This window comes from Sphingomonas flavida, from assembly GCF_036663655.1.
Taxonomy (GTDB): domain Bacteria; phylum Pseudomonadota; class Alphaproteobacteria; order Sphingomonadales; family Sphingomonadaceae; genus Sphingomonas.
Map to the genome: position 1 here is coordinate 1 of NZ_JAXOJH010000018.1, position 54,456 is coordinate 54,456.

At 65.4% G+C, this 54,456-nt stretch carries 41 protein-coding genes, 2 tRNA genes and 1 pseudogene; 16 read left to right on the forward strand and 28 right to left on the reverse strand.

Annotated elements, in window-relative coordinates; genetic code table 11:
• Positions 1 to 652 precede the first annotated feature (652 nt).
• The 5 genes from U1703_RS16055 to U1703_RS16075 form a co-directional block, all read right to left on the reverse strand.
• A tRNA-Pro gene (locus U1703_RS16055) sits at positions 653 to 729 on the reverse strand.
• A gap of 60 nt (positions 730 to 789) precedes the next feature.
• The gene (locus U1703_RS16060) at positions 790 to 1,281 is read right to left on the reverse strand and encodes a nucleoside deaminase (RefSeq protein WP_320453747.1); all 492 of its coding nucleotides are present in this window, start codon (positions 1,279 to 1,281) and stop codon (positions 790 to 792) included.
• A gap of 232 nt (positions 1,282 to 1,513) precedes the next feature.
• Positions 1,514 to 3,397 carry a glycoside hydrolase family 2 protein gene (locus tag U1703_RS16065; protein WP_332786497.1) on the reverse strand — a complete coding sequence of 628 codons (1,884 nt, stop codon included), beginning with the start codon at positions 3,395 to 3,397 and terminating at the stop codon, positions 1,514 to 1,516.
• A gap of 144 nt (positions 3,398 to 3,541) precedes the next feature.
• Positions 3,542 to 5,116: a glycoside hydrolase family 43 protein gene (locus U1703_RS16070; RefSeq protein ID WP_332786498.1), complete on the reverse strand. Its 1,575-nt coding sequence runs from the start codon at positions 5,114 to 5,116 to the stop codon at positions 3,542 to 3,544.
• Positions 5,113 to 6,381, reverse strand: coding sequence for an MFS transporter (locus U1703_RS16075; protein ID WP_332786499.1), 1,269 nt, complete (start codon positions 6,379 to 6,381; stop codon positions 5,113 to 5,115). Before U1703_RS16075 ends, U1703_RS16070 begins: the two co-directional genes overlap by 4 nt.
• Before the next feature lie 92 nt (positions 6,382 to 6,473).
• Here U1703_RS16075 and U1703_RS16080 point away from each other — a divergent pair, with 92 nt between their 5' ends.
• Positions 6,474 to 7,508: a LacI family DNA-binding transcriptional regulator gene (locus U1703_RS16080; RefSeq protein ID WP_332786500.1), complete on the forward strand. Its 1,035-nt coding sequence runs from the start codon at positions 6,474 to 6,476 to the stop codon at positions 7,506 to 7,508.
• A gap of 153 nt (positions 7,509 to 7,661) precedes the next feature.
• Here U1703_RS16080 and U1703_RS16085 read toward each other — a convergent pair whose 3' ends face one another.
• The 3 genes from U1703_RS16085 to U1703_RS16095 form a co-directional block, all read right to left on the reverse strand.
• Complete coding sequence (locus U1703_RS16085; protein WP_332786501.1) at positions 7,662 to 8,657, reverse strand: glycoside hydrolase family 43 protein; 996 nt, start codon at positions 8,655 to 8,657, stop codon at positions 7,662 to 7,664.
• Positions 8,658 to 8,668: 11 nt separating this feature from the next.
• Positions 8,669 to 11,665 (reverse strand): TonB-dependent receptor plug domain-containing protein, encoded by a 2,997-nt coding sequence (locus U1703_RS16090; RefSeq protein WP_332786502.1) that lies wholly within the window; start codon positions 11,663 to 11,665, stop codon positions 8,669 to 8,671.
• Positions 11,666 to 12,071: 406 nt separating this feature from the next.
• The gene (locus U1703_RS16095; RefSeq protein ID WP_320453753.1) at positions 12,072 to 12,539 is read right to left on the reverse strand and encodes a Fur family transcriptional regulator; all 468 of its coding nucleotides are present in this window, start codon (positions 12,537 to 12,539) and stop codon (positions 12,072 to 12,074) included.
• 99 nt (positions 12,540 to 12,638) lie between these two features.
• On the opposite strand from U1703_RS16095, the gene U1703_RS16100 reads away from it, so the two are divergent.
• The 6 genes from U1703_RS16100 to U1703_RS16125 all read left to right on the forward strand — a co-directional run bounded on the left by U1703_RS16100 (position 12,639) and on the right by U1703_RS16125 (position 17,379).
• Complete coding sequence (locus tag U1703_RS16100; RefSeq protein ID WP_443025827.1) at positions 12,639 to 13,694, forward strand: COX15/CtaA family protein; 1,056 nt, start codon at positions 12,639 to 12,641, stop codon at positions 13,692 to 13,694.
• A 122-nt stretch (positions 13,695 to 13,816) separates the two neighbouring features.
• Positions 13,817 to 14,296, forward strand: a complete 480-nt coding sequence (gene rplM / locus U1703_RS16105) for a 50S ribosomal protein L13 (protein WP_320453754.1) — start codon at positions 13,817 to 13,819, stop codon at positions 14,294 to 14,296.
• Positions 14,296 to 14,838 (forward strand): 30S ribosomal protein S9, encoded by a 543-nt coding sequence (gene rpsI / locus U1703_RS16110; RefSeq protein WP_320453755.1) that lies wholly within the window; start codon positions 14,296 to 14,298, stop codon positions 14,836 to 14,838. Before rplM ends, rpsI begins: the two co-directional genes overlap by 1 nt.
• 170 nt (positions 14,839 to 15,008) lie before the next feature.
• Positions 15,009 to 15,512 (forward strand): hypothetical protein, encoded by a 504-nt coding sequence (locus tag U1703_RS16115; protein WP_332786503.1) that lies wholly within the window; start codon positions 15,009 to 15,011, stop codon positions 15,510 to 15,512.
• A 60-nt stretch (positions 15,513 to 15,572) separates the two neighbouring features.
• Positions 15,573 to 16,463 (forward strand): DMT family transporter, encoded by an 891-nt coding sequence (locus U1703_RS16120; protein ID WP_332786504.1) that lies wholly within the window; start codon positions 15,573 to 15,575, stop codon positions 16,461 to 16,463.
• Between the two features lie 145 nt (positions 16,464 to 16,608).
• Complete coding sequence (locus U1703_RS16125) at positions 16,609 to 17,379, forward strand: hypothetical protein (protein ID WP_332786505.1); 771 nt, start codon at positions 16,609 to 16,611, stop codon at positions 17,377 to 17,379.
• On the opposite strand, the gene U1703_RS16130 is transcribed toward U1703_RS16125, so the two are convergent.
• The 8 genes from U1703_RS16130 to manD all read right to left on the reverse strand — a co-directional run bounded on the left by U1703_RS16130 (position 17,374) and on the right by manD (position 25,155).
• A complete protein-coding gene (locus U1703_RS16130) occupies positions 17,374 to 17,979 on the reverse strand; it encodes an ATP-binding cassette domain-containing protein (RefSeq protein ID WP_332786506.1) in 606 nt (201 codons plus the stop codon). The genes U1703_RS16125 and U1703_RS16130 overlap by 6 nt on opposite strands.
• Positions 17,969 to 18,658 (reverse strand): molybdate ABC transporter permease subunit, encoded by a 690-nt coding sequence (modB, locus tag U1703_RS16135; protein ID WP_332786529.1) that lies wholly within the window; start codon positions 18,656 to 18,658, stop codon positions 17,969 to 17,971. Before modB ends, U1703_RS16130 begins: the two co-directional genes overlap by 11 nt.
• Positions 18,659 to 18,665: 7 nt before the next feature.
• Positions 18,666 to 19,424, reverse strand: coding sequence for a molybdate ABC transporter substrate-binding protein (gene modA, locus U1703_RS16140; RefSeq protein WP_443025826.1), 759 nt, complete (start codon positions 19,422 to 19,424; stop codon positions 18,666 to 18,668).
• 206 nt (positions 19,425 to 19,630) lie between these two features.
• The gene (gene lepA / locus U1703_RS16145) at positions 19,631 to 21,442 is read right to left on the reverse strand and encodes a translation elongation factor 4 (protein WP_320453761.1); all 1,812 of its coding nucleotides are present in this window, start codon (positions 21,440 to 21,442) and stop codon (positions 19,631 to 19,633) included.
• A 39-nt stretch (positions 21,443 to 21,481) separates the two neighbouring features.
• Entirely contained in the window at positions 21,482 to 22,039 is a 558-nt protein-coding gene (locus U1703_RS16150) for an AAA family ATPase (protein ID WP_332786508.1), read from the reverse strand.
• Complete coding sequence (gene pnuC / locus U1703_RS16155) at positions 22,006 to 22,557, reverse strand: nicotinamide riboside transporter PnuC (protein WP_332786509.1); 552 nt, start codon at positions 22,555 to 22,557, stop codon at positions 22,006 to 22,008. The genes U1703_RS16150 and pnuC overlap by 34 nt, the downstream gene beginning before the upstream one ends.
• Before the next feature lie 32 nt (positions 22,558 to 22,589).
• A complete protein-coding gene (locus tag U1703_RS16160; protein WP_332786510.1) occupies positions 22,590 to 23,924 on the reverse strand; it encodes an MFS transporter in 1,335 nt (444 codons plus the stop codon).
• 19 nt (positions 23,925 to 23,943) lie between these two features.
• On the reverse strand, positions 23,944 to 25,155 hold the full coding sequence (manD, locus tag U1703_RS16165) for a D-mannonate dehydratase ManD (protein WP_332786511.1): 1,212 nt from the start codon (positions 25,153 to 25,155) through the stop codon (positions 23,944 to 23,946).
• A 200-nt stretch (positions 25,156 to 25,355) separates the two neighbouring features.
• Between manD and U1703_RS16170 the strand changes: the two genes are divergently transcribed.
• Together U1703_RS16170 and U1703_RS16175 are read left to right on the forward strand one after the other, a co-directional pair.
• Positions 25,356 to 27,449, forward strand: a complete 2,094-nt coding sequence (locus U1703_RS16170; RefSeq protein WP_332786512.1) for an alpha-glucuronidase family glycosyl hydrolase — start codon at positions 25,356 to 25,358, stop codon at positions 27,447 to 27,449.
• A 458-nt stretch (positions 27,450 to 27,907) separates the two neighbouring features.
• Positions 27,908 to 31,051, forward strand: coding sequence for a TonB-dependent receptor (locus U1703_RS16175; RefSeq protein WP_332786513.1), 3,144 nt, complete (start codon positions 27,908 to 27,910; stop codon positions 31,049 to 31,051).
• A gap of 58 nt (positions 31,052 to 31,109) precedes the next feature.
• Here the strand turns inward: U1703_RS16175 and U1703_RS16180 are convergent, their stop codons facing one another.
• From U1703_RS16180 to U1703_RS16205, 6 genes are all read right to left on the reverse strand, one after another.
• Positions 31,110 to 31,604, reverse strand: coding sequence for a DUF427 domain-containing protein (locus U1703_RS16180; RefSeq protein ID WP_332786514.1), 495 nt, complete (start codon positions 31,602 to 31,604; stop codon positions 31,110 to 31,112).
• Positions 31,601 to 32,818 carry an FAD-dependent monooxygenase gene (locus tag U1703_RS16185; protein WP_332786515.1) on the reverse strand — a complete coding sequence of 406 codons (1,218 nt, stop codon included), beginning with the start codon at positions 32,816 to 32,818 and terminating at the stop codon, positions 31,601 to 31,603. The genes U1703_RS16180 and U1703_RS16185 overlap by 4 nt, the downstream gene beginning before the upstream one ends.
• 172 nt (positions 32,819 to 32,990) lie before the next feature.
• A tRNA-Pro gene (locus U1703_RS16190) sits at positions 32,991 to 33,067 on the reverse strand.
• 114 nt (positions 33,068 to 33,181) lie between these two features.
• Entirely contained in the window at positions 33,182 to 34,003 is an 822-nt protein-coding gene (locus U1703_RS16195) for an ATP-binding protein (protein WP_332786516.1), read from the reverse strand.
• 49 nt (positions 34,004 to 34,052) lie between these two features.
• A complete protein-coding gene (locus U1703_RS16200; RefSeq protein WP_332786517.1) occupies positions 34,053 to 35,999 on the reverse strand; it encodes a tetratricopeptide repeat protein in 1,947 nt (648 codons plus the stop codon).
• A 65-nt stretch (positions 36,000 to 36,064) separates the two neighbouring features.
• Positions 36,065 to 37,453, reverse strand: a complete 1,389-nt coding sequence (locus tag U1703_RS16205; RefSeq protein ID WP_332786518.1) for a TIGR03013 family XrtA/PEP-CTERM system glycosyltransferase — start codon at positions 37,451 to 37,453, stop codon at positions 36,065 to 36,067.
• A gap of 167 nt (positions 37,454 to 37,620) precedes the next feature.
• On the opposite strand from U1703_RS16205, the gene U1703_RS16210 reads away from it, so the two are divergent.
• A complete protein-coding gene (locus U1703_RS16210) occupies positions 37,621 to 38,667 on the forward strand; it encodes a mannose-1-phosphate guanylyltransferase/mannose-6-phosphate isomerase (protein ID WP_332786519.1) in 1,047 nt (348 codons plus the stop codon).
• A 43-nt stretch (positions 38,668 to 38,710) separates the two neighbouring features.
• On the opposite strand, the gene U1703_RS16215 is transcribed toward U1703_RS16210, so the two are convergent.
• Both U1703_RS16215 and U1703_RS16220 read right to left on the reverse strand, forming a co-directional pair.
• Complete coding sequence (locus U1703_RS16215; protein WP_332786520.1) at positions 38,711 to 39,721, reverse strand: polysaccharide deacetylase family protein; 1,011 nt, start codon at positions 39,719 to 39,721, stop codon at positions 38,711 to 38,713.
• Between the two features lie 2 nt (positions 39,722 to 39,723).
• On the reverse strand, positions 39,724 to 41,583 hold the full coding sequence (locus U1703_RS16220) for a sensor histidine kinase (protein ID WP_332786521.1): 1,860 nt from the start codon (positions 41,581 to 41,583) through the stop codon (positions 39,724 to 39,726).
• A gap of 191 nt (positions 41,584 to 41,774) precedes the next feature.
• Here U1703_RS16220 and U1703_RS16225 point away from each other — a divergent pair, with 191 nt between their 5' ends.
• On the forward strand, positions 41,775 to 42,242 hold the full coding sequence (locus U1703_RS16225; protein ID WP_042487895.1) for an Lrp/AsnC family transcriptional regulator: 468 nt from the start codon (positions 41,775 to 41,777) through the stop codon (positions 42,240 to 42,242).
• A gap of 124 nt (positions 42,243 to 42,366) precedes the next feature.
• Here U1703_RS16225 and U1703_RS16230 read toward each other — a convergent pair whose 3' ends face one another.
• Positions 42,367 to 43,656, reverse strand: a complete 1,290-nt coding sequence (locus U1703_RS16230) for a hypothetical protein (RefSeq protein ID WP_332786522.1) — start codon at positions 43,654 to 43,656, stop codon at positions 42,367 to 42,369.
• A gap of 167 nt (positions 43,657 to 43,823) precedes the next feature.
• On the opposite strand from U1703_RS16230, the gene U1703_RS16235 reads away from it, so the two are divergent.
• Together U1703_RS16235 and U1703_RS16240 are read left to right on the forward strand one after the other, a co-directional pair.
• Positions 43,824 to 44,564: a YaaA family protein gene (locus U1703_RS16235; RefSeq protein WP_332786523.1), complete on the forward strand. Its 741-nt coding sequence runs from the start codon at positions 43,824 to 43,826 to the stop codon at positions 44,562 to 44,564.
• Positions 44,561 to 45,259, forward strand: coding sequence for an SDR family NAD(P)-dependent oxidoreductase (locus U1703_RS16240; RefSeq protein ID WP_332786524.1), 699 nt, complete (start codon positions 44,561 to 44,563; stop codon positions 45,257 to 45,259). The genes U1703_RS16235 and U1703_RS16240 overlap by 4 nt, the downstream gene beginning before the upstream one ends.
• Positions 45,260 to 45,739: 480 nt before the next feature.
• Here U1703_RS16240 and U1703_RS16245 read toward each other — a convergent pair whose 3' ends face one another.
• Complete coding sequence (locus tag U1703_RS16245) at positions 45,740 to 46,747, reverse strand: IS110 family RNA-guided transposase (RefSeq protein ID WP_332786525.1); 1,008 nt, start codon at positions 46,745 to 46,747, stop codon at positions 45,740 to 45,742.
• A gap of 88 nt (positions 46,748 to 46,835) precedes the next feature.
• Positions 46,836 to 47,325 (reverse strand): annotated as a pseudogene (locus U1703_RS16250) (IS5 family transposase); the annotation flags it as partial.
• A gap of 322 nt (positions 47,326 to 47,647) precedes the next feature.
• On the opposite strand from U1703_RS16250, the gene U1703_RS16255 reads away from it, so the two are divergent.
• The 3 genes from U1703_RS16255 (at position 47,648) to U1703_RS16265 (ending at position 54,082) form a co-directional block, all read left to right on the forward strand.
• Entirely contained in the window at positions 47,648 to 49,237 is a 1,590-nt protein-coding gene (locus U1703_RS16255; RefSeq protein ID WP_320453780.1) for a DUF5597 domain-containing protein, read from the forward strand.
• A gap of 154 nt (positions 49,238 to 49,391) precedes the next feature.
• On the forward strand, positions 49,392 to 51,098 hold the full coding sequence (locus tag U1703_RS16260) for a DUF885 family protein (protein ID WP_332786526.1): 1,707 nt from the start codon (positions 49,392 to 49,394) through the stop codon (positions 51,096 to 51,098).
• A 155-nt stretch (positions 51,099 to 51,253) separates the two neighbouring features.
• Positions 51,254 to 54,082: a TonB-dependent receptor plug domain-containing protein gene (locus U1703_RS16265; protein WP_332786527.1), complete on the forward strand. Its 2,829-nt coding sequence runs from the start codon at positions 51,254 to 51,256 to the stop codon at positions 54,080 to 54,082.
• Between the two features lie 268 nt (positions 54,083 to 54,350).
• On the opposite strand, the gene U1703_RS16270 is transcribed toward U1703_RS16265, so the two are convergent.
• Positions 54,351 to 54,456 (reverse strand): integrase core domain-containing protein (locus U1703_RS16270; RefSeq protein ID WP_332784933.1); only part of this gene is annotated, 106 nt, incomplete at its 5' end.

Consider the following 54,456-nt stretch of genomic DNA (forward strand, 5'->3'; position numbering starts at 1 on the left):
CCTCGGCAACCAGACCCCGATGGAGCGCGCTTTTTCATCAGGGCAGGCATGCCTGCCCTGATGAAAAAGAGAGCCGGTTTTCTCATAAAGACCGGACCTAAGATGGGGTGAGGCTCAAGGGCCGGAAAACTCTCACTCAAGATGGATGAAAAAACAGGGGGGACGTCAGTGCAGAATAAGGTAGCGTTACTGGCCAAGCATTTCTAGCCAATATGGATCGCTGGGCCCAGCTAACTGGAACACCCATTAACACGTGGCAAATTTGGCACCCCTTTGTACTAGTGCCAGGCATCGCCTAGCTACCGGAGGATACTCGCCAGTCAAAGTCGCCCGCGCGTTTTATACACGAGGCATCTTGTCATAGGGTTGCGTCAGACTGAATGCCTACGTTGAGCACGAAATTGGCGAACGCTTGACCATACCCGGATGCGCAATGGCGTTTGCATGAGCCAGGGCACCTCAATCGTGCTTCACCGCAAGCGGATGCCTATGCTAGCAGACGCCCGGTTGACCTACGGTTCAATAGACTGTTGGCGGAGCGATGCCGATTTTAGCGCATCAAATTTAGGCGGCTAGACTGCTACGTGAATGTGCTATGTAGAGCGTCGACTCGGTCCTCAAAAAACGGTGAAAAACTGCGGTTTTTTGGAAATGGTCGGGGAGACAGGATTCGAACCTGCGACATCCTGCTCCCAAAGCAGGCGCGCTACCAGACTGCGCCACTCCCCGACAGGCGGTTGCCCTTAGGGGAAGCAGGGATCGTGGTGCAAGCGCTAAATCCCGAATATGCTACAGGTTGGCTTGTTCTTCGCGCGGCAGCTTTGCGTCCGGAGGGTAGTAGAGGCTGGCGCATTCCTCGCGCAGGCAGCCGCCTTCGATGCTGATGTCGTCGCGATACGCGTCGGCGATGAAGGACAGGGTATCGATGTGACGCGCCTCGAAATACATCGCATGGACGTCCTCGCGCTCGGCCCCGTAGACCACGCGGCCGACCTTCGACCAGATCGCGGCCATCGTGCACATGCCGCAGGGTTGCAGCGTCGAATAAAGCGTGGCGTCGCGAAGTTCGAGTTCCCCCTCCCCTTCGCAGCCGCGCCGGATCGCCATCATTTCGGCATGAGCGGTCGCGTCGGGCAGTTCCTCGGTCTGGTTGCGCTCGGCGGCGATGACCCGACCATTACGGACGATCACCGAGCCGAGCGGCGAGGTCGAGGGATCGGATCCCTTCGACCGGGCGACCGCGATGGCCATGCGCATCCAATGTTCATCTTCCTGGGTCATGCCCAGTCAACGCCGTATCGACGACTTCGGGCCCAACATGTTGAGAAGGTGAGCGCTTTACATTCGGACAAGCCCCCGGCCGATCCCGTCGGCCTCCCGTTCCGGCACCAGGCGGCGCATGATCCTACGCCGATGGAACGGCATCTCTCGGCGCAGGACCCGCGTGCGGCGGCGAGCTATCCGGTCCTGTCCGACCGGTTCGACGCTCCCCGCGCACATCATGGACGTCCACCTAGCGCTGCGCCGCCCCCTTGCGGGCATAATAGTCGCTAAGCACCCCGAAGGCTTCCTTGCGCTGCCCCGTCTCGGAGATCAGGCCCTTGCGGTTCCATCCCTGCTGGAAGTCTGGGTTCTGGCGGCGCGGCGAGCGGAAGTCCTTCAATATCCAGGGCGACATGCCGCGCAAGGTTGGAACACCATCCGCCATACCCAGCGTCGCGCGGTAGTAATCGGCCTGATAATCCTCGGAGAATTTCTGCTTGTTGCCGGGATCGTGAAAGCCTGCCCGCGCATCGGCGCCGAATTCGGAAAAGATCAACGGCTTGTCGGCGGGCACCCGCCATTCGCTGCGCGCCAGATCGGCCAGCCGGTCCTGCGAGTACCAGCCATTATAGGTGTTGATCGCCATGACATCGAGCATGTCGGCCAGCGGGTCGGCCAGCGTCATGACGGGATGGTCGGCCCCCTCCGCCCGCTCGACCAGCAGGGCCGCGCTGACGAGCCGGCTATCATCCAGCCGCCGGACATCGTCGACCAGCGTGCGCAGGAAGACGTTGCGGGCATCGGTCACCGGCGTCTCGTTCGCGACGCTCCATATCGCGATCGCGGCGCGGTTGCGGTCGCGCAGGATATTCTCCGCCAGCATGGTTCGGGCGCGGGCCAGCGTGTCGGGGTTGGACCAGGCGACGCGCCAATAGACGGGCACCTCGCTCCAGACGATCAGGCCGAGTTCGTCGGCCAGCCGCACGGTGACGTCGGAATGCGGATAATGCGCCAGCCGGACGAAATTGCCGTGCAGCCCGTCCTTGATCTCGCCCAGCAATGCGCGTGCCGCCGCGGGTGTAATGGCACGGGTGGGGTCGACGCCCAGTTCCTCCTCGTGCATCGAAATACCGCGCAGGAAGATGGGCTTGCCGTTCAACAGGATGTCCGCCCCGCGACGCTCGACCGTGCGGAAGCCGATCCGGTCGCGCCACTGATCCTCGCCCGATATGATCGTGACGTCGTAGAGCCTGGGCCGATCGGGCGACCAGCGAACGAGCGCGCGCGGTGCCGCCATCGTCGCGCGCCAGTTGCCGCTGGCGTCGGTGGTCCCGGCACGATCCAAACCCAGCTCGGCGATGCGCAGCCGCACCGCGCGGTTCGCCGCCTGCGGCCCGTCGAGATGCACGTCGACCGCCATACGACCATCGCGGGTCAGCCGGACCCAGGCATCGTCGACATAGGTGTCGGGCGTGGCGATCAGGCGGACCGGCCGGGTGATGCCGCCATAATTCTCCCAGTCGGTGACGGGCGGCGGCACGGTCGCCCCGGTCGCCTGGCTGTCGACGCCGACCGTGATCTGGTTTTCACCGTCACGCAGCACCCCGGTCACGTCGAAGGCGAAGGGTGTAAAGCCGCCCTCGTGCCGCCCCACCTGCCTGCCGTTCACATAGACGATGGTCGCATAATTGGCGGCACCGAAGCGCAGGAAATACCGGCCCTTGCGGGCCCCGGGCACGGCGAAGGTCCGCTGATACCACATCAGCCCGTCATAATGGCGAAGCTCGGGCGCATGGGTCAGCCAGGAGGATGGCAGCGACGTCAGCGGCGAATGCGCGAGGTCGAACTCATAGAGGACGCGGCTGTCCTTCGCCATGGCGGCACGGATATCGACATCGCGCCAGCGCTGCTGGCCCGCATCGGGCATGCCGCCGTGAAACCCCGCGATCCCCGATCGAAAAGGGTCGATCGAATAATGCCACGGGCCCGACAGGTCGGTGCCGTCACGCAGATCGGCCGAGGCCAGAACCGGGCCGGGTGATGGTGGCGTTCCCGGCGGCAGCGCCTGTGCCGCAAGCGGCGTCGCCATTACCCCCAGCAGGGCGGCCATCGCCCCGTAACAGCGCTTTGCCATCATCCCGTTCCCCTGTTCGTCGCCGCCCCTTCGAGCGTGCAAGGGCGATCTTATCCCCCGGATCGCAATGCGCACAGCCCGCCGCTCATTATGTTCGACCGGACGCGGCGGCACCGCCCCGACGAACCGGTCCGTGCTTCCCCGTTACTCGGCATAATGGAAGTAATGGAAATCGGCCGGATGGCCGCTGCCGCTCATATCCTGACACGCCATGCCGACGAACGCGCCGGTGAAGTTGGGCAGTCCGGGCAACGTCGCCTCGTCGGACAGGATGCTGGCGTCGAACATGTCCGGCAGCCACGTCCAGTCGCCCTCACCCTGGCGACGGAAGGCGAAGCGCAACACCTCGTGATCGGCCGCCGCGCGGAGCTCGATCGGCCCGGCGGGAAGCGGCAACGGGTTGGAGATCAGGCTCTGCCCCTCCCCGATCGGCAGCACCGACAGAACCTGGACCAACCGCTCGCCCGCGTCGCCCGTCGTGATGTGCAGGAAGTGATATTTGGTGCTGTTGTAATAGCAGACGAGCCCGGCGGCCTGCTGGAAATGCGCGGGTTCGAACTCCACCAGCGTGCGCGCGTCATAGGCGAAGGCGGTCTGGCGGCGGGCGACCAGCGCCTGATCGAAATGGCTGCCGATCGTGTCGCGCCCGAACAGGCGAAGGACACCCGGCCGCTCGGTCAGGCTGAACAGCCGTTCGGGCCGGGGCGTGCGCAGCCATTGAAAGGCGGGCGGCAGGGTCCGGCCGTCGAACATATCCCGTTCATCGACCCGTTCGGCCGGCGCTCCGACCGGAGTCGGCTCGGCACAGCGCAGCCAGCCGTCCGCGCCCCAGGCCATACGCTGGATCGCCGTCTCGCGTCCCATCACACACCGGCCGCTGGCGGGGAGCGGTCGCCCGCACAGATAGGCCATCCAGGTTTCGCCCTCCGGCGTCTCGACCAGATCGCCATGGCCGGTCCGCTGCAACGGCGCGTCGGGGGTATCGCGCGCGGTCAGCACCGGCCCGTCGGGATGCACCTCATAGGGGCCGAACAGATCGCGCGAGCGTGCCATCGTCACGGCATGACCGCGCTCGGTCCCGCCCTCGGCGACCAGCAGGTGATACCAGCCGTCGCGGCGGTACAGATGCGGCCCCTCGGTAAAGCCAAGCGCCGTACCGTCGAAGATGCGCCGCCGCTCGCCCAGCAGGCGGCCGGTGGTCATGTCCATCTCCTGGATGACGATCCCGGCGAAGCGCTTGCGATCCGGGCGGTGATCCCACAGCATGTTGAGCAGCCAGCTGCGTCCGTCCTCGTCATGGAACAGCGCGGGGTCAAAGCCGCTGCTGTTCAAGTGGACGGCATCCGACCATTCGCCGTCGATCCGGTCGCACGACACCCAGTAATTGTGGAAATCGCGCAGCGACGCCCCCTTGGCGCCGTCGACGGTCGTGCGGCCGTAACGCTTCACATCGGTGAAGATCAGGTGGAAGCGCCCGTCCTTGTAGCTGAGGTCCGGCGCCCAGACTCCGCAGCCATCGGGATTGCCCCGCATGTCGAGCTGGTCCGCGCGGTGGAGCGGCCGGGCCACCAGCGTCCAGTTCGCCAGGTCGCGGCTATGGTGGATCTGGACGCCGGGATACCATTCGAAGGTCGAGGTCGCGATGTAATAATCCTCGCCGACGCGCACGATCGAGGGATCGGGGTTGAAGCCCCGCAGGATGGGATTGGTCGGGGTCATGCGGGTTTGCGCACCAGGGTCCAGAGGAGAGCCGCTCCGGCCAGATCGAGCAGGCCGAGAAGGATGAAGAAAGGCTGATAGCCGACCTGATCGACCAGCGAGCCGAGCGTCAGGGTGAAGAGCAGCACGCCCAGATTGGCTGCCGTCCCCGACACCCCGGTCGCGGTCGCCACCTGGTCCTGCGGGAAAAGGTCGGAGCATAGCGTGATGACGGTCACCGACAGCGTCTGGTGCGCAAAACCACCCAGGCAGAGGAGCGCGACCGCGGCAACCGGGCTGTTCACGCTGCCCACGAACATCATCCCGGTCATCAGCACCGCACCCAGCGTAAAGGCACCGCGCCGCGCGTCGATCAGGTTGATCCCGCGCCGCTGGAGGAAGGCGACGACGGCGGGTCCGAACAGGCAGCCGAGGTCGGCGGCGAGGAACGGCAGCCAGGCGAACAGCGCGATTTGGGTCAGGTCGAAATGACGTGCCTGCACCAGATAGAGCGGCATCCAGAGCGACAACATGCCCCATACCGGATCGGCCAGAAACCGCGCCGCCGCGATCGCCCAGAGATTGCGGCGACGCAGCAGCTCGCCCAGCGGCGGACGGCGGCGCTGCCTGGCGAGCGAGGCCTCCTGCCCCTCGACGATCAGCCTATGCTCGCCCTCGGACAAGGCACGGTGACGGCCGGGCGGCGCATACCAGAACAGCCAGGCCACGACCCAGAGCAGCCCCAGGCAGCCCGCCACGAAGAACGCCGCCCGCCAGCTGTGATGGAACACCGCCCAGGCGACGAGCGGCGGCGCGAACACCGCGCCGAACGACGCGCCGATCTGATAGATGCCGCCCGCCAGCCCACGCTCGCGCGCCGGAAACCACTCGGCGACCACCTTCATGCCCGCAGGTTGTGCCGATCCCTCGACCAACCCCAGCGCGCCGCGAAGGCCCGCAAAGCCCAGCCAGCCATTGGCGAAACCATGGCCCAGCGTGATCAGCGACCAGACCGCGACGAACAGCGAGAAACCGATCTTCAGCCCGATCAGGTCGAGCAGATAGCCCGCCACCGGTTGGAACATGATGCCGAACTGGAACGCGCCGGTGATCCAGCTATATTGCTGCGAGCTGATATGCTGTTCGGTCATGATCGCGGGCGCGGCGACGCCCAGGATGCTGCGCGTCAGATAGTTGATGACCATCGCAACCACGAACAGCGCGATGATCGTCCAGCGAATATAGGGAAACCGCTTCACACCCCGCCCTTCAATTCCACGCATCATTCCGGCCCCCATTGACCATGCGCCCCGTGCCGAGGCACGGCATGTCCCGACCATCGGCACGATCCCCATGCCGATCGCGGGACAGGACGATCGTGACGAACAGCCGACGGCGCCCACGCGGTGTCACCATCATCGACGTGGCCAAGGAAGCCGGTGTCTCGCCCATGACCGTCTCGCGCGTCATCAACGGCGATGCCGGTGTGCGCGACGAGGTGCGCGTGCATGTCCGCGCGGTCATCACCCGGCTGAACTACACCCCCAATTTGATGGCGCGCAGCCTGGTGACGTCCAGCGAGATCCGCATCGGCGTGATCTATTCCAACCCCAGTGCCGCATTCATGAGCGAGCTGCTGGTCGGCGTGTTCGAGGAAGCCTCGACCCGCGCGGTGCAGCTGTTCCTGCTGAAGGGCGAACAGGGGCGCCCCCCCACCCGCGAGGCGATCCAGGGCCTGATCGCGCAGCGCATCGCCGGTCTGCTCCTGGCGCCGCCGCTCGGCGAATCCCCCTTCCTGCGCGAGATCGTGCGCGGGGCGGGTCTGCCCGTCGCGGTGGTCGGTGGCGTCGCCCCGGATGCGATCTGCGTCTGGATCGACAATGACCGTGCCGCCTATGACATGACCCGTCACCTGATCGGCCTGGGCCATCGTCGCATCGGCTTCGTCCACGGCAATCCCGACCAGTCGGCCAGTATCGCGCGCCTGGCGGGTTTTCGCCGTGCGGTCGCCGAGCAGGACGGACTGGAGACGCGGATCGTGCAGGGCGACTTCAGCTATGCCTCGGGCCTGACCGCGGGCGAGGCACTGCTGAACGGCGAGCGGCCGCCGACCGCCATCTTCGCCAGCAACGACGACATGGCCGCCGCGATCGTCTCGGTCGCGCATCGGCGGCATCTGGACGTGCCGGGCGACCTGACCGTGGTGGGCTTCGACGACAGCACGGCGGCGACGACGCTCTGGCCGCCGCTCACCACCATCCACCAGCCGGTCCGCGCGCTGGCGACCGAGGCGTTGCAAAGGCTGATCCAAGAAATCCGTGGCGGCGCGCCGAAGGTCGATGGCGAGCCGCGCATCACGGTGCTGGAGCATCAGCTGGTCGAACGGCAATCCACCGCCCCACCACGCTCGTAAACCTGTACCTCTCCTGCAAGGGGAGGTGGCAGGGCGCAGCCCTGACGGAGGGGTGTCGTCCTCTCGACAGCGGGACACCCCTCCACCATGCTGCGCATGATCCCCAGTGGCAGGAATGAGGGGACAGCAAATGACGAAAAGACCCACCTCCCCCTACCGTGCCGCCGCCGTCACGCCGGCTTCGGTCTGGACCACCGGCTTCATCGTCCCGTCGGGATTGTAATAGAGCCGCTCGACCGTCACCGCGCGCCGTCCGATCGCGCCGCTCTGGTCGCCGATCGCCAGGTTCGCATTGTGCAGGAACAGGTAGGACTTGCCCTTGAACTCGGCGATGCCGGGATGGATGGTGAAGCTGTACTTGCCCGAGCCCGTCAGCAGCCCGCGATAGGTCCAGGGCCCCTTCAACGACGGCGCGGTGGCATAGGAGATATGCTCGTCGCGCTGCGTCGTCCGGTCGAGCGAGGCATAGGTCAGGTAATAGAGCTTGCCCCGCTTGTGCAGCCAGGGCCCCTCCTCGAAATGCGGCGGCGTGATCTCGGTGATCGGGCCATCGATCTCGATCATGTTCGGCTTCAGCTTGGCGATATAGCATTGCCGGTTGCCCCATGCGATCCAGGTCGTGCCGTCGTCATCGGTCAGCACGGTCGGGTCGATATCCTCCCAGCTATGCGTGCCCTTGGGCGTCATCTCGTTGGTGATCAGCGCGGAGCCCTTGGCATCGACGAACGGGCCGGTCGGCTTGTCCGAGACGGCGACCGCGATCGCCTTGCCCGGATGGGTATCGTCATGCTCGACCGCGGCGTAGAACCAGTATTTGCCGTTCTTGCGGACGACCTGGCTGGCCCACGCGTCCTTCTTGGCCCATTTGAAGTCCTTTACGTTCATGATGGGCCCGTGCGGGGTCCAGTGGCGCATGTCGTTGGTGGAATAGACCAGCCATTCCTTCATGTTGAACATCTCGTCGCGCTGCGCCTCGTCATGCCCGACATAGAGGTACAGCCGGTCGCCCACGACCAGGGGCGCGGGGTCCGCGGTGAAGCGGTCGCGGATGATCGGGTTTGAGCCTGGGGTGGCGGGCGGCGTATCCGCCGCCGCCGTCCCCATCAGCACCGCCAGCAACAGGGGTGCCATCATCCGCGACTTCTTCATGTCATCCCCTCTTAAAAGCTGAACCGGACGCCGACCCGGAACACCCGGCCGAGCACGTCATACAACGCCGGGTTGACGAAATAGGGCGACCGGGCCGGGTCGCGATTGAACACATTGTCGACCTTGAAATAGGCGGTGGCCGCCTTGTTCAGGTTATACGTGCCGCCAATGTCGAAATAGAAGGCGCCGGGGATGAAATTATTGTCGATCGTCGGCCGGTTGGCGGTCGAGGCGGGGCAGCCGGTCGTGCACTGGATATACTGATTGCCCAGCTTGCCGTCGCTGAACCAGCGCTCCTGGAGCAGCAGCGACCAGTCGTCGGTGGCATAGGTCTGCACCGCTAGCCACTTCCACTTCGGCGTATTGCCGATGTTCACGCCCGCCGTGTCGTTCGGGATCGTGTTCGGCAGGCCGGTATCGGTGATGAAGCGCCGGATATTGGTCGCCAGCGCGCGCAGCGTCAGGCTGCCCGGCAGGCCCATCGGACTGCGCCAGCGATAGCTCGCCTCGATATCGAAGCCGTCGGTCAGGATCGACGCCAGGTTGAATGACTGGACGTTGATGAAGTTCGGCCCGTTCGGATTGTTCAGGTTGAACACGCCGCACGTCTCCGGCGCGACGTTCAGATAGCACAGGTTGACGATATCCTGTGCGCCCAGGCTGGAGATCACGTCGGTGATCTTGATCTTGTAATAGTCGACCGACAGGCTGAGGCCCGGGATCGCCTGGGAGTTGGAGAAGGCGATGCCCAGCGTCGTGTTGCGCGCGATTTCGGGCGTCAGGTTGACGTTGCCGATGGTGTTCTGGAGCGCCAGCACGTTGACGTTGCGGAACGGGTCGAAAAAGCCCGGCAGCGTCGTCGTGACGGGGGCTGCGAACAGTTCCGACAGGTTGGGCGCGCGAACGTCGCGCGAGGTCACGCCACGGATGCGCAGGCCGTCGACCGGCAGGTCCCAGGTGCCGCCGACCTTCCACGCCCAGACGGTGCCCGAGGTGCTGTAGTCGGTGACGCGCACCGCGCCGTTGATATTGGCCCGGCCGCCCGCATCCGAATTGATGATCGGCAAGTTCGCTTCGACAAAGGCTTCCTTGACGCTATAGGCGCCCGACCCGTTCTTGTAGTTGCCCGCATACCAGTTGTTGCCCGCATCCAGCAGCGCGGGGTCCGCCGGATAGGCGGCATTGGCCGGGGTGTTGGCGAAGCCCGCGCCGTACGGATCGGCGCGCACGCGGTAGAATTCGTGGCGGAACTCGCCGCCGAACGCGATCGACACCGGCCCTGCCCAGGACGAGAAGGGCGAGCCCGAGAAGTTCAGGCTGATGACGTCCTGAGTCTGGCGCGTCCGCTGGTACGGGCCCGCCTGCGGCATGATGTAGTTGAGCGCGGCGGCGGAAGGGTTGCCGCCGAAGATGTTGAGCGGCTGGCACCCATTGGCGCGCGCGGTGGCATCGGCGCAGACGATCGCGCCGTTCAGCGTCGTCGCGTTGATCGCCTGGTTGAAGCGACGCGACAACATGATGTTGCTGACGTCGACATCGGTATAGTTGGTCCCGTGCTCGTAATACATGTCGTACGACCAGTCGGACCCGAGCACCGCCTCACGCCCCTTGGCGCCCGCGACGAAGCGGAACTGGCGGCGATCGGTATAGACCTGGCTGTTGCCCAGCGCAGCGTTGCTGGTGCCGTACTGGAAATTGGTGATGCCAGCCGTCGTGCAAGCCGCCTTGACCAGCGCGGGGACGTACGGATTGGCGCACTGGATGGTCAGGTTGGGGCGGTTCTGCCCGCCGACCGGCTGGTTGTTGGTCTTCACCTGGCCGATATTGATCGTGCCATAGATCTCGCCATTGGGCGCGAAGTCATAGCCGATCCGGCCATAGCTGTTCACCCGCTGTATCTTCGACTGGAGCGAGCGTCCGGCATCGACATTGCCCGACAGGTCGCCGCCCTGGCAGAAGCCGGGCAGACAACCGCGGACATTGCCCGCCGCGTCGCGTGCCGGCACGCCGTTCGAGCCGTACTGGAACTGGAACGGATTGCCCGACTGGTCGAAGGCGGTGCCCTGAAGCGGCCCGGCGGTGATCAGGCCGTATTTGGTGTAGTTGTAGGACTGGGCAAAGTCGCGGAACAGATATTGCGGCGCTCCGTCATTCAGCACGTTGCGGTTGATCAACGTCGACTGGCGGAACCAGTCGCGCCCGCCCGCCAGGCCGATGCCGAAGTCGCCACCGCCGACACCGTCCTCATGCGCATATTCGGTGCTGGCGATGACGTGCAGCGTGTCGTTCAGCAGGCTGGTACCCCCGGCCAGCTGGACCAGCACCTGACCATCGTCGTCATAGGTGGTCAGGCCGCCCTGGACATTGCCCTTGATCCCCTTGAACCGGGTATCGGTGATGAAGTTGACCACACCGCCGACCGCGTCCGAGCCATAGGAGGCCGAGGCACCGCCGTTGACCACATCGACGCGCTTGATCAGTAGCTGCGGGAACAGGCTGATGTCGGGAACGCCGGTCACGTTCGCACCGACGACGCGCTGTCCGTCAAGCAGCGTCAGGGTGCGGATCGCGCCGACGCCACGCAGCGAAAACGAACTGAGCCCCTGCTGCCCGCTCGAGGTGCTGAAGGTGTTCGTCGCGGTGCCGGTCGAACCCTGGAGCGAGGGAAGCTGGGCGACGGTGGTGAAGATGTTGGGCTGTGCGTTGGCGGCGATCTGTTCCTCGCCGATCACCGTCGTCGGGGTCGGCGCGGTGAAGCCGCCGGTGGTGATGCGCGATCCGGTCACGATGATGTCACGCGCCGCACCGTCATCGACCTGATCGGCCGCCGCCGCGGGGGCGGCGGTCACGTTCTGGCCATTGGCTGGAGTGGCAGGGTCGGCCTGAACGGCCTCGTTGGGCGGAACCTGCGCCCAGGCCGGCGTGGCGGCGATTCCACCGGCCAGCACCATCAGGCTGACGGCGCCCAGGACGCGGCAGCGCGAACGCCGGGCGTGCATACCCTTCATCATCATGATCCTCATCCCCTTGATTCTTGTTTTCTGGTAACGTTACCAGCTTCATTTCCTGTTTCGGGACGGGTGTCAATGTCTGAAAATGACACAGCCGGTCGACGCAGCCGGAGGTGACGCCGAAATGCAACATGTTGATATTGCGCCCCGCCTCTTCCTTCTCCCGTGGCCACGAGAGAGGGTCAGCCGAGCCTGCCATGCTTTCTGGCTAGCGCAGCTTGGGCGAGGCTAACCCGGCCCCAACCAAGCCCCATCGACATTCATTCAATTCCTCCCCTGCAAGGAGAGGTGGCAGGCCGAAGGCCTGACGGAGGGGTGTCCACGGTTGGAACGTGCGGCAAGACCCGCAACCGCCATCCTCCCCTTTCAGGGCAGGAATGACGAAGGCGCTAAGGAATCTCGATCACGCCTTGGCGCACACCGCGCAGCGTCCGCGAACCTCGATCACCGGGCGTTCGGGGCTGAACCCTGCCCCGCGTGCGGCGTCGCGGACCGCGTTGGTCAGCCGATCGTCGTCGATATGCGTGGTCTGTCCGCATCCGTCGCACACCAGGAAGATACAGTCGTGCATACAATCGGGATGCGCATTGGCGACATAGGCGTTGGCGCTCTCCACCCGTCGCGCCAGATTGGCACCGACGAACAGGTCGAGGATGCGATAGACGCTGTTGGCGGCGACCCGGCGGCCCTGCGCCTTCGACATGACATCGGCGATATCATAGGCAGAGGCAGGCTTGTCGAACCCGGCCAGCGCGTCGAACACGCTGGCGCGCATGGCGGTCCATTGTTCGCCCGCGCGCTCCAGCGTGGTCTTGGCCGCGTGGGCGAGATCCGCCCCTTGGGGCTCCTGATGAGTATGAGCATGGGCCATTCCAATGATCTAGGCGGTGGCGCATCCTGCGGCAAGGTCCGGCTGGCGGGGCATTCGGTCCACTATCGCGCGCGGGCGCGACATCCTATGTTCGCGCACATGCTGCAACCGAGCCCTGCCTTCATGGTCACCGCCCGTCCCCGTGCCGTTGCCCGCTGGCTGTTCATGGTCGCCGGGCTGATCGTCGCCATGGTCGTGGTCGGCGGGATCACCCGCCTGACGAACAGCGGCTTGTCGATCACCGAATGGAAGCCGATCACCGGCATCGTACCGCCCCTGACCGGCGCGCAGTGGCAAGCCGAGTTCGCCAATTACAAGCGCATTCCCGAATATTGGACCTTCAACCGCGACATGACGTTGGCCGGGTTCAAGGCGATCTTCTTCTGGGAATATCTCCACCGGGTGCTCGGCCGGGTGATCGGCATGGCCTTTGCCCTGCCGCTGATCTGGTTCTGGGCGAGGAAGGCCATTCCGGTCGGCTACAAGCCGCGCCTCGTCGCGCTGCTCGCGCTGGGCGGGATGCAGGGCGCGATCGGATGGTGGATGGTCGCCTCGGGCCTCGTCGAGCGGACCGATGTCAGCCATATCCGGCTGACCGTCCACCTCTTGACCGCGCTGTTCATCCTGGCGGGCATCGTCTGGACCGCGCTGGACCTGAGCGCGCTGGAGCGCAACCGCCTGTCGGCCCCTGCCCGGCCGACCTGGATCGGCGGCGCGACCGTGCTGGCCCTGTTCGTCCAGCTGATGTTCGGCGCGCTGACCGCCGGGCTCGACGCGGGCTATGCCTTTTCCAGCTGGCCGCTGATGGGCGATGCCTGGTTCCCGGCGGGCACGCCGATGATGTCGCCCGGCATCGCCAACGTCTTCGACAATCCCGTCGTGGTGCAGTTCATCCACCGCTGGTTCGCCTTTGCCGCGGCGGGGCTGCTGATATGGATGGCGGCGCGCACGATCAAGCGCGGCGGCCTGCGTGCGGGGTGGCTGGTGATCATGCTGGTCGTCGTCCAGATCGGCCTGGGCATCGCCACCTTGTTGTCGGGGGTGCAGATCGACATCGCGGTCGCGCACCAGGCCAATGCCGCGCTGCTCCTGATCGCCGCCACGGCCTGCGCACACCGGCTCGGCACCCCTCGCCAAACCGCCAAGGTATTATAATACCCGTCAGCAAACCCGCGCTTTGCTTGACAATTCGGGGGCATTCCAGCATTGGGCCCTCGTTCGCGCCGTCCGATCCAACGGGCGGCGTGTTGCATTTCAAACCGAAAGGTCTCACGCCCATGAAGGCGCTCATGAAGACCACCAAGTCGGCCAAGCCGCACGAAGTGGAAAAGAAGTGGCATATCGTCGATGCCGATGGTCTGGTCGTCGGTCGTGCCGCCACCATCATCGCGAACATCCTGCGCGGTAAGCACAAGACGTCGTTCACCCCGCACGTCGATTGCGGTGACAATGTCATCGTCATCAACGCGGACAAGGTTCGCTTCACCGGCAACAAGCTGGGCCAGAAGGTGTACTACAAGCACACCGGTTACGCTGGTGGTATCAAGGGCATCACCGCCGCCAAGGTCCTGGAAGGCCGCTTCCCGGAGCGCGTCCTGGAAAAGGCCGTCGAGCGTATGATCCCGCGTGGTCCGCTGGGTCGTGAGCAGATGCGCAACCTGCGTATCTTCGCCGGCACCGAGCATCCGCACGCCGCGCAGAACCCCGAAGTCCTCGACATCGCGTCGATGAACCGCAAGAACAAGGTGGGCGCATAATGTCCGATAACCGCCAGTCGCTCGCCGATCTGGGCGCCACGCTGAACCAGCAGGCCGCCGTCGCCACCGCGCAGCCGACCGCCGAGGGCGAAGCCCCCGCCGCTCCCGTCGAGCGCGTCAGCACCACCCCGCTGCGTCAGCAGGAACTGGACAAGTTCGGCCGCGCCTATGCCACCGGCCGTCGCAAGGACGCCGTGGCTCGCGTCTGGCTGAAGCCGGGTTCGGGCAAGATCACGATCAACGGTCGTGACCAGGAAGTCTATTTCGCGCGTCCGACGCTGCGTCTCGTCATCAACCAGGTGTTCGGCATCACCGAGCGCGAAGGTCAGTATGACGTGATCTGCACCGTCAAGGGCGGCGGTCTGTCGGGCCAGGCCGGTGCGGTCAAGCACGGCATCAGCCAGGCGCTGACCAAGTTCGAGCCGGTTCTGCGCGCTCCGGTCAAGGCCGCTGGCTTCCTGACCCGCGACAGCCGTACCGTCGAGCGTAAGAAGTATGGCCGCGCCAAGGCGCGTCGCAGCTTCCAGTTCTCGAAGCGCTAAGACGCGGGCGGCCTTGGATGGTGCGAACCATCGGGGGCAAGCCACGAAGCACGAAGGGGCGGTCCGGCAACGGGCCGCCCTTTTCGTTTGGGCGCAAATGTCATTCCTTCGTCAGCATGGCCTCACGGAAACCCATCGATACTGACCGCCGCACCAACGGGGGAAGTCGGATGCGACGGACGATGATCGGCCTGATCCTGGCAGGCGGTTTTGTGGCGAGCAGCCCCGGCAAGGCCCGCGACGCGCCTGCGAGGCACCCGGTCGCGCCGCAGGGCGAAACGCATATCACCGTCGGGACCGTCGCCATCGACCTGACCACCAGGGTCGCCACGCCCGCCGAGAACGCGCCGAACCGCGCGACGCGCTGCACCGGCGGTTGGACGGCCTGTTCGCTGGTCGATGCGCTGTCAATTCGGGTCCACGGCAAGCGCGTGCCAATACCCGACCGGCTGCCCCTGCTCCTCGCCGATGTCTCGACGGCCGGTGTCATCCGCATCGCACCCGAACGATATCGACTGACCCTGTCGGGTGGCGATGCCGCCGCCGGATATGAGGCTCGCATATATTTCGATCGGCACATGGTCTACCATATGGAAATCTGGTCGGGCGAGATGCACGTGCTTGAGCAGGTGACCGTCTATCACGACATGGCGGGCAAAATCCCCGCCGGTTGATGGCGTATTCGTCGCGCAGGTGCACTTCGCGAATGCAGCATGACGGGGTATGGGCCCATCATGACGAACCCCTTGTGGATCCCCGCCACCATTGCAGCCGCGACATTTCAGGTCGGTCGCAACGCCCTGCAGCGCGGCGTCATGTCGTCGTCCGGACCATGGGGTGCGACGCTGGTCCGGTTCCTGTTCGGCCTGCCCTTCTCGATCCTGTTCGTCACGCTGGCCCATTTCGTCATGCCCGGCGCCGATCTCCACTGGAGTGGGGCGTTCTGGCTTTCGGCGGTCGTCGGGGCCACTGCGCAGGTGCTGGCGACGGCCGCCTTGCTCGATGCCATGCGCCGCTCGGGATTTGCCGTCGGCACCGCGCTCCAGCAAAGCTCGCTGCCATTGGCGGCGCTGCTTGGCCTGATCGTCTATCATGACCGGATCAGCGGCGTGGCCTGGGTCGGCGTCGGTATCACCACCATCGGTCTGGTCGCCCTCTCTTGGCCCCCGGCCGATCAACGCCGCGCCTCGTTGATCGGGGCGGCGATGGGGCTGGCCTCGGGGCTGTTCTTCGGTTTTTCGCTCAATGCCTTTCGCCATGCCGCCCTGGCGCTCGATCCCGCCCATCCCGTCTTCGCCGCGCTGGTTTGCGTCGCCGTCGTTCAGGCGATGCAGACTGCCGCACTGGGCCTGATCCTGGCCTGGCGCGACCCGGCGACTTTGGTCGAGGTCGTGCGCCGCTGGCGCCCCTCGCTGGGGGCTGGCTTGTGCGGCGCCTGCGCCTCGGCGGGCTGGTTCATCGCCCTGGCCCTGTCACCCGCCGCCCCGGTGCGCGCCCTGGGCATCATCGAGGCGCCGATCGCCGCGATGGCCGGGCACCGGCTGTTCCGCGAGACGCTGGGTCTGCGCCAGATCCTGTCGGGGATCGCGATCGTCGGCGGGGTTCTGCTGACGACGCTTTTCTAGGTCGCCCACGCACGTTTAGACGAAACGTCATGCAGTGTTCACCGCACGATCACGCGAGACCCGGCATCGTTTCCGACGGTCTGTTATCCGAAAGGGGATGCCGGTGGCCTGCGACATTCGGTCCTTGGGGCCCCTGACCCGATACATGACGGCCGCCGGGGTGGCACTGGTCTGGCTCTGCGCCGCGGCACCCGCCCCCCTGGACCTGTCTCGCGCCTTCGGACTGCCCCCCGGCTGGGAGTTGCTGAGCCAACAGGGGCCGCCGACCGAAGATGCAGGCGGCAATCCCGCGCCCGGCCAACTGCACCTTTGTATCACGTCCGATGGCGGCAGGAACTGCCGCCCCGCGCTGGACGACCTGCTGCACCTGGCGGGCACCAGCAGCGCGTTCGATACCATCCATTATCTTGAGGCGGCGCGGATCGTCCGCGCAGCGCCCGACCGCCCGCTATTATGGATGCAGGTCGCGAGCTTGCATGGCGGCAATGGCGATCAGCTCGTGGGCCGGGCAGCGCTACGCTATGACCGGGCCAGCCAGCGTTTCGTTCCCGTCTATCGGCGCGTCACCGGCCGCAACAACAATCAGGACGTCCGCTTCATCACCGCTGGCAAGCTGCGCGGCGCGATCGTCTCGGCCGAACCGACACGGGATGCGCCTTTTGGCTTCTGGATCACCGTCGATCGGCCGGGACCGGGGGGTCGTTACACGCCCGTGCTGCGCTATCGCAGCGTCACGCGCTATGGCGACGGCAATGACCTGCCGGTGATCGATTCCGACATGCCCGAGATGCTTCGCCGTCTGAAGCTTTGGTGGCCGGGGGAAGCGATCCCCCTGCCCGACCAGCCCTGTCCCCGACCGCATTTGATCAACAAGGCGCTGTGGTGCACCCCGCCGGAACAAGTCACGCGGTCATAAGCGGACGATATCGGTCGCGATCCGTTCGGCTTCGTCGGGGTCGTGGGTGACCATCAGGATCGGGATGCCGGTCGTATCGCGCACGGCAACCAGCGCCTCCAGGATCTCGCCACGCCGCGCCCGGTCCAGCGACGATAAGGGCTCGTCCAGCAGCAGCACGCGCGGGTCGCTGAGCAGCGCGCGGCCGATCGCCACCCGGCGTGCCTCGCCCCCTGACAAACCGCGCGGCCAGCGATCGAGCAGATGGCCGATACCCAGCATCGCGATGACGCCGTCCCAGTCACCACCGCCACGCACCATCCCGTAACGGAGATTGGCCGCGACCCGCATATGCGGAAAGAGGCGTGGCTCCTGAAAGACATAACCTAGACGGCGATCCTCGGGCTTCTGATCCGTCCCGGTCGCAGCGTCGAACAGCGTCTCGCCGCCCACGCGAACATGCCCGGTCTCCGGCCTTAAAAGCCCGGCAACCATCTGCAATATGCTGGTCTTGCCGACGCCGGACGGGCCGAACAGGATCGTCGCGCCGGGACCGGTCGTAAAGCGCGCCGCGATCCGGCTGTCGCCACGCCGCACCGCCACATCGACGTCAAAGGACATGCAGCCCCCGACCCATGCGGCGCGCCAGCCATTCGGATGCGATCAGCGCGATCAGCGACAACACCACCGACACGCTGGCCAACCGCCAGACCATATCCTCGCCGCCCGGCCGCTGGAGCGCGGAATAGATGGCGAGCGGAAGGGTCGCCGTCTCGCCGGGCACGTTGGAGACGAAGGTGATGGTCGCACCGAACTCGCCGATCGACCGCGCAAAGCCCAGCACCAGCCCGGCCAATATGCCGGGTGCGCAAAGCGGCAGGGTGATGGTGGCGAACACCCGCATCCGCCCCGCGCCCAGCGTCCGGGCGGCCTGTTCCAGCCGGGGATCGACCGCCTCGATCGACAGGCGGATGGCGCGGACGACGAGCGGCAGCGCCATCACCGCCGCCGCGATCGCCGCGCCGGTCCAGCGGAACAGCACGCTGACCCCGAACCACTCCGCCAGCCAGCGGCCGACCGGCCCCTCCGGCCCGAAGGCCAGCAGCAAGACCCAGCCGGTGACGACCGGCGGCACGACCAGCGGCAGGTGGACGATGCCGTCGAGCAGCACCCGCCCCGGAAACCGGCCGCGCGCCAATGCCCAGGCAAGCACGAAGGCGACAGGCAAGGTCACGAGCATCGCCGTGCCGCCGACCAGCAGCGACAGGCGAACGATCCCCCACTCCTCGGCCGACAGGATCACGACCTCATCGCGTCGCGAAACCGTAACGGCGGAAGATCGCCTTGCCTTCACCCGACAGCAGGAAGCGGCGGAACCCCTCCCCTTCAGGATTGGTCGAGGCCTTTAGCCGGGCCAGCGGATAGGTGATCGGCGGATGGCTGGCGGCCGGAAACAGGCCCGCCACCCGGACCCGCGACGAGGCATTGGCGTCGGTGGCGTAGACGATGCCGTAGGGGGCCGCCCCCCGCTCGACGAGGGCGAGCGCCGCGCGCACATTCTCGGCGCGCACGACATGCGCTGCGACCATCGGCCAGGCGCCCAGCTTTTCGAGTGCCGCCTTGCCGTACTTACCTGCGGGGACGCTGTCGGTATCGGCCATGGCGAGCGGCCCGGCGGAGAGCGTCTTGCCCAATGTGCGCGTCGTCACCTGCCCGCCCTTGCCCGCAGGCGCGATCACGACCAGGCGGTTGCCCAGAAAGGCGCTGCGGGTACGGTCTGCCAGCAGGCCGTCCTTTTGCAGGACGTCCATCCATTCTTCGTCCGCCGAAGCGAAGAGGTCCGCCTTGCCGCCCGCCTGCACCTGCCGCGCCAGCGCCGAGGAAGCCGCGAAGGAGATGACGGGGCGCGGATGCCCCTTCTTCGCCCAGGCATCGGCGGCGGCGGTCATCGATTCCTGAAGGCTGGCGGCGGCGAGGACCAGCGGGGCACGATCCTGGGCCATGGCGGGCGTCGACAAGCCGAGTGCGCCGACCAGCGCGACAAACCGAAACCCCTTCATCGACATCCCCCTTTTCGCCCTGATGGCGTCAGACGGCTGTAACGCGCAAGGAACGATTTTATCCCGTTGATCTCCACCGAAATTGCTCACCTGCAAGGGGAGGTGGCAGGCCGTCAGGCCTGACGGAGGGGTATCACCCTATCGAGAACGGGACACCCCTCCACCATGCTGCGCATGGTCCCCCTCCCCTTGCAGGGGAGGAACAGATGGCCTTACGCCTCGTCGCCCATGCGGAGCGCGGCGATAAAGGCTTCCTGCGGGATGCTGACCGAGCCATACTCGCGCATCTTGGCCTTACCCTTTTTCTGCTTTTCCAGCAGCTTGCGCTTACGCGTTGCGTCACCGCCGTAACATTTGGCGGTCACGTCCTTGCGCATCGCGCTGATCGTCTCGCGTGCGATCACCTTGCCGCCGATCGCCGCCTGGATCGGGATCTTGAACAGGTGGCGTGGGATCAGTTCCTTCAGCCGCTCGCACATGCCACGCCCGCGCGTCTCGGCGGTGCCGCGGTGCACGATCATCGACAGCGCGTCGACCGGCTCCTCGTTGACCAGGATCGACATCTTCACGAGGTCGCCCTCGCGATAGCCGATCTGGTGATAGTCGAAGCTGGCATAACCCTTCGACAGCGACTTCAACCGGTCGTAGAAGTCGAACACCACTTCGTTGAGCGGCAGTTCATAGGTCGCCTGCGCGCGCCCGCCGACATAGGTCAGGTTCTTCTGGATACCGCGCCGGTCCTGGCACAGCTTCAGGATCGAACCCAGATATTCGTCGGGGACATAGATGGTCGCCTCGATCCACGGCTCGCTGATCGACGCGATCTTGTTGGGATCGGGCATGTCGGCCGGGTTGTGCAGGTCGAGTTGTCCGCCGTCATGGCTCAGCTCGATCTGATAGACCACCGACGGCGCGGTGGTGATCAGGTCTAGGTCGTACTCGCGGGTCAGCCGTTCCTGGATGATCTCCAGATGCAGCAGCCCCAGGAAGCCGCAGCGGAAGCCGAAGCCCAATGCGGCCGAGGTTTCCATCTCGAAGCTGAACGAGGCGTCGTTCAACCGCAGCTTGCTGATCGACTCGCGCAGCTTTTCGAAATCGTTGGCGTCGACCGGGAACAGGCCGCAAAACACGACCGGCTGAACTTCCTTGAAGCCCGGCAGCGCCTGCTCGGTCGGCTTCTTGGCATCGGTCAGCGTGTCGCCGACGCGCGCCTGCGCCACGTCCTTGATCTGTGCGGTGATGAAACCGATCTCGCCCACGCCCAGCTCGGTCAACTGCTCGATCTTCGGGCGGAAACAGCCGACCCGGTCGATCAGGTGGGTGGTGCCCGCCTGCATGAACTTGATCTGCTGCCCCTTTTTCAGGGTGCCTTCCATCACGCGGACCAGGATGACGACGCCCAGATAGGGGTCGTACCAGCTGTCGACCAGCATCGCCTTCAACGGCGCGGCCGCGTCGCCCTTGGGCGCGGGGATGTTCTTGACGATCGCTTCCAGGATGTCGCCGATGCCGATGCCCGACTTGGCGCTGGCCAGCACCGCGCCCGATGCGTCGATGCCGATCACATCCTCGATCTCGGCACGGACCTTTTCGGGTTCGGCGGCGGGAAGGTCGATCTTGTTGATGACCGGCACGATCTCATGGTCATGCTCAATCGACTGATAGACATTGGCCAGCGTCTGCGCCTCGACGCCCTGCGCCGCGTCGACGACAAGGAGCGCGCCCTCGCACGCCGCCAGCGACCGGCTGACCTCATAGGCGAAGTCGACATGGCCCGGCGTGTCCATCAGGTTCAGCGTGTACGTCTCGCCGTCCTGCGCCTTGTACGCCAGGCGCACGGTCTGCGCCTTGATGGTGATGCCGCGTTCCTTCTCGATCTCCATGTTGTCGAGAACCTGTTCGCTCATTTCACGGTCCGTCAGGCCACCGGTGAACTGGATCAGGCGATCGGCGAGCGTCGACTTGCCATGGTCGATATGCGCGATGATGGAAAAGTTGCGGATCTTGTCGAGCGGCGTGGACACGGGGGGAAGGGTTTCCTGAAAAGCTATTCGATCACGCCACTAGCAAAGATGCGGGCGGATGCCAAAGTGCTCTAGCGCGGCGATGCAATTTGCATAGCGACTTTCGCCCTGCCCCTCGATCAGCGCGTACGGGACACCGCGCCGATCCAGTTCGGCGCGCGACAGATCGAAGAAGCGTTGGCGCTCCACCCGCGTCCCGAACAACCGGGTGCCGTCCTCCACCCAGGGCAGGTCGGGGGCGAACAACAGATAGGCGTCGGACAGCCGGTTCCACTCGCCAAACCACGGGTCACGTGCCCCAAGCAGCATGTCGGCCCAGACGGCGGTCATCAGCGGATCGGTATCGGTGACGACCGGCCACGGCCCGCTGGCCAGCGCCTCGGCCAGCCGCGCGTCATGCCCCTGCCCGATCGCCACCAGATCGGCCATGGTAAAGTCGGTCCCATGCGCCTCGGCATAGTCACGGCCACATTCGCCCAGATACCGCCCGCCAAGTGCCTGTGCCAGGCGCGGGCCGACGGTCGACTTGCCGGTGCTTTCGGGCCCGTGCAGGCAGATGCTCGTCACGCCCGCACCCGCCACTCGCGATACCCCCATAGCGACAGCCCCAGGAAGATGACGTAGAGAATGGCGGTCAGCGTCAGCCCCTTCACAGCATAAAGCGCGATCGACGATATATCGACCGCGATCCACAGCAACCAGTTCTCCAACCGCCGCCGCGCCAGCAGGATCTGCGCGGCGATGCTCGCCGCCGCATTGGCGGCATCCCAATAGGGCATGGCGGCATCGGTCATCATCGCCATGGCCGTTCCCCAGAGCAAAGCCGCTACCGCGATCCCCGCCGCCCATGCCAGCCGGGCTTGGCCGGATAACGTCCCGACCCGCACCGCGCCCTCGCGCGCCAGACTGCGGCGCCAGACGATCCAGCCATAAAGGTTGATCGCGAAGAAAAAGACCTGAAGCCCGGCGTCGCTGTACAAACGCTCGCGCGCGAACAGCAGCCCGTAGAGCGACACCATCACCAGTGCGACGGGGTAGTTCCACAGGCTGCGCCGCACGACCAGCGTGACATTGGCAACGCCCAGGACGAAGGCGACGATTTCCAGCCAGCTCATGCGCGGCGTTCAGGACGAATGCGTCGCGCCGGTCAAGCGCCCGCCGCTGCACCGCCCGCGATCCGCACGTCCCGGTAGCGCGGGTTGAGCAGGTGGAAGACCAGCAGCGCGACCAGATAGGCCATGCCACAGGCGATGAAGAAGGGTTGATAGCTCCCCACCCGGTCGAGCAGGACGCCCAGCGCCTTGGACGCGATGAAGCCGCCCACCGCGCCCGAAAAGCCGCCCAGCCCGATCAGCGTCCCTTGCGCATAACGCGGAAACTGGTCGCCCGGCAGCGCGAAGAGGTTGGTCGAGAAGCCCTGATGCGCGGCACAGGCCAGGCCGATCATCGCCACCGCGATCCAGATGCTGCTGGCCTGCGCGGCGAACATCACCGGCAGGGCGAACAGCGCGCAGGCGAACATCGCCCGCTTGCGCGCGCGGCCGGTCTGCATCCCGCGCTTCAACAGGCGCGAGGAGTACCAGCCCCCGACGATCGCCCCGACATCGGCCATGATATAGATGGCGACCAGCGGCGGCCCGAAGCTCTTGAGGTCATAGCCATAGCGGCTGTGGAAGAAATCGGGCAGCCAGAACAGGAAGGTCCACCAGACCGGGTCGATCAGGAACCGCCCGGTCATGTAGGACCAGGATTCGCGGTGCCGCATCACCTTCAGGAAACCGGCGCGACCCGCCGTCTCGGCCGGTTCGACCTCGATCCAGGCGCGCTCCTCGGGCGTGATGCGCGGATGGGTGTGCGGGGGATGATAGAGCCGCCACCAGGCGGTCAGCCAGACCAGGTTGAACAGGCCGGTGATGATGAACGCCCAGCGCCAGTCGAGCACCAGATCGGCGATCAGGAACCCGACCAACAGCGGCGTGACGACCGCGCCGACATTGGCCCCGGCGTTGAAGATGCCGATCGCCAGCGCCCGCTCCTTGCGGGGAAACCACTGCGACGCGGCGGCCAGCGCCGACGGGAACGTCCCCGCCTCGCCAAAGGCCAGCGGAATGCGGGCGAGCGCGAACCCGGTGGTCGAGGTGACGAGCGTCTGGGCGAAATGCCCGACCGTCCAGGCCCCCATCGCCAGCAGATACCCCGCGCGCGGCCCGATCCGGTCGATCAGCCAGCCGAACAGCAGGAAACCCAGGCCATAGGCGACCTGGAAATAGCCGGTGATGTCGCCATAACCGCTATTGGTCCAGCCATAGAGCGCCGACAGTTGCGGCTTCAGCACCCCCAGCACCAGCCGGTCGATATAGCTGAGCACGACCGCCGCGAACAGCAGCGCGCAGATCAACCAACGCACCCGCCCACGCGGCGGCGCGACCGCCTGGGCCGCCGTATCAGGCGCGGTCGCGGCGGCGTCGTCCAGGTCGCTCATCTCGCCAGCTCCGCCCATGTCACCAGCTCCACAGGGTGCCGTCCTCAAGCCGGTTCACCGGCAGATAGGCGCGCTTATAGGGGTATGTGCCAGCCAGTTTCTCGTCGATGTCGACGCCCAGGCCGGGGGCATCGCCGGGGTGCATCATGCCCTCGTCGAACCGGTAATGATGCGGGAAGACGGCGTCGGTCTCCTCGGTGTGCGGCATATGTTCCTGGATGCCGAAATTGGGGACGGACAGGCCGAAATGCAGCGCCGCCGCCATCGTCACCGGCGACAGGTCGGTCGCTCCGTGGCAACCCGTTCGCACCTGATACAGATCGGCCAGCCCCGCGATCCGCCGCAAATGGGTCAGTCCACCCGCATGGACGACCGTGGCGCGGATATAGTCGATCAGCCGGTTCTCGATCAGATGCTTGGTATCCCAGATCGAGTTGAAAATCTCGCCGACGGCCAGCGGTGTCGTCGTATGCTGGCGGATCAGGCGGAACGCCTCCTGGTCCTCGGCGGGGGTCGCATCTTCGATCCAATAGGGGCGATAGGGCTCGAGATCCTTGCCCAGCCGCGCCGCCTCGATCGGGGTCAGGCGGTGATGCACGTCATGCAGCAGATGCACGTCCCAGCCCAGCGCCTCGCGCGCGGCTGCGAACAGCTCGGGCACGACGCGCAGATATTTCTCGGTCGACCAGACGCTCTCGGTCGGCAGTTCGCCGTCCGCGGGCTCGTAGCGCTGGCCCGCCTTGGCGACGCCGTACGTGGAGGCAAGGCCCGGCACCCCGCATTGCAGGCGGATCGCACGATAGCCCTCGTCACGGTACGCGATCGCGGTTGCGATCGTGTCGGCGATGCTCGTGCCGTTGGCATGACAATAGACCAGGCACCCCTCGCGCGAGGCACCGCCCAGCAACTGATAGACGGGCAGCCCGGCAATCTTGCCCTTGATATCCCACAGCGCCATGTCGACTGCCGCGATCGCGGTCATCGTCACCGGCCCGCGCCGCCAATAGGCGCCCTTGTACAGATATTGCCAGATATCCTCGATCCGGTGCGCGTCGCGCCCGATCAGGCAGGGGATGACGTGATCCTGCAAATAGCTGGCGACCGACAGTTCGCGGCCGTTCAGCGTCGCATCGCCGATGCCGGTGGTGCCGTCGTCGCATTCGATCTTCAACGTGACGAAATTGCGTCCCGGCGACGTGACGATCAGGCGGGCGGCAACGATCTTGGGCATGAGGCGTCCTTCAGGCGAATGCGGGCACGACAGACGGAAGGCCGCACGAAACGGCATGGCGAGACATGATATGCCTGCGGGTCATGACGGCCCCTCCTGTTAGACAGCCGATCGAACCCGACTTGCCAATTGGTCTGATAGCGGTAACGTGATCGCCAAGCAGCGCCTTGTCAATCGGCGACGCATCAGGAGAGAATGCCATGCCCAGCTTCCGCACACTGATCGGAGCGCTGTCTGTCTCATTGGTCATGGCGGTCTGTCCGGCTGAGGCCGAGGACGGCTATGCGCTCTGGCTCCGCTCGGTCGCTCCCACGAATCAGCCCGCGATGGTCACGACGCTCGGCGATACCGCGACCCTGACGCTGGCCGCGTCGGAACTGCGCCGGGCGCTGCCTGCGGGCACGCCGAAGGTCGTGTTGGCAACCGCCTCCGCCCCGTCGCTGCGCACGCTGGCGCTGCCCTTCGCATCGCTGGGTGAAGAGGGTTATCTGGTCCGCAACGTCACGCTCGATGGACAGCGGGTCATACTGGTCGCGGGCAACAGCGACCGGGGCGCCCTGTACGGTGCCTTCGCGCTGATCCGGCATCTGGCCAGCGGCGGGCGAGCGGAGACGGTCGATCTCCGCTCCGTTCCCAAGGTCAGGCTGCGCGTGCTGAACCATTGGGACAATCTGGATGGGTCGATCGAGCGCGGCTATGCGGGCCAGTCGCTGTGGGAATGGTGGACGCTCCCCGACTTCAAGGACCCGCGCTACACCGATTACGCCCGCGCCAACGCCTCGATCGGGATCAACGGCACCGTCCTGAACAACGTCAATGCCAAGGCCGACAGCCTGACCGCGCCCTATATCGCCAAGGCCGCCGCGCTGGCGGATGTGTTCCGGCCATGGGGCATCAAGGTCTATCTGTCGGTCAAGTTTTCCGCACCGATCGAGTTGGGAGGACTGAAGACCGCCGACCCGCGCGATCCGGCGGTCGCCGCCTGGTGGAAGGCCAAGGCGGACGAAATCTATCGCACCATCCCCGATTTCGGCGGTTTTCTGGTCAAGGCCAATAGCGAGGGCCAGCCGGGCCCGCGCGACTATGGCGCGTCCCATGCCGATGGCGCCAACATGCTGGCCGCCGCCGTCCGCCCCCATGGCGGGATCGTGATGTGGCGAGCCTTCGTCTATGCCGAAACCGATCCGGAAGACCGCGCCAAACAGGCCTATACCGAGTTCAAGCCGCTGGACGGCAAGTTCGCCGACAATGTGCTGGTGCAGGTGAAGAACGGCGCGATCGACTTCCAGCCGCGCGAACCCTTCCACCCCCTGTTCGGTGCGATGCCGCGCACACCGCTGATGATCGAGTTCCAGATTACCAAGGAATATCTGGGATTTGCGACGCACCTTGCCTATCTGGGCCCGCTATTCACCGAAGTGCTCGATGCCAGGACCGGGCAGAAGCCCGGCGAGACGGTGGCCGATGTCGTCGATGGCAAGGCTGAGCATCACGCCCTGTCGGGTATGGCGGGCGTCGCCAATATCGGGCGCGACCGCGACTGGAGCGGATCGACCTTCAATCAGGCCAACTGGTACGCCTTTGGCCGACTGGCCTGGGATCCCGACCTGTCGGCGGAGGGGATTGCGCGCGAATGGGCGCAGCAGACCTTCGGCACCGACCGCCAGCTGGTCGACACCGTCACCACGATGATGATGGGATCGCGTGAGGCGGTGGTCGACTATACCGGCGCGCTCGGCCTTGCCCACCTGATGGCCACGGGTCATCATTACGGACCGGGCCCCTGGGTGTCCGAACTGGCGCGGCCGGAGTGGAATCCGGTCTATTACCACCGCGCCGACGCAAGCGGCATCGGCTTCGACCGGACGGCGACGGGCAGCAATGCGGTCGGGCAATATGCCGGGCCGGTCGCCGGGGCCTTTGCCAAGCCCGGCACGACACCGGAGTCGATGCTGCTCTGGTTCCACCATCTGCCCTGGGATCACCGCATGGCCGATGGCCGCACCCTGTGGGAGGATCTGGTCGCGCATTATGATCGCGGCGTCGCCTATGTCGCGACCATGCAGCGGCAATGGGACGGTCTGCGCGACAAGGTGGATGCCGAGCGATGGCAGAAAACCGCGACCTACCTCGCCATTCAGGAGCGCGAGGCACGGTGGTGGCGCGACGCCAGCCTGGCCTATTGGATGTCGGTCAACCATCGCCCGCTACCCAACGGCGTGCGTGCACCCGAGCATGATCTGGCCTGGTACAAGGCCCGGCAATTCCCGCTCGCCCCCGGTCAGGCGCACTGACCGGACGATCCGGATACCCGGTAACCAGACATGGCTACCGGGCAAAGGCCCGATTTTTGGTCGGGCCAGACGCCAATGCGGCACGCCACTTACCAAGATGACAAAAACGTCACCGGATGAACGACTTCGACCAAGGATATGTGATGCCGCTATGTCACATGACCCTGAATAACGGTTTACCTCTTCCGGCCTGACCAGTTTGCTGTTGACTCACTAACCAGTGGGAATATGGATAGCGCTATCAACAAGCCGCGTCAGACGGTTCGAGGGGATGAAGATTGGTTTCCAAGGTCATTCGCCCGGCCATGCCCGGTGTTCCGCCTCCGGCCGAACGGACGCCCATGCCTGGCGCCCTGCCGGATGAAACCGCCGCCTGAACCTGGACCATCCGACCGACTTTCAACAGATTACCCCGTATGTCGCGACGAACGGCAGCGGACCCACAGAGAGGATTTGCGATGAAGTCCGTGCCCCCAGTCCGCCTGTGCCGTGTCGCCCTGCTGTGCGCGACCGCGATCGGTGCGATGAATGCCTCTGCCGCCCTGGCGCAGGCTGTGCCGCCGCCGCAGGAACAGGTGCCAGCCAACGGCCAGGACAACGGCCCGGCCGAGCGCGCCGCCCCGCAGCTGGACACCCAGGGGACGTCGGCCGAGGACATCGTCGTCACCGGCTATCGCTCGAGCCTTGCGAAGTCGACCAACGCCAAGCGCGCCTCGACCGGCTTCACCGACTCGATCTTCGCCGAGGATATCGGCAAGTTCCCCGACACGAACATCGCGGAATCCTTCAACCGCATTCCGGGTGTCACCATCACCCGCGACGTGACCGGCGAGGGCACCAACGTCGCCATTCGTGGCCTTGGCTCGAACTTCACCAACGTTACGCTGAACGGTGCGCCGATCGCGGTCGCCTCGTCGGGTTCGACCGACGCGCAAGGGACGGACCGCTCGGTCGACCTCAGCTTCTTCCCGACCGACCTGTTCACCAAGCTGACCGTGAACAAGAGCTACACCGCCGACCTGCTCGAAGGTGGCGCGGCGGGCAATATCGACCTGCGCTCGGCCCGGCCTTTCGACCGTAACGGTCCCTTCCTCGCCTATAACATCCAGGGCACCAAGCAGACGCCGGAAGACCGTATCGGTGCACGCGGCTCGCTGATCGGCAGCTGGCGCAACGAAACCTTCGGCATCCTGGCGGGCGTCTCGGCGCAGCGCATCTTCACCGATACGCGCGGGTTCGAGACGATCGGCTATACCAACCCGGCGCTGACCGCCGCGCAGTGCGGCGCGACCAGCGGCTGCAACAGCACCGGCGGCGGCAACTGGACGATTCCGACGACGGTGCCGGCGGGTGCTGGCGGCGGGCTCGTTGCGGGCACCGTCATCGACCGTAACTTCCTGCTCGCCAACAATCCCGGCGCCACCATCCAGCAGATCGACAACGGCCTGCTGCCGCGCCTGGGTCGTGTCACCAGCATCCGTGGGCCCCGCGACCGCGTGAACGCGATCGTCAGCGCCGAATATCGCCCGACCGACACGCTGCACCTCTATGTCGACGGCTTGTACGGCTTTAAGAAGAACGAGTTGACGCGCGAGAACATGGCGTGGATCGTGCGCAACGGCGCGATCATCCCGACCAACCTGACCTTCGACAAGTCGGATTGCAGCAATGGCTGCACCGTGACCGGCGGCACCTTCGCCAATGCGCAGTTCTTCAACGAATTCCGCCCCTATACCGAGACGACGCACCTCTGGAGCGTCAATCCCGGTGGCGAATGGCAGATCGACGACAAGCTGAAGCTGAACTTCCAGGGCAATTACGCCCGGTCGACCTTCCACCGCGAAAGCCCGACCGTCGGCATGACCACGCCACTGGGCGTCGGCAATACCGTCACCTTCACCAACAATGGCGGCATCCCGACGATCACCAGTGCGCTGGACCTGAACGATCCGAAGAATTTCGGCTGGAACGCGGGCAGCCGCGTCAACCTGCAGGACGAACGCCGCCTCAACATCAACAAGGGGCTGCGCGGCGATCTGACCTGGGGCGATACCGCGCTCAACCTGAAGGTCGGCGGTGCGTATGACGACACCTCGCGCCAGATCCGCGGTTTCGACAACAGCCAATATTGGCAGAATGCGGTGTGCGGCAACAATCCGAACGTCGCCGTTCCCTCGCCCAACACCCAGCCGCCCTGCGCGGGCCTGAACGCGCCGGGCGCCGCCCCGGCCGGCTATCCGACCTATCCCGGCTATGGCACCGGCTTCACCAGCGGGCTGAGCGGCCCGGTCAGCTATGGTGGGTCGCTGATCCCCGCCAACCTGGCCTCCAGCTATCTGATGCCGGGGCCCGCCGGGTTCGTCACGGTCAACTGGCCCGCCTTCGCCAAGGCCAGCAACTACCAGTTCTTCCACGACAATGCCCCCGAGAATGGCGGCGCGAACACCGGCGCCAGCGCGGGCTTCATCCGCGAGGTCGTGAAGTCGGCCTTCGCCACGGTCAACGGGTCGCAGGAACTGGGCGGCAACACGCTGCGCTTCAATGTCGGCGTGCGCTACGTCAACACGATCCAGACGATCTCGGGCCGTGTCTCGCTGCCCGATCCGCGCAACACCACCGCGAGCGGCGCGTCGCTGCCCGACGGCGCGCGCTATCCCAGCATCGTGAACATCGCGACCACCCGGAACGTCTATTCCGAATGGCTGCCCGCCGCGACCTTCGCCTATGATATCGGCGAACATGCGGTGGTCCGCGTGGCGGGATCGCGCACGATGACCCGTCCCGACCCTTCCGCGCAGCTGCCCGGCGTGAACTTCGGTGCGCCCTCGGCGGACCAGGCGACGATCGGCAACCCGGCGCTGGCACCCTATCTGTCGACCAACCTCGACCTCGGCTTCGAATATTATACGGGCCGCGAGGGCGTGATCAGCTTCAACGCGTTCCGCAAGTCGCTGGAAGGCTTCACCACCACCGCGATCAGCACGGTGCCCTTTACCAACCTGGCGCAGTACGGCATCACCTACGACACGCTGAACTCGACACAGCAGATCGCGATCAACGCGCGCGGCGGCCCTAACCAGGCGCAGGTGCAGGTGACCTCGCAGGTCAACGTGCCCAACAAGCTGACCATCAACGGCCTGGAATTCCAGTGGGTCCAACCGCTCGACTTCCTGACCCGTGCGATCGGCATCACCGGCTTCGGCTTCAACGCCAACGCCACCATCGTCGACCAGCGCAGCGACGGCCCGGCGATCGCGTTCGGCGTGGCACCCTTCACCTACAACATCACCGGCTATTACGAGAAGAACGGCGTGATGCTGCGCGTCGCCACGACCTCGCGTCAGGGCGCGCAGAATAGCGGCACGGCGCAGAACGGCATCCCCGCCGCCGCGCTGTACGGCACCGACTACACCACCTACGACTTCTCTTCGGCGTTCGACCTCGACAAGCTGCTGGGGATCAAGGGCGCGCCGCAGCTGACCATCAACGTCGCCAACTTCACCAACGCGACGCTGCGGTCCTACTTCCAGTTTGAGAACGCGACCTTCACCCAGTACAAGCCGGGCCGTCAGTTCCTGGTCGGTCTGCGCGGCACCTTCTAAACCATCCCTTCACGGTTCCCCCTCCGGGCCCTCGCGAAAGCCGGGGCCCTTTTTTTGGTCACCAGCCCATGCTGTCGGGAACGCCCTTGAACGGACCCGCGAGAGCGGCCGTGATCCAGCCGCCATAGAAGCCACCCGGCTGCGGCCGGACGACCTCGCCATCGACCGTGCACCGATCGAAGGGCGCTGCGTAGAAGGCGAGATGGTCGCGAAGCGCGGCAAAGGCGGGTGTTGGGTTGGGATAGCTCCACGCCACGTCGCGCAGCACCGTGTCGCCCATATCGACATGCCAATAGATCGCCTCGCCCTTCCATTCGCAAAAGGACCGGCGATCGGATCGGCGCAGCATCCGCTGCATCACGTCGTCGGGCGGGATGTACCAGCTGGGCGGATGGCTGGTCTCCAGCGTGCGGACGGGTCGGCGGGTTTCGGCAATGACGATCCCGCGATGCTCGATCCGGACATGACGGCGGGTCGGCTCGGCAATGGCGGGGCGCGGATAGTCCCAGACGCTTTCCTGGCCCGGCGCGACGGGATCGGGCTTGGGCCTCACCGGCTTACCTCCCGCACGGGGGCGGGCGGTCGATAGCGCGACAGGTCGGGCTCCTTTGCGTCACCGCCGCCGAACAGCTTGCCCGCAGCCGCCATGACCGGGCCCGTGCTCGCCAGCCCCAGCACCCCGTGCAGGATGCGGATGCCCCATCGGCTATGCGGGTTGGCCAGTCGTGGAACGATGCGCGGGATGCCCTGCGCTTTCTCGGCCATGGGCCGCATCGCGCGTTCATAGGCGATGAACGCCTGGCCGGGATTGTTCGACCGGATCATCTCCCCCGCCAGCACCCGCGCGCCCGTGACCGCCAGCGTCGCACCGACACCACCAAGCGGGGTCACGCACCAGGCCGCATCGCCGCACAGCGCCACCCGTCCGCGCGCCCATCGCGGCATCTTCACCTGGCGCAACACGTCGAAATAGAAATCGGCACTGTCCTCCATGCCCGCCAGGACACGGTCCGCCTGCCATCCGGCATCCGCGAAGGTTTCGCGCAGCCAGGCCTTTCGCCGCGCCCGGTCCCATGCCTGCTCGCCCTCGGGCGGCTTCTGGATACACAGCATCGCGCGGGTCGTATCGTGCCGGTCGGGACGCAGCGAGATGCTCCGCCCGCCGGTCGTGTGATACCAGCGCCAGAGGCGATCGTCATCGGCGACACGCGGGATGGTGAAGTAGGCCATCGTCATATTCATCCAGCGTGGCCGGTTCTCGCCTGGGAAAACCAGTTCCCGGGTGGCCGAACCGACACCCTCGGCGATCAGGATCGTATCGAACGTCTCGGTCGCGCCGCTCGCCAGGGCGACCTCCACCGCGCCGCTCGTCTCGGTGATCGTGGTGACGTGATCGCCGAAACGATAGCGCGCATGGTCCTTCGCCCGGTCGTACAACAGCCGTGCCAGATCACCGCGCAGGATCTCCATCTCCGCCGTGGGACCGTCGCGGCCCATCTCATCGGTCAGGAACTGCGCCTTGATCCGCCCCTCCCCATCGATCCAGACGGTGCCCTCTTCACCGGTTCCCGCCGCCAGCGCTTCGTCTTCCAGCCCCATGTCGCGCAGCACCGCGCGTCCGACGCCCCGAATGTCGACATTCTGGCCGCCATCGCGAAAGCCCGCCGCGCGTTCGAGGACCGTCACGTCGAACCCCGCACGGCCCAGCCACCAGGCCAGCGTGTTGCCAGCAATGCTCGCGCCGGTGATCAGAACCCTGGTGGACATGACGGCGTCTCCTTTTCGCGTGGCATAACGCGGCAGGACGCAAAAGTGACCGAGAAGGGATAGCCTCCGCCGTCGCCGGAGCGATCGTGACGTGCGTCACGGCCGAGCGTCCGCGGAGAATATGAGGCGGTGCCCCGGCAAGGGGTGATTTCACGCCATCGATGTCAAGAAATGGTCGGGGAGAGAGGATTCGAACCTCCGGCCCCTGCCTCCCGAAGGCAGTGCTCTACCAGGCTGAGCTACTCCCCGACTAGGAGTACGGATCGTTTTCTAGGGCCGTTCGGGAAGGCCGATCCGTGCTGGAGGCGCGCCAATACCCAGCGGTTCGGATCGGCGCAAGCGGTTTTTATTCCGCCCGCAAAATTATTGCAGCGCCCGCCCCAAACGACCGGCCAGATCGACCACATATTGCCAGGCCACGCGCCCCGATCGGCTGCCCCGGCGTGTCGCCCAGTTCACCGCCTCGGCGCCGTCGAACGGCAGGTCGTACCGCTCGGCATAGCCACGGACGATGGCCAGATAGCCATCCTGGTCGAGCGTATGGAAACCCAGGCTCAAGCCGAACCGGTCGGCCAGCGCCAGTTGATCGTCGACGACGTCGCGGGGGTTGATCGCGCTGTCCTGCTCGCTGAGATCACGGGGCAGCAGGTGGCGGCGATTGGCGGTGACCAGCAGGCGGACATGCGCGGGGCGCGCCTCCGCGCCGCCATCCAGCAACGAGCGCAGCTTGCGGGCCTCCCCTGCCCCCTCGAACCCCAGATCGTCGATGAACACGGCAAAGGCCCGGTCGACCCGCTCCAGCGTCGCGAACAGTTCCGGCAGGCTGTCGAGCGCATCGACCGATACCAGCGCCAGGCGACCGGGACGGTCGGCCTGCACGGCGGCGACGCTCGCCTTGACCAGTGCCGACTTGCCCGTGCCCCGCGCTCCCCATAGCAGCACGTCCTGCGCCGCATGTCCGTCGGCCAGCCGGAACAGGTTCGTCAACAGCGCCTCGGATTGCCGCTCCAATCCCTTGAGCAGGTCGAGCGGGATCGGCGCAAAACTCCGTGCCGCCCGTAAGGCCCCGTCTCGCCAAAGATACGCCGGATGCGCCAGCGCGTCGGCGGAGGGCGGCGGCGGCGGGGCCAGACGCTCCAGGGCGGCGGCGATACGGTCGAGGAGCGTCGTGGCGGGATCGGTCATGACGCCGCTGGTAAGCGAGACCAACCGCCCTGCCAAGCGAGGACCGGCTTCAGCGTGGTGTGGCGGAGGGCATGGAATCAGGTCGAAGCGCGTGCGCCTTGTCGAACAACTGCTGCGCACCGTCCTTCTGGCCATCGGCCGCCAGCGCCTGGCCATAGGCGTCGGCGACCCCGGCATTCATCGGGGCCAGCCGATACGCTGCCGCGCCGTATCGCCGCGCGACGACGCCGTCGCCGGAGCGAGCATAGGCGATCGCCAGATCGTGCAACAACGCCACGTCGCGCAGGCCAAGCTGATTGCGCAGTCCCTCCAGCGTTTCGATCGCGGCATCCCACTGCCCGGCGGCCAGTTGCCACCGCGCCAACAGGCGACGCGCGGCAATGCCTTGCGGATTTTGCGAGAGGTAAAGCCCCAGGCTGACGGCGGCGTCACGCACACGACCGGTCCGCTGATAGGCGTCGGTCAGGCGCAGCATCGTCGGCTCGTCGAAGGTCAAGTCGGCCGCACGGGCATAGGGGACCACCGCTTCGGCGATACGGCCGCCCGTCGCCAGCATGTCACCATAGGCCAACTGTGCCGCCGGAGCACCGGGGCTCGCCCGCACCAGCGCCTGTGCCCGCTGAAGCGCCCCGGCCCTGTTGCCGCTGCTCACCAGACCACGGATCAGGCCCAGGGCATAGGTCGGGTCGGTCGGTGCATCGTCGGCGGCAATGGCCAGATCGATGACCGGGCGATCGGCAAGGAAGATCGCGGCATCGCCACGACGACCCGACGCCACCCGGTCGAGCAGCACGCCATTGCCGGGCCCCGCCGCCAGGGCGGCGAGCCGCAGCGCGTAACCATCGGCATCGGCTCGCGACAATATCGGGCGAAGCGTGACCAGCGCCGCCGGGCGATCCCCCGCCGCGACCTGGGCCGCCGCCAGCAACTGCCGCGCGGCGACGTTCATCGGCTGCATCGCGACCAGCCGCCCCCACGCCCGCAGCGCGCGTTGCGGACGCCCCTGGGCGTAGGCGAGTGCCCCCTCCAGCAGCGCCACCGACGGCCTTGCGTTCAAGGCACCACCGGTCAGCTCCAACGCCTGTTGCGCCAGGGCGAACCGCCCGGCCCGTGCGGCGATGACGGCTTGGAGATAATAGGCCTCGGGACTGCCCGGCTCGGACACCAGGGCCGTGCGGGTCGCGGCCAGGGCTTCGCTGGCACGGCCAAGATCGCCCAGCGTCGCGGCATACTGGATCAGGGCGGGATGGTAATAGGCATCGCGCCCCAGCGCCGCCTCGAACCAGGGAAGGCCCGCCGCCAGGCCATAGCGGGCGCGCACCACCTCACCCCGCAGGGTCAGCGCGATGGGATCGGCGGGCGCAAGGCGAGCGGCACGGGCCGCCGCCCGCGATGCTCCGTCCATGTCGCCCGCACCAAAGCGACTACGACCCAGATCGGCCCAGGCGCGCGCGTCGTTCGGAAATCGGACGACGAGTTGTTCCAGGCTTTGCCGCAGCGCCGCGCCGCCGCCACCCTCAGCCGCGGCGAGTTGCGCGGCGGCGCGGGTCATCGCGGCGTCGCGTTGGGTGGGCATCTGGTCGACGGCGTCCTGTGCCCCCTCCAGATTGTCGAGCAGCAATCGGGCCTCGACCCGGTCGGCCAGCGTCGCGGACAGGGGCACGCCATCCGCCAGCGCGCGGTCCAGTGCCGCCTCGGCGGTGATCGCGTCACCCAGCAACAGGCTGGTCCGCGCGAGCATCATCTGAACCGGCCCCGACCCCGGCGCGGCGACCGCCGCCTGTCGCGCCTGATCGTGCGCGGCGTGATAATTGCCGACCTCCAGCGCGGTCGTGGCGCGCCGCATCGCCAGCACCGGATCGACCGGCGGCTTTCCGCCACGAAGCAATAGGAGCAGCCCGCCCATCGCCAGCGCGATGACGAGCAGGACCATCACGATCCGAATTCGTCGCCGGATCGTGCGGCGTCGCCAGACGCGCCGCTTGCGCCGCATCATCGGATAGGGATGTGATTTGCGCCGATCGCGTCCGCGATAGGGTGTTCCCGTCCCCGACGTGCCGCTCAACGGGCACCCGAGGGCCAGAGTATCACGCGCAACGTCTGCAACAGGATCAGCGCGTCGAGGAAAGGCGAATAATTCTTGGCGTAGTAGAGGTCGTACTCCAGCTTGTGCCGCGCATCGTCGATCGACGCACCATAGGGATAGTTGAGCTGGGCCCAGCCGGTAATACCGGGTTTGACCATGTGCCGCTCGGCATAGAAGGGAATCTCCTGCTCGAGCTGTGCGACGAATTGCGGACGTTCGGGACGCGGCCCGACAAAGCTCATCTCGCCCGCCAGGACCGACCAGACCTGAGGCAGTTCGTCGATCCGTACCTTACGGATGAAGCGGCCGATGCGGGTGATGCGCGGATCGTCTTTTTCCGCCCAGACGGCCTGCCCCGCGACCTCCGCATCCTGACGCATCGAGCGTAGCTTCAGGATGTCGAACGGCTCGTTGAACAATCCGATACGACGCTGACGGTAAAAGGCGGGGCCCGGCGATTCCAGCTTGATGGCGATGGCGGTCAAGGCGATGATCGGAACCGCGACGACCAGCAGGATCAGGCTGACCGAAACGTCGAAGGCGCGCTTGAACAATGCCGACCACATCCGCCCCGACGAAAAGCCCTCGGAAAAGATCAGCCAGCTATGGCTGACCGAGGCCAGGTCGATGCGCCCCGTCTGCCGTTCCAGAAAGCTCGACAGTTCCGATACATTCACGCCCGTCGTGCGAACCCGCAGCAGGTCTTGATAAGGCAGTGCATTGCGTCGTTCCTGAATCGCCAGCACGACCTCGCTCGCCTCACGATCGATGACGAAGCCGCGCAGGCTCGGGATGGCGTCGCGCGGGATGGCGTCGGACACTTCGACTTCCTGCGGATTCATGGCGATCGCCCCGGCGACCAGGAAGTTCGAACCGGGCCGCGACGCCAGGGCGACGATCTGGGCCGCGCGTTCGCCCGCCCCCATCACGACCACGCGCCGCTTGAAGCGGTCGCCGCCAAACAAGCCGCCGAGCAGGCTGCGCATGACGACCAGCATGACGATCGCAAGGATCATCGAGAAGAAAAGACTCGATCGCCAATAGGACAGGTTGGGAAAGAAAAAGAAGATCAGCGACAGGAGGATGACGCCCATCGAGATCGCCACCATCAGCCGCGCCGCGGCAAAGCGCAACGACAGGAACGACGCCGCCGAATAGGCCCCAACCGCCAGCAACGCCACCTGAAGCGGGATGGCGAAGCTGAGCACCTGCGGCAGACGCTCGACGATTGAACCCGCCGGAAAACCGATCTGCCGGGCACGTACGAGCCAACCCAGCTCGGCGGCCAGCATCAACAGCAGGAAATCGACCAGCCCGAGCAACAGCGCCGCATGGGGGACATAATGTTTGAACAGGCGGATCATCTAGCCAGCGTGTAATCCCCAGAGGCCTTGCCGAGGCCTTTGCCCCAAACTGTCTCAATTTTTGCAAAGAATGACAAACGAAGCATGAAGAAATGCGTTTTCATGCGTTACAGGCGCCACACCGACCGGCTATTATCGGTTCAGTGCGGCATAACGAAGGGGCATTCATGCATAATCAAATCGTGCCGGTCATCCTGTCCGGTGGTTCCGGCACGCGTCTCTGGCCGATGTCGAAGCCGGAAATGCCGAAGCAGCTGCTGGCATTGACGTCGGACGAAACCATGCTGCAGCTGACGGCGCAGCGGACCAACTCCAACGACTTTGCCGCACCAATCGTGGTTGCCGGCCAGCGTCACGCCGATCTGGTCGAAGGTCAGCTGGTCGATGCGGGAACCCCGCCCCAGGCGCTGATCCTGGAGCCCGTGGCACGCAATACGGCGCCCGCCATCGCGCTTGCCGCGCTGATCGCCAAACCCGAAGACGTGCTGCTGGTCATGCCGTCCGACCATGTGATCGCCGATCTGGACGCATTCCATGCGGCGATCCGCGCCGCCTTGCCGATGGTGTCGGAAGGATGGCTGGCGACGTTCGGCATCGCACCGGACAAGCCGGAAACCGGTTATGGCTGGATCCAGGTCGGGCGCGAACTCGCCGCCGGGGTGCATCAGGTTGCGCGGTTCGTCGAGAAGCCCCGGCTGGAGCGCGCCGAGGCGATGCTGGCGCGCGGGGATTATGCCTGGAACGGCGGTATCTTCCTGTTCCGCGCCGACCGCTATCTCGAGGAGCTGGGTCAACACGCCCCCGAAATGCTGATCGCCGCCGAAAAGGCCGTGCGAGAGGCCAAGCGGGAAGGCAAGCGGATCTGGCCCGACGAGGCCGCCTTTGCCGCATGTCCGTCGGACTCGATCGACTATGCGGTCATGGAGCGGGCGGAGCGCGTCGCGGTCGTCCCCGTCGCCATGGGCTGGAACGACGTCGGCAGCTGGGATGCGCTCCACGCGATCAGCGAACTTGACGGTTTCGGCAACGCGCATCGCGGCGAAGTGCTGGCGATCGATACCAAGAACTGCCTGATCCGCACCGACCGCGTTCGCGTCGCGGCGGTTGATGTCCAGGACCTGATCGTGGTGGCCAGCGGCGACGACATCCTGATCCTGCCGCGCGGCCGGAGCCAGGACGTCAAGAAGCTGATCGAGGCGATGAAGCGTCAGTGATCACGACGACCGGGCCGCAGGAATTGCGGCCCGGTCGAACCTGTCAGCCGGTCATCCGATCGGCGGTCGCCAATACCTCGCCGATCGTTGTCGCGGTCACGCCGTGGCGTGCCAGTCGTTCGAATACGCTGTCCCACCAGCGATCGAACATCTCCCGGTCGCGCGCCGTACGGACATAGGGCGTGTGCCCTGGCTCAAGCGTCGGCGAGTGGAATGAAAAGGTCAGTAGTCGGCAGCCATCCGCCAGCGCGCGGTCGATCCCGACCAGCGCATCGCCGATCCCCACCCCTTCGGGCGTCAGCGGAATACGGTTGAGCAACCCCAGTCGCGCCAGAGCACCGCGCCCGCGCGGCCACCGCCCTGCCCGTTCGTAGAGCGAATTGCCTCCCTCGCGCAGCAGCCCGGTGTAGACGCTGGTCAACGGCAGCTCGATCATGCCGTCACGGCGAAACGCCTGAGCGTCGATCGCGCTGAAATCCATGCCGCCGGCATCGCCATAATCATGCAGCGCCCGCATGGAGCTGTCGATCCGGTATCCCCGCCCCGCCAGAAGCGCCAATGACGATGGCCCCAAGCCGTAGCGGCCCGACCGAAAACTGCGGGGCGGCTTGCCGAAGGACGTCGTGATCGCCTGGGTCAGCGTATCGAGCTTGGCGGCTTCCAGCGACAAGGGCAGGTTGCCTGCATGGCTGGTAAAGGCGTCCACCACCTCATGATGCGGCGGCGTGACCCAGGCGTGTAGCTGCGCGCCGATTTCCGAACGCCCGTCCTCAAGACATTCGGACAGCGTCGCGACCGCCGTCCGATCGACCGCCACCGGATAGTCGACCATGCAGGTCAGGCCGACCCCCGCCGCCGCGAAACGCCGGTGCGCGGGCGCGAACGCCCGCATCGCCTTGGTGGAGCGGTGCCGCCGATCGAGCGGCGCAGACCAGTCGAACTCCTCCTCGACATCGACGAACACCAGGAACCGGCGGCCGAAATCGACGGGCCAGTCGATGCGCTCGTCGGGCGTGGCGGCGTCGTGACGCCAGGGACGGAGCGGGGTAGCCACGCTCAGCCGGACGAGGTCCGTCCCGCGCGCTGGTCGTCGCCGACCGGCAGCGCCAGGACGACCCGGTGAAGACCGATGGTCAGCCCACCGCCCATCTCGGCCCCGAGCTTGTCGATCAGTCGCAGCGAAAAACCGGTGCCGAGCAGCGGCGCGCCGTCACGCTGCTCCTCGTCGCCGGCGTCGCTGAGCAGCGCGGCTTCGGTCTCGATGGTCAGGGCCAGCGGGCGATCAACCTTCAGCGCCGCCATGCCCTGATCGATGCCCAGGCTCGCCGACAGGCGTTCGCCTACCACGCAATTCGACAGCAGCACCGAGAACAGCCGCGTCAGCAGCCGCTCGCTCGCCCGGTCGTCGGCAAGTGCGGCGATCGGGGACGATGGCGGGTCAAAGCGAATCTCCGCGCGGCGCAGTTCGGCCAGCGGGCGCAGTTCGGCCAGGACGCGCTGGATCAGCGGGGCCAGCGGCACGACGGTCGGCCGTAGATCCAGCACATGCCCCTCGATCCGCGCGGCGGTATCCAAATCCTCGACCGAGGCGAGCAGGTCGGCGGCCATCGCGCGGATCGCGCTGGCGCGGTCGCGATAGACGGGCGCGACCGGCCCCAGCAATTCGCTCTCGATCAGTTCCGCAAATCCCGCCACCGCATTGGCCGGGGTGCGCAACTCGTGGACCAGCTGGCGCAGCGAATCGGAGGGCGTGGTTTCGCCGCCGGGCACCACCTCGGTCACATTGGCCATTTCGTCACGGCGCGGTCGCCGACCACTGCCGCGATAGCCGCAATATCGACCCGATACCGGATCGAAGCGCGGCATGGCCGATACGCGCCACGATCCCGCCGCCGCCGACGAGCCCCCAATTTCCAGCCGCGCGTCGCGGAATGGCGAACGCCGTCGAAAGGCCCCCATCGCCACGCCGTCGAACTGGGCCAGCCCCTGCATCGCGGTATCGGCGATGCTGACCCCGACCAGCGGTCCGCGCGTCACGCCCTCCACGCCCAGGATCAAGCCCGCCGGATCGGTATCGAAGTCGAAATGGGTGGGCCCCGCATCATTCTGCGGCGCACCCGGCACTTCCTCGCGACGCTGGTTGAACGCATCGATGCGGGCGACCAGGTCGGCGATCTCGTATCGCGGCGGTGCGGCGGCGGGCGTCGCATGGCGCAGCGCCTCGGCCATGAACGGCAGGCCACGCGCGACTTGGCCCAGCGCGACGAACGGCGTCGCCGCCTGGATCGGCACCGGATCGAGCAGGATCGACAAAGGCGGCTCCGGCGCAATCGGCTTGGCCCCGACCGGCGCCGCAATCGGCTCGGGCGGCGTGGTGGCTAGCAGGTCGGGCCGTTTGATCGGGGCGGCCGTCGGTTCCTGCGGCACGGTCATGGCCGGTGCATCACTTGCGATGATCGGCGCAATCGCGTCAGGGCTTTCCGCCGCGACGTGCGACAGGACGAAATCAACCGGCCCGAAACTCTCCAGCCCGCGCGACACCGTGTCCGACAGGTCGCGGCGGTGCCGCAGGATGGAGCGCGTCCGCGGGGACAGGCGCGGCAATATGGAAAGCCAGTCGGCATCGCCCAGTTGCGCCGCGCGGAGCAAGGGTGCAGCGACCGGCAGCTCGTCCTCAGCAAAAAACGCCACCAGTTCGACCGGGGGATTCCCCGCCCCGAGCATCCGGGCACCGGCGGCCCGCACCGCGACCGGCACCGTCGCACGCAGCGCCGATAGGCGTTCGAGCATCGGCGGATCGGCGGGCACACGTCCCCGACTGATCAGGTCGACAAGTTGCCGCCAGGCAGTCTGCGCGCCGAATGGCGTCGCAGTGTCGGCCGATAATATCGTCGCCAGACTGTCGTCGAACCGCACCGAGCTCCCTTCACCTATGGCCTTTTGGCCGCCAGCTTCCTGTCTTAGCGTCCTTATCCTTCCAACTGGTAACCTGCAAATATCCTTATGCGTGCCGTTGCATTGTCGGAGAATTACGATAGTGCGTAATTTTCTTATAGTAGGCCGTGATACGGCATAGGGATTCGGTAGTTTATGTGGAGTATCGTGTAATGGCGCTGGATCGTATCGATCGACAGATCCTGGCGCTGTTGCAGGCCGATGGCCGGATGACCAATGTCGAGCTGGCCGAGCGCGTGGGCCTGACCGCGCCGCCGTGCCTGCGCCGGGTGCGTGCGCTGGAAGAAGCGGGGGCGATCCGTGGCTATCATGCCGATCTGGATGCCGCACGGCTGGGCTTTCCGATCACCGTCTTTGCGATGGTGTCGCTGCGCAGCCAGGCCGAGCATGACCTTGCCGCCTTCGAAGCGCATGTCGCCGGTATCCCGGAAGTGCGCGAATGCCATATGCTGAACGGCGAGATCGACTTCATCCTGAAGATCGTCGCGTCGGACCTGAAGAGCTTCCAGGAAATCCTGACCGGCCATCTGACGCCTGCGCCCAATGTGGCCAGCGTCAAGACGTCGCTGACCATCCGCACCGCCAAGCAGGTTTCCGGCATCCCGATCGAGGCGGACTGAGCCGGATCAGCGGTTCATGAGAAAGGGCCGGTTCTCCATGACGGAGGACCGGCCCTTTTCGTTTGGCGTGGTCGCTTGGCCGATGCCGCTCCCCCCGCATGTGAACGCGGGGGGAGAAGCCCGATTACGCCTGGGTCTGGAGATAGGTGTTCCAGAACGCGGCGAGGTCCGCACGCGGCGCACCCTTGACCGCGTCGAACGCCGCCTTGGCCCCGGCCTTGTCGCCCTGCGCGGCCAGCGCGATGCCGAGGCGGGTATTCACCTCATTGGCGTCGACACCACCCTTTTGCAGCGCGGCGCGGTACAGCTCGACCGCCTTGGCGTAGTTGCCCTGGCCATAATAGGCCTCTGCGGTCAGCGCGGCGAGCTTGCCGTCGCCGGCCGACTTGGCGCGGGCCTCGGTCGGGGCGAGCGAGCCTTCCTGCCTGCTCTTGCCTTCGGCGGCGGTCAGCATCGCCTTGGCGGTGGCGTTTCCGGCCGGGATCTTGCCGGTCGCCATGCCTTCCTTCAGCACGGTCGCGGCCTCGGCGGGCAGGCCCTTGTCGGTCGCGTACTGCGCATATTCCATATAGTCGTTCTGGTCGCCCAGCGACTTCGACGCGCGCATCAGGCGGAACAGGTCGAGCCGCTGGTTCTTGTCCAGCGTCGCCAGCGAACCCTGCTGGAGGCCATAGATAACCAGGACATTGCGCCAGTTCTGCGCCGTCGGATAGGCGACGAGCCACTTGCGCATCCAGGTCAGCGATTCGGGGACGTTCTTCGTCTTGTTCGCGCGGCTGATCGCGAACTTGTAATAGTCCTCCGGCGCCTTCTGGCCCGAGGCGTTCATCTGGTCGATGACCGACGCCAGCTCGGCATTGCCGCCCGCAATGTCGCCCGACTCATACTTGGCCTTGACCATCAGCATGGGCAGGTTCGGGTCCTGATAGCCCAGCTGCTTGGCCTGCTGGAAATACTGCAGGGCGATCGGATACTGCTTGCCGTTATAGGCCAGCGCGCCGCGACGATAGACGTAGCGCGGCTTGTCGGCGGCCGGGGTCGAGGGGCTGGCGATCAGCGCGTCGAGCGGCTTGGCGAGCGCGGCCTCGTCGACCGGCGTGTTCGGATTGGCCTGCTGCGCAGCGAACAGCTTGCCCGATTCGAGCTCGTAGCGCAGCGCAGCCGCGATGTACTTGTCGTCTTCGGTCTTGGCGGCGGCCTCGACGGCCGCGACCAGCGGCTCGGCGGCAGCGTAGTTCTTCTGCTGCATCACCGGCTGCGCGGCCTGTGCGGCCTTCAGCGCCTCGGGGCTCAGCTTCAGGCCACCGGCTTCTTCGGCCTTCTTCTTCTGGGCAACGGCCGGAACGGTCAGGGCGACCCCACTCACACTCGTCGCCAGCACGGCCGCGAGCGCAAGCTTCGGAATGATCTTCATGCGAATTTTCTCCAAGAATAGAGCCTGTCGGGTCCACGACCGTCAATGGCGGACTTGTAGGGACAGCGGCCGTCCCGTTCAAGCAATGCGGTGATGCGCCGTATCATGACCATCCGCCGCTGAACGCGGATTGAACGCAAACGCTCCGGGCGCTAGCGGGCGCGGTCATGATTGCCGTCATCTCCCCCGCCAAGACGCTCGATTATCAGAGCCCCCTGCCCGATCTTGCCCCCACGGAACCGCATTTCGCGCACGAAGCCGACGAACTCGCCCGGGCTGCGGCCGGGCTGGGGGCGGACAAGCTCGGCTCACTGATGCGCATATCGCCCGCGCTGGCGACCCTGAATGCCGAACGCTTCCGCGACTTCGCCGACGCGCCCGAGCGTCCAGCGGTGTTCGCCTTTGCGGGCGACGTCTATACCGGGCTGGAGGCCAAGACGCTGGACGAACCCGCCATCCTGTTCGCACAGGATCACCTGCGGATGCTGTCGGGACTCTATGGCCTGCTCCGTCCGCTGGACGCGATGCGCCCCTATCGCCTGGAAATGGGGACGCGCTGGGCGCCGGGTGGCGGCAAGCTGACCGACTGGTGGGCGGACCGGATCGCCGCGCGGCTGATCCAGGAGGTCGAGGCGGAAGGATCGGGCACCGTCCTGAACCTGGCCAGCCAGGAATATTGGCATGCCGTCGACGGCCGCCTGCCCGCCGCGATCCGCATGATCGCGGTCGATTTCCGCGAAGGCGACCGCTTCGTCAGCTTCCACGCCAAGCGGGCGCGCGGGGCGATGGCACGCTGGATGGTCGAGCATCGGATCACCGAAACCGATGCGATGCGCGGCTTCGATAGCGACGGTTATGCGTTCGATGCCCAGGCAAGCACGCCGACCCTATGGAGATTCGTGCGATGAGCGAGTGGAAGCGGGCGGTCGTCATCGGCGCCTCAGGCGGGATCGGCAAAGGCCTCGCCGATGCGCTGGAGGAAGAAGGCGTCGCGGTCACCCGCCTCGCCCGGTCACTGAGCGGCGACGGGCATATCGACCTCGAGGACGAAGCCAGCATCTCCGCCGCCGCAGAGCGAATTGCCAAGGGCCCCGCCCCCAACCTGGTGATCGTCGCGACCGGCCTGCTCCACGCCGGCGAACAGGGCCCGGAAAAGGCGATGGGACAGCTCGACCCCACCTGGCTTGCGCGGAATTTCGCGGTCAACGCAATCGGCCCCGCGCTGGTCGCCAAGCATGTCCTGCCGCTGATGCCCCGGACCGGCAAGACGCTGTTCGCCGCTTTGTCTGCGCGGATCGGGTCGATCTCCGACAACCGGATGGGCGGCTGGTACGGCTATCGCGCGTCGAAGGCGGCGCTCAACCAGTTCATCCGAACCCTGTCGGTCGAGCATAAGCGGCGCAACGACCGCGCGATCATCGTCGCCCTGCATCCCGGCACCGTCGATACCGCACTGTCCAAGCCGTTCCAGGGCAATGTCCGCCCCGGCGGCCTGTTCACGCCCGACCGGGCCGCCGTGCAGTTGCTCGACGTGATCGACGGATTGAAGGCGCCCGACAGCGGGAAGCTTTTCGATTGGGAGGGCAAGGAGGTTCAGCCGTAAGGGCTTGGGGCGTCCTATCCGGGAAGGGAGGAGCCCCCCCTCCGTCAGGCCTTCGGCCTGCCACCTCCCCTTCCAGGGGAGAAATGGGCAAGGTCGGCCCATGGCTAGTACTACGCCTGCCAATTCATCGATGTAGGAAAATGGCGCGCCCGAGGTGAAAGCGATGGGCACTCAGATCATTGGGAAATTCTGATTGAGAGCGCCTTCCAGAGCCCATATAATCGCTAGGGTAGGATCTGTAATTTGCGTCCGCTCGGCGGTTGTCCCTTGAGGGTCTCAAGGATCTGTCCGCACTCGCCGACCTGTCGGCCGGTGGTGCTGTATCGGGTCTCACAAGGCCGGACGTTGCATTGACTCGAAGCGGGCTTGGCAGCCCATCTGATAACCTTCGCAGATCGTCCGTCCCTGCGTTCCCTCGCGGGACACCGCCATCGGGTCAGCTGGAGAGCATCGCCGCTGGCGAAGGGAGCTTACCTCTTTTCAGGCCTCGAACAAGGTGCCGTCGCGCAACATGGCGTGCATGATGACGGCGAGGCGGCGGGCGAGCGCCACCCGGGCCTTCTTGAGACCGCGTCGCTTGGCGATTTTCAGCGCCCAGGTCTTCAGCGCGAAGGTCTGGCGCGTGCGCGTCAGGATCGAGTTGGCCGCTTCGTAGAGCAGCTTGCGGACGGTGCCGTCTCCCCGCTTGGTGATCCGGCCCGTCCAGTCGAGTTCGCCGGACTGGTGCCGGCGTGGGACGAGGCCAAAATAGGCGCCAGCCGTGCGGGACCGCTTGAACCAGCCCGCCTCATCGACGGCGGCAGCGAACGCAGCCGAGGTCTGCACGCCGACGCCAGAGATGCTCATCAGGGCCTGACAGGCCGGAGAGGCGATGCTGATCGCCTTAAGATCGCGATCCATTTGGCGGATCTCATCAACCCGGCCGACCCGCGCCCGAAGCAGTGCGGCCACCGCCTCGCCGAGACCCGGAACAGCAATGGCGGCTTGCACCCGCGCGAGGAACCGCTCGCCCTGGCCAGCCCCCGGCCTGATCCCGAAGGTGGCGCAGAGGCTGCGGATGGTGTTGTCGAGCCGGACACGGGCTTCGACCAGATGCGCGCGGGCGGTGATCACCGAGCGCACCCCATGCGACGTTGGCGATTTGACGTGCACTTCCTTGTAAAAGCCTGTCCGAGCCAACTGTGCGAGGCCCGCCGCATCGTGCGGATCAGTCTTGTTCGCCTTCATCGCCTTGAGGCTCTGGTGGGCCTGGCGCGCATCAATGCACATGATCGCGACGCCCAACTCGTGCAGGCCACGAGCAACCCACGGCGTCATCCGGCCGGTCTTGATCATCACGCGTTCCATCGGACCATGGCGCTCCAGCAGCGCGGTGATCGCTTCCGGCGTGCTGTCCACGCATTGCGCTGCGACCTTGCGCCCTTCGGCATCGACAATGCAGACATGCGACGTTTCCATCGACAGGTCTATTCCGGCATAGTGCTTCATAGCTGCTTCCTTCCTTCAGGTCCGACAACCAGAAGGTGCGCCGCTCAGCCGGCCCGGGGAAGCAGCCACAAATTACACGATGACTCGATCACAGCCAAAAGATGACGGTGGCCGCGAGAGCGATGGCCGAGAAGAAGGCGGTGGGGCAGCGGTCGGAGCGGGTGGCGACGCGGCGCCAATCTTTCAGGCGGCCGAACATCATTTCGATGCGGCTGCGGTGCCGGTAGCGGCGCTTGTCGTATCTGACCGGTTCGTTGCGCGATCTGCGCCTGGGATACAGGGCTGGATGCCTTTGGCATGCAGGGCGTCTCTGAACCAATCGGCATTGTAGCCGCGGTCACCGAGCAGCCACTGTGCTTTTGGCAGATCATCAAGCAGTGCTGCCGCGCCGGTGTAGTCGCTGACCTGGCATGCTGTTATGAAGAAGCTCAACGGGCGTCCGTTCGCGTCGGCGACCGCATGGAGCTTGGTGTTCATGCCGCCTTCGGTGAGTCCGATCAGGCGGCCGAAGCCCCCTTTTTTACCCGCAGGCTCGATGCCGTGCGGCGCGCTTTGAGGTAGGTCGCGTCGATCATCATCTAACCTCGTGTCCGCGGAACCGGCAGCAACTCAGTACGCCTGCATTGAACAATTCTCCCATACAACATCGCGGCGCTGTACCGACGACTCTGCGGCGAGGACAACGAATTGCGATGGACACCTCAGCCATTTTCAGATATAGTATACCAAAAGCTCAACAGTCGAGAACTGAGCGGTGCAGCTTCCCCGCTTAGAGCGGTTCGTATGAACTTCGAGATGTGATCACCAGCGTAGAACGGTCAGCGTTCGATATGCTTTCGGCAGTCCGCCCGGCCTGAACGCGGTGGCGCCCGGTAGAAACTAGAGCAGGGGATCTATGGTATGCGCTTCAACAGATTTGCCTCGTCAATAGCCGGGCTTGCCGTGGTGTCGGCGATGGTGGCGTCCGCCGCCGCCGAGCCGATACCCCGGATCGAGCGCCGCGACGACCGGTTCATGCTGTTGGTGGACGGAAAGCCCTATTTCGTTCTGGCCGCCCAGTTGCACAATTCGAGCGCTTGGCCGGCAATGCTGCCGGAGGCGTGGCGCGCGGCTGAGGCACTCGCGCCTAACACGATCGAGGCGCCGATCTATTGGGAGCAGTTTGAGGCGCAAAAGGGACGCTTCGACACTACCAACGTCGACGCCCTGATCGCGAAGGCACGGGAAACCGGCAAGCGTCTGGTCTTCCTGTGGTTCGGCACCTGGAAGAACGGGCAAATGCATTACGTGCCGGAATGGGTGAAGGGTGACCCCGCCCGCTATCCGCGAACGATCGACGAGCGCGGTCTGCCAACGGACGTCCTATCCCCGCATTCGCAAGCCAATCTCGACGCGGACCGCTCTGCCTATACGGCGTTGCTGGCGCATCTGAAGAAGGTGGATGGCGAGCGCCACACCGTCATCATGGTGCAGGTCGAGAACGAACCGGGTGCGATCGGCGCGGTGCGCGACCATGGTGCGGAGGCGGAGGCCGCGTTTCGCGCGGCGGTGCCGGCGGCGGTGACGACGCGGCTCGGCAAAGCGCCGGGCGACTGGCGGACCGTGTTCGGCCCGGACGCCGACGAGGCGTTCAACGCCTGGGCGACGGCGCGCTATATCGAGCAGATCGCCGCAGCGGGCAAAGCTGTCTACCCGTTGCCCACCTACGTGAACGTCTGGATGCGCTACAAGGGCTTCAGCCGTCCCGGTGGCGATTATCCGAGCGGCGGGGCGACATGGAATATGTTCGATGTGTGGCGCAGCGTGACACCGTCGATCGACTTCATCGGTACCGATGTCTACACGAGCGATGCCGCCGAGTATCGCAAGGTGCTGGGGCAATATGCCCGTGCGGATAATCCGTCCTGGGTTTCGGAAACGGGCTTCGACCCGAAGATCGCGCCCTATCTGTTCTACGTCCTCAACCATGGCGGTATCGGCTTCTCGGTCTTCGGCATCGATGATGCGAAGGGGCCGACGACCGATGCTGCGGCGGCCGCGCACCGGGTGAACTTCGCGCTGCTCGATCCAATCCGCGATCTGATCGCACGGGGCGGCTTCGACCATCGGCTTCAGGCCGTCGTCGAGGAGCCCGGGCAGGCGCGCCAGACGATCCCGTTGGCGGATGGCTGGCGCGTCGATGTCGCGTTCGGCCCGCCGGCATGGGGCGATACGCCCGCGATCGTCCCCAATTCCCCGGAGCAGACCGGACGGGCCCTCGTGCTCGCCATGGACGACGGCAGTTTTCTGGTTTCGGGTGTCGATGCGCGGCTGGAATTCAAGCGGATGTCGTCGGATGGCCGGCGCGGCCAACTCATGCGCGTCGAAGAGGGACGTTTCGTGGACGGGTCGTGGCAGGTTTCTCGCTGGCTGAACGGCGACGAAACCGACTTCGGTCTCAACTTTGGCCACGACCCGCGGTTGCTGCGGGTACGAGTCGCGCCGCTTTAAAAGAGCTTTCCGTACCGGTGAGGACGCAAGGCACCGTGAAAGCAAAAATAGTCCTTATGTTACAATCCTGAACAAATCCTCTTGATCTAAAGTATACTATATGATGTATTTCTGACTATGCCTTAATACGCAACTCGATTTGTCGGGGGGTGATATGAAACGCTTAGCCATAATCATCTTCTATCTGACGGCGCCCCTTTCTCCTGAGACGGCGGTGCTTGCGCAGGTTACGCCACTGGCGAACGCGTCCAGATCTGCTGTTGGGGAGAGGCCCGCCAACTACGAAGCGCTAACCGAGCTTTTCGTAGATTGGCGCGCCTTCGCAACCCCGGCGCTCAACGGCTATCTGCCGGACTATAGCGACTCGGCGATGGCGGAAAAGAAGGCGGCGCTTCCGGACTTCATGGCCAGACTGAAGGCGATCGATACGGTGGGTTGGCCGGTCGACGCGCTAGCTGACTACAGGCTGGCCCAAGCCGAAATGAACGGCATGGATTTCGATTTCCGGGTTCTGCATCCTTGGTCGCGCGACCCCACCTTCTATGCGACGGTCTTCGCCGATTGGAGCGATGTGCCCGCGCATGAGGGGCCTTACGCCTATCCGAACATCAACCTGTATGATTTCAAGTTTCCGCTGGACGTAAAGGAACAGGCGAAGCTGACGGCGATGCTGGCGTCGGTGCCGAAACTGCTGGAAAGCGCGCGGGATAATCTGAAAACCAGCAATGCCCGCGACCTGTGGGTCTATGGCGGCGCGGCCTTCAGGCAGCAGAGCGCGGTCCTTTCCGCGCTGGAGGCGGGCACTCTCACGATGCGCACGCTGGATGGGCGCCTTCCCGCGACGATGACCGGGGCGACGCCTGCGTTGCTGCAGGCGATCCGAGCGGCCCGCAGGGCGACGGACCGCTTCGCGACATGGATCGCGGAGCAGGCGCCGGGCAAGACCGGCCCGAGCGGCGTCGGCAAGGACAATTACAATTGGTACGTCGCCAATGTGGAATTGTTGCCGTATGACTGGGATCAGCAGGTCCTGCTGTTGCGCCGGGAACTGGACCGGGCCATCTCCTCCCTGACGCTCGAGGAGTTGCGCAACAGCGACGTACCACCGGTGCGAACGGCGGACGATCCGGTCGCGTACCGCAGGATGGCGGCGGAGAAGACGGCCTTTTTCAGTGCGTTCATGGAAAGCAAAGGTTTTGCCGAGGCCAGGCCGGAATATCGTTCGGCGATGGCGGCGCAGACACCGGACTATGTTCCGCCGGACCATCGCGACTTCTTCTCGCACGTAACATCGCAAGACCCGCTGCCGCTCGTGACACATGCGTCGCACTGGATCGATTTGGCGCGATTGAAATATCAACCCAGCGCAAGCGCGATCCGCCGCACGCCGCCGCTCTACAATATCTTTGCTAACAGGTCGGAAGGTCTGGCGACGGCATTTGAAGAGATCGTCATGCAGGCCGGAATGTATGACAACATCCCGCATGGCCGCGAACTGGTCTGGATCATGCTGGCAAATCGTGCGGCGCGGGGCCTCGCCTCCCTGTATGTCCAGTCCAATGAGATGACGCTTGCGCAAGCAGGCAAGTTTCATGCGGAATGGACGCCGCGCGGCTGGTCCAACCCGGAAAGCCCGCTCGTCGCGTTCGAGCAGCTCCTCTATGCGCGCCAACCCGGTTACGGGCCGAGTTACATCATCGGCAAGCTGCAAATCGACGGGTTGATAGCCGATGCCGTGCGCGCCGACGATGCTGCGCGCAAAGCTTTCGTCATGCGCGACTTTATCGGCCGGATGATGAGCGCCGGCATCCTGCCGGTCGCGCTGATCCACGACGAAGTCATACCGCCGAAGCCGCAATAAGCGGACGTAGCCGGAGCGGGCGCCAGACCCGCGGCCAAGAAGATCGAACACCATAAAACAATACCGGCGCGAGGCTTCGTGGTCGGAAGGGTTCAGTGCGCCCTCGGAACAGGGCGCTCCGACTAGGAAAATCATCAGAGAGAAGGGGGCTTATCATGGCGAATATGCAGTACTTCGACAGACGGCGCGTTTTCATGCTCATGCTGATGGCATCGGCGATGCCGACACCGGCAATGGGGCAGGAAACGGCGGAACCAAATGCGGACACGGTCGTGGTAACGGGCTCGCGCATCCGTCGCGATCCGCTCAACGATCCGGCACCGGTCACGATATTGGACCGCGCCGATATCGAGCGCAGCGGCACGTCGTCGATCGGTGATTTCCTCCAGCGCCTGCCGAGCAATGGCGGCGGCCTGAATTCCAGCTTCAACCGCAGCGGCAACAACGGCAATCCGCCCGATGGTGGCGGTGTTGGTGCAGGATCGAGTGAAATCGACATCCGCTATCTCGGTTCACGCCGTACACTGGTGCTGGTTGACGGCATGCGCTTCATCAACGGCGCGGCCGCCAGCGGCATTCCCGGCGCGGTCGATCTCAACGCCATTCCGGATTCGATGGTCGAGCGGATCGACGTCCTGCGCGACGGCGCATCCACGATCTACGGATCGGATGCGGTCGCGGGCGTGGTCAACATCATCACCAAGACCCGGCAGAAGGGATTCATTGGCAGTGCCTATGTCGGAACTTGGGGCAGCGGCCGCGGAACCACGCAAAATTATCAGGTGAACTGGGGCAATGGTGGTAGCGGCGGGCCGGTCTCGCTTGTGGCGGGCGGCAATTTCGTCAAACAAGACAAGATCTTCGCATCCGGATTCCCGACACCTGGAGCGACCAGTTGCGATTCAAACTGCAGTGGCACGACCCCCAATGGGCGTTTCATCTTCACCAATCCGTTGACGGGCAAAACGCTGGCGCTGACGCTGAAGAGCAATCCTATCGCGTCGCCGCGCTTCGACCCCGCCGACCCGACCGGTGCGAACAGCGATTTCAAGGCATTCACGAATTCCGACCGCTATAATTACGTGCCACCGAACTACGTCCTGACACCGCAGGAGCGGATCGGCGCGTTTGTCAATTTCTCAGCCGATCTCGGAAATTCGGTGAGGCTGTTGGGGAAGGTGATCTACAACCGCCGCACGTCGGAAAATCAGGCCGCGCCGCTGCCGGTCATACTCGGTCCCGATGCGGGCAACGGCAATCTGCTCGACACCGTGTCGATCGACGCGACCAACCCCTACAATCCGTTCGGCATAACGTTGAATGCTGGGACGAACGGCAGCCCCGCCAATTACCAGCGCGTAGCTCGCCGCTTCACGGAGAACGGCCCACGCAATTACCGGCAGACCGTCAACACCATGTATATGGGCGCCACGCTTGACGGGCAGTTCGAGTTCGGCCCGGGCACGTGGTATTGGGATGTCAACGGCGTCTATTCCGAGAACAACGCGAAGCAGGTGGCACACGGAAACGTGAATGCCGCGAATCTCGCCCGCGCGGTCGGGCCGATCAGCGCGTGCACCGGCAGTTGCGTGCCGCTCAACCTCTTCGGCGGTGAAGGCACGATCACGCAGGCGATGCTCGATTACGTTGCGTTTACGCAGCGCGATCGCAGCGACCAGACGATGACCGATGCGACCCTCAACATCAGCGGCCCGCTGTTCCGGCTGCCTGCGGGCGACGTCAGCGTCGCTGCCGGTTACGAATTTCGCGAGCAGACCGGGTCATTCACGCCCGATCCGATTGTGGCGGCGGGCCTCGGTTCGGACATTCCCGCACAGCCCTCCGCCGGGCGCTTCACGGTGCACGAACTATATGGCGAGCTGAATGCGACCTTGTTCAAGGATCTGCCAATGCTGCGCCTGCTCGAAGGATCCTTCGCGGCCCGCCGTTCGGACTATTCGACCAGCGGCGCGAAGACCGTGATGAAGGCCGGGCTGAACTGGAAACCGTTCAACGACCTGCGGCTGCGCGGCACATGGGCGCAGGGGTTCCGCGCGCCGAGCATCGGCGAATTGTTCGGCACGCCGTCCCGGTTCGACGGCGGTGCGGTCGATCCGTGCTCGGATTTCAACCATAGCGGGGTTTCGGAAACTGTTCGGCGGAATTGCATTTCCCGCGGGGTGCCTGCAAACGGATCGTATATTCAAAGCGATACGACGTTGCCGGTGTTGACCGGCGGCAACAGGAATTTGCGGGCGGAAACGTCGGAGAGCTGGATTTTCGGCGGCGTCTACAGCCCCGGCTTCATGATCTCTTCGGGGCTTGCGAGCCGTTTCAGCGTCGAGGTCGATTATTACACGATTCGCGTAGATGACGCGATTGCCTCAGTCGGTGCGGATGTGCTGCTGGCGAATTGCGCTAACATCAACGATCCCGTCAGTTGCGCCAGCGTCACGCGCTCGGCCAGTGGACAGGTGACGCAAATTCGCGGCCTGTTGCAGAACATCTCGTCGCTCAAGAGCGCTGGCATTGACCTGACGCTTAATTACCGTTCGCCACAGATTGGTTCAGGCACCATCGGATTGACGGCGTTGGCCAATTACCTGTTGGAATATTCGGTCACGCTGCCGACGGCGACCGGTACGGAAAAGACCGAGCTTCAGGGCACGCAGCAGGGCGGCACGGTTTATTCGCGGATCAAGGGCCTGGCGACGCTGGACTGGAAGAGCCGAGATTACTCCGTCGCGGTCATCGCCCGGTATTTGGGCAGCGCGCGAGAACCGGGGTTCAACAATTCCAACGTGCCTGCCGTGACGTATCTGGATGCGCAGATCGGCTGGAACCTGCCCTTCGCCAACCGGAATTTCACGTTGAGCCTGGGGATGAATAACGTGCTGGCGACGAATGCGCCCAACTGTCTGAGCTGCGCGGGTCTGAATCTGTCGGATCGGTTCACCTACGCTCGGATCAGCGCGAAGTTCTGAGAAGTGACATTGACCCTTGACTGCAAGCCCGGGGCGGTAGCGTGCAAGCGCTGCCGCCCCGGGCGACAAGCTTGTCGTCACCTGAACGGATTGGCACGATATTCGTGCCCCTGCCTGTCCAGATTTCAAGTCATCATGCCGCACTGATCGACCTTGCAGCATCCTTGCCGGGCGCCGGGTTGGCTATGACCTGCTTCCCGAAAACCATACCAGATCGTCCGAAAAGGGTCTCGCGGATTTGATCTGACCCCCGTTTCACCGGACGGATTCAAGCGGTTGCAGAAACCAGTGCGCGATGTTCGCGCGGTGAACGCATTTTGAGCCCTGAATGGGGGTGGTTGTCGTTGTAGTCCTCGATCCATCCGGCCAGCGAT

What these genes read in the sequence shown, in the direction of transcription:
- U1703_RS16060 (WP_320453747.1), bottom strand. Translation starts at nt 1,281, where the DNA reads ATGACCCAGGAAGATGAACATTGGATGCGCATGGCCATCGCGGTCGCC.
- U1703_RS16065 (WP_332786497.1), bottom strand. Translation starts at nt 3,397, where the DNA reads ATGGCAAAGCGCTGTTACGGGGCGATGGCCGCCCTGCTGGGGGTAATG.
- U1703_RS16070 (WP_332786498.1), bottom strand. Translation starts at nt 5,116, where the DNA reads ATGACCCCGACCAATCCCATCCTGCGGGGCTTCAACCCCGATCCCTCG.
- U1703_RS16075 (WP_332786499.1), bottom strand. Translation starts at nt 6,381, where the DNA reads ATGATGCGTGGAATTGAAGGGCGGGGTGTGAAGCGGTTTCCCTATATT.
- U1703_RS16085 (WP_332786501.1), bottom strand. Translation starts at nt 8,657, where the DNA reads ATGAAGAAGTCGCGGATGATGGCACCCCTGTTGCTGGCGGTGCTGATG.
- U1703_RS16090 (WP_332786502.1), bottom strand. Translation starts at nt 11,665, where the DNA reads ATGAAGGGTATGCACGCCCGGCGTTCGCGCTGCCGCGTCCTGGGCGCC.
- U1703_RS16095 (WP_320453753.1), bottom strand. Translation starts at nt 12,539, where the DNA reads ATGGCCCATGCTCATACTCATCAGGAGCCCCAAGGGGCGGATCTCGCC.
- U1703_RS16100 (WP_443025827.1), top strand. Translation starts at nt 12,639, where the DNA reads ATGCTGCAACCGAGCCCTGCCTTCATGGTCACCGCCCGTCCCCGTGCC.
- rplM (WP_320453754.1), top strand. Translation starts at nt 13,817, where the DNA reads ATGAAGGCGCTCATGAAGACCACCAAGTCGGCCAAGCCGCACGAAGTG.
- rpsI (WP_320453755.1), top strand. Translation starts at nt 14,296, where the DNA reads ATGTCCGATAACCGCCAGTCGCTCGCCGATCTGGGCGCCACGCTGAAC.
- U1703_RS16115 (WP_332786503.1), top strand. Translation starts at nt 15,009, where the DNA reads ATGCGACGGACGATGATCGGCCTGATCCTGGCAGGCGGTTTTGTGGCG.
- U1703_RS16120 (WP_332786504.1), top strand. Translation starts at nt 15,573, where the DNA reads ATGACGAACCCCTTGTGGATCCCCGCCACCATTGCAGCCGCGACATTT.
- U1703_RS16125 (WP_332786505.1), top strand. Translation starts at nt 16,609, where the DNA reads ATGACGGCCGCCGGGGTGGCACTGGTCTGGCTCTGCGCCGCGGCACCC.
- U1703_RS16130 (WP_332786506.1), bottom strand. Translation starts at nt 17,979, where the DNA reads ATGTCCTTTGACGTCGATGTGGCGGTGCGGCGTGGCGACAGCCGGATC.
- modA (WP_443025826.1), bottom strand. Translation starts at nt 19,424, where the DNA reads ATGTCGATGAAGGGGTTTCGGTTTGTCGCGCTGGTCGGCGCACTCGGC.
- U1703_RS16150 (WP_332786508.1), bottom strand. Translation starts at nt 22,039, where the DNA reads ATGGGGGTATCGCGAGTGGCGGGTGCGGGCGTGACGAGCATCTGCCTG.
- pnuC (WP_332786509.1), bottom strand. Translation starts at nt 22,557, where the DNA reads ATGAGCTGGCTGGAAATCGTCGCCTTCGTCCTGGGCGTTGCCAATGTC.
- U1703_RS16160 (WP_332786510.1), bottom strand. Translation starts at nt 23,924, where the DNA reads ATGAGCGACCTGGACGACGCCGCCGCGACCGCGCCTGATACGGCGGCC.
- manD (WP_332786511.1), bottom strand. Translation starts at nt 25,155, where the DNA reads ATGCCCAAGATCGTTGCCGCCCGCCTGATCGTCACGTCGCCGGGACGC.
- U1703_RS16170 (WP_332786512.1), top strand. Translation starts at nt 25,356, where the DNA reads ATGCCCAGCTTCCGCACACTGATCGGAGCGCTGTCTGTCTCATTGGTC.
- U1703_RS16175 (WP_332786513.1), top strand. Translation starts at nt 27,908, where the DNA reads ATGAAGTCCGTGCCCCCAGTCCGCCTGTGCCGTGTCGCCCTGCTGTGC.
- U1703_RS16185 (WP_332786515.1), bottom strand. Translation starts at nt 32,818, where the DNA reads ATGTCCACCAGGGTTCTGATCACCGGCGCGAGCATTGCTGGCAACACG.
- U1703_RS16195 (WP_332786516.1), bottom strand. Translation starts at nt 34,003, where the DNA reads ATGACCGATCCCGCCACGACGCTCCTCGACCGTATCGCCGCCGCCCTG.
- U1703_RS16200 (WP_332786517.1), bottom strand. Translation starts at nt 35,999, where the DNA reads ATGATGCGGCGCAAGCGGCGCGTCTGGCGACGCCGCACGATCCGGCGA.
- U1703_RS16205 (WP_332786518.1), bottom strand. Translation starts at nt 37,453, where the DNA reads ATGATCCGCCTGTTCAAACATTATGTCCCCCATGCGGCGCTGTTGCTC.
- U1703_RS16210 (WP_332786519.1), top strand. Translation starts at nt 37,621, where the DNA reads ATGCATAATCAAATCGTGCCGGTCATCCTGTCCGGTGGTTCCGGCACG.
- U1703_RS16225 (WP_042487895.1), top strand. Translation starts at nt 41,775, where the DNA reads ATGGCGCTGGATCGTATCGATCGACAGATCCTGGCGCTGTTGCAGGCC.
- U1703_RS16230 (WP_332786522.1), bottom strand. Translation starts at nt 43,656, where the DNA reads ATGAAGATCATTCCGAAGCTTGCGCTCGCGGCCGTGCTGGCGACGAGT.
- U1703_RS16235 (WP_332786523.1), top strand. Translation starts at nt 43,824, where the DNA reads ATGATTGCCGTCATCTCCCCCGCCAAGACGCTCGATTATCAGAGCCCC.
- U1703_RS16240 (WP_332786524.1), top strand. Translation starts at nt 44,561, where the DNA reads ATGAGCGAGTGGAAGCGGGCGGTCGTCATCGGCGCCTCAGGCGGGATC.
- U1703_RS16245 (WP_332786525.1), bottom strand. Translation starts at nt 46,747, where the DNA reads ATGAAGCACTATGCCGGAATAGACCTGTCGATGGAAACGTCGCATGTC.
- U1703_RS16255 (WP_320453780.1), top strand. Translation starts at nt 47,648, where the DNA reads ATGCGCTTCAACAGATTTGCCTCGTCAATAGCCGGGCTTGCCGTGGTG.
- U1703_RS16260 (WP_332786526.1), top strand. Translation starts at nt 49,392, where the DNA reads ATGAAACGCTTAGCCATAATCATCTTCTATCTGACGGCGCCCCTTTCT.
- U1703_RS16265 (WP_332786527.1), top strand. Translation starts at nt 51,254, where the DNA reads ATGGCGAATATGCAGTACTTCGACAGACGGCGCGTTTTCATGCTCATG.